The sequence below is a fragment of the Acinetobacter sp. NBRC 110496 genome, assembly GCF_000876115.1.
In the GTDB taxonomy this organism is placed as follows: domain Bacteria; phylum Pseudomonadota; class Gammaproteobacteria; order Pseudomonadales; family Moraxellaceae; genus Acinetobacter.
This window is the reverse complement of sequence record NZ_BBTF01000020.1, coordinates 1-57,671: the sequence shown is the minus strand read 5'-3', so window position 1 is coordinate 57,671 and position 57,671 is coordinate 1. Positions and strand designations below refer to the sequence as shown.

General features: G+C 41.0%; 47 protein-coding genes and 5 pseudogenes (1 of these 52 running past the window's edge). 24 read left to right on the top strand and 28 right to left on the bottom strand.

All coding sequences use genetic code 11. The annotated features are described in order from the left end of the window. Nucleotides 1-956, top strand: partial view of an EF-P lysine aminoacylase EpmA gene (epmA, locus tag Aba26S_RS11525; protein WP_005243507.1) — the 3' portion only. The gene continues 28 nt to the left of window position 1, outside the view; only the last 956 of its 984 coding nucleotides appear in the window; its start codon lies beyond the left edge, outside the window; its stop codon occupies nt 954-956. A 13-nt stretch (nt 957-969) separates the two neighbouring features. Here epmA and Aba26S_RS11520 read toward each other — a convergent pair whose 3' ends face one another. From Aba26S_RS11520 to Aba26S_RS11505, 4 genes are all read right to left on the bottom strand, one after another. Then, nucleotides 970-2,097, bottom strand: a complete 1,128-nt coding sequence (locus tag Aba26S_RS11520; RefSeq protein WP_043972049.1) for a helix-turn-helix transcriptional regulator — start codon at nt 2,095-2,097, stop codon at nt 970-972. 352 nt (nt 2,098-2,449) lie between these two features. Further along, nucleotides 2,450-3,454, bottom strand: coding sequence for an SUMF1/EgtB/PvdO family nonheme iron enzyme (locus Aba26S_RS11515; RefSeq protein WP_005243504.1), 1,005 nt, complete (start codon nt 3,452-3,454; stop codon nt 2,450-2,452). Next, entirely contained in the window at nt 3,451-5,133 is a 1,683-nt protein-coding gene (locus Aba26S_RS11510) for an arylsulfatase (RefSeq protein ID WP_043972047.1), read from the bottom strand. The genes Aba26S_RS11515 and Aba26S_RS11510 overlap by 4 nt, the downstream gene beginning before the upstream one ends. 134 nt (nt 5,134-5,267) lie before the next feature. Beyond that, nucleotides 5,268-5,885: a rhomboid family intramembrane serine protease gene (locus tag Aba26S_RS11505; RefSeq protein WP_043972044.1), complete on the bottom strand. Its 618-nt coding sequence runs from the start codon at nt 5,883-5,885 to the stop codon at nt 5,268-5,270. Nucleotides 5,886-6,038: 153 nt separating this feature from the next. Here Aba26S_RS11505 and nfuA point away from each other — a divergent pair, with 153 nt between their 5' ends. Next, nucleotides 6,039-6,677, top strand: a complete 639-nt coding sequence (gene nfuA, locus Aba26S_RS11500; RefSeq protein ID WP_005243499.1) for a Fe-S biogenesis protein NfuA — start codon at nt 6,039-6,041, stop codon at nt 6,675-6,677. Between the two features lie 224 nt (nt 6,678-6,901). Beyond that, a pseudogene (locus tag Aba26S_RS11495) lies at nt 6,902-8,911 on the top strand (ligand-gated channel protein). A gap of 34 nt (nt 8,912-8,945) precedes the next feature. On the opposite strand, the gene Aba26S_RS11490 reads toward Aba26S_RS11495, so the two are convergent. Both Aba26S_RS11490 and Aba26S_RS11485 read right to left on the bottom strand, forming a co-directional pair. Continuing rightward, nucleotides 8,946-9,950, bottom strand: a complete 1,005-nt coding sequence (locus Aba26S_RS11490) for a hypothetical protein (protein ID WP_005243488.1) — start codon at nt 9,948-9,950, stop codon at nt 8,946-8,948. A gap of 25 nt (nt 9,951-9,975) precedes the next feature. Next, the gene (locus Aba26S_RS11485; RefSeq protein ID WP_005243486.1) at nt 9,976-10,992 is read right to left on the bottom strand and encodes an alpha/beta fold hydrolase; all 1,017 of its coding nucleotides are present in this window, start codon (nt 10,990-10,992) and stop codon (nt 9,976-9,978) included. A gap of 233 nt (nt 10,993-11,225) precedes the next feature. Between Aba26S_RS11485 and Aba26S_RS11480 the strand changes: the two genes are divergently transcribed. Continuing rightward, on the top strand, nt 11,226-11,840 hold the full coding sequence (locus tag Aba26S_RS11480; RefSeq protein ID WP_032861893.1) for a carbonic anhydrase: 615 nt from the start codon (nt 11,226-11,228) through the stop codon (nt 11,838-11,840). A 100-nt stretch (nt 11,841-11,940) separates the two neighbouring features. Further along, nucleotides 11,941-12,381: an AAC(6')-Ighjkrstuvwx family aminoglycoside N-acetyltransferase gene (gene aac(6')-I, locus Aba26S_RS11475; RefSeq protein WP_005243483.1), complete on the top strand. Its 441-nt coding sequence runs from the start codon at nt 11,941-11,943 to the stop codon at nt 12,379-12,381. Between the two features lie 23 nt (nt 12,382-12,404). Here aac(6')-I and Aba26S_RS11470 read toward each other — a convergent pair whose 3' ends face one another. Continuing rightward, nucleotides 12,405-13,034, bottom strand: a complete 630-nt coding sequence (locus Aba26S_RS11470) for an arylesterase (protein ID WP_010590051.1) — start codon at nt 13,032-13,034, stop codon at nt 12,405-12,407. Between the two features lie 36 nt (nt 13,035-13,070). Here Aba26S_RS11470 and Aba26S_RS11465 point away from each other — a divergent pair, with 36 nt between their 5' ends. Together Aba26S_RS11465 and Aba26S_RS11460 are read left to right on the top strand one after the other, a co-directional pair. Continuing rightward, nucleotides 13,071-13,775 (top strand): ABC transporter ATP-binding protein, encoded by a 705-nt coding sequence (locus Aba26S_RS11465; RefSeq protein ID WP_016651652.1) that lies wholly within the window; start codon nt 13,071-13,073, stop codon nt 13,773-13,775. After that, a complete protein-coding gene (locus Aba26S_RS11460) occupies nt 13,772-16,255 on the top strand; it encodes an ABC transporter permease (protein WP_043972038.1) in 2,484 nt (827 codons plus the stop codon). Before Aba26S_RS11465 ends, Aba26S_RS11460 begins: the two co-directional genes overlap by 4 nt. 96 nt (nt 16,256-16,351) lie before the next feature. Here the strand turns inward: Aba26S_RS11460 and Aba26S_RS11455 are convergent. Continuing rightward, nucleotides 16,352-16,776, bottom strand: a pseudogene (locus Aba26S_RS11455) (VOC family protein). Between the two features lie 289 nt (nt 16,777-17,065). Continuing rightward, nucleotides 17,066-17,872 carry a rhomboid family intramembrane serine protease gene (locus Aba26S_RS11450; protein ID WP_005243471.1) on the bottom strand — a complete coding sequence of 269 codons (807 nt, stop codon included), beginning with the start codon at nt 17,870-17,872 and terminating at the stop codon, nt 17,066-17,068. 72 nt (nt 17,873-17,944) lie between these two features. Between Aba26S_RS11450 and mtgA the strand changes: the two genes are divergently transcribed. Together mtgA and ppk1 are read left to right on the top strand one after the other, a co-directional pair. Continuing rightward, on the top strand, nt 17,945-18,619 hold the full coding sequence (gene mtgA / locus Aba26S_RS11445; RefSeq protein WP_005243470.1) for a monofunctional biosynthetic peptidoglycan transglycosylase: 675 nt from the start codon (nt 17,945-17,947) through the stop codon (nt 18,617-18,619). 114 nt (nt 18,620-18,733) lie between these two features. Then, a complete protein-coding gene (ppk1, locus tag Aba26S_RS11440; protein WP_005243456.1) occupies nt 18,734-20,812 on the top strand; it encodes a polyphosphate kinase 1 in 2,079 nt (692 codons plus the stop codon). Between the two features lie 50 nt (nt 20,813-20,862). On the opposite strand, the gene Aba26S_RS11435 is transcribed toward ppk1, so the two are convergent. Both Aba26S_RS11435 and Aba26S_RS11430 read right to left on the bottom strand, forming a co-directional pair. Then, nucleotides 20,863-21,906 (bottom strand): nitronate monooxygenase family protein, encoded by a 1,044-nt coding sequence (locus Aba26S_RS11435; protein ID WP_005243453.1) that lies wholly within the window; start codon nt 21,904-21,906, stop codon nt 20,863-20,865. Between the two features lie 114 nt (nt 21,907-22,020). Next, entirely contained in the window at nt 22,021-22,722 is a 702-nt protein-coding gene (locus Aba26S_RS11430) for a VIT family protein (protein ID WP_043972035.1), read from the bottom strand. A gap of 233 nt (nt 22,723-22,955) precedes the next feature. Between Aba26S_RS11430 and Aba26S_RS11425 the strand changes: the two genes are divergently transcribed. Next, complete coding sequence (locus tag Aba26S_RS11425) at nt 22,956-24,167, top strand: M48 family metallopeptidase (protein WP_005243449.1); 1,212 nt, start codon at nt 22,956-22,958, stop codon at nt 24,165-24,167. Nucleotides 24,168-24,169: 2 nt separating this feature from the next. Beyond that, nucleotides 24,170-25,297: a non-hydrolyzing UDP-N-acetylglucosamine 2-epimerase gene (wecB, locus tag Aba26S_RS11420; protein ID WP_043972031.1), complete on the top strand. Its 1,128-nt coding sequence runs from the start codon at nt 24,170-24,172 to the stop codon at nt 25,295-25,297. 1 nt (nt 25,298) lies between these two features. Here the strand turns inward: wecB and Aba26S_RS11415 are convergent, their stop codons facing one another. The 9 genes from Aba26S_RS11415 to Aba26S_RS11375 all read right to left on the bottom strand — a co-directional run bounded on the left by Aba26S_RS11415 (nt 25,299) and on the right by Aba26S_RS11375 (nt 35,966). Then, nucleotides 25,299-26,195, bottom strand: a complete 897-nt coding sequence (locus Aba26S_RS11415; protein ID WP_005243444.1) for a hypothetical protein — start codon at nt 26,193-26,195, stop codon at nt 25,299-25,301. After that, the gene (locus Aba26S_RS11410; protein ID WP_043972028.1) at nt 26,173-28,020 is read right to left on the bottom strand and encodes a hypothetical protein; all 1,848 of its coding nucleotides are present in this window, start codon (nt 28,018-28,020) and stop codon (nt 26,173-26,175) included. The genes Aba26S_RS11415 and Aba26S_RS11410 overlap by 23 nt, the downstream gene beginning before the upstream one ends. Continuing rightward, nucleotides 28,021-29,271, bottom strand: a complete 1,251-nt coding sequence (locus Aba26S_RS11405; RefSeq protein ID WP_005243439.1) for a glycosyltransferase family 2 protein — start codon at nt 29,269-29,271, stop codon at nt 28,021-28,023. Further along, a complete protein-coding gene (locus Aba26S_RS11400; RefSeq protein WP_043972026.1) occupies nt 29,258-30,163 on the bottom strand; it encodes a hypothetical protein in 906 nt (301 codons plus the stop codon). The genes Aba26S_RS11405 and Aba26S_RS11400 overlap by 14 nt, the downstream gene beginning before the upstream one ends. Next, nucleotides 30,163-30,912: a hypothetical protein gene (locus tag Aba26S_RS11395; RefSeq protein ID WP_005243436.1), complete on the bottom strand. Its 750-nt coding sequence runs from the start codon at nt 30,910-30,912 to the stop codon at nt 30,163-30,165. Before Aba26S_RS11395 ends, Aba26S_RS11400 begins: the two co-directional genes overlap by 1 nt. A gap of 182 nt (nt 30,913-31,094) precedes the next feature. After that, nucleotides 31,095-32,537: a deoxyribodipyrimidine photo-lyase gene (phrB, locus tag Aba26S_RS11390; protein WP_026040237.1), complete on the bottom strand. Its 1,443-nt coding sequence runs from the start codon at nt 32,535-32,537 to the stop codon at nt 31,095-31,097. A gap of 118 nt (nt 32,538-32,655) precedes the next feature. Next, complete coding sequence (locus Aba26S_RS11385; protein ID WP_004652066.1) at nt 32,656-33,138, bottom strand: peptidylprolyl isomerase; 483 nt, start codon at nt 33,136-33,138, stop codon at nt 32,656-32,658. A 127-nt stretch (nt 33,139-33,265) separates the two neighbouring features. Next, nucleotides 33,266-34,552, bottom strand: a complete 1,287-nt coding sequence (locus Aba26S_RS11380) for an NAD(P)/FAD-dependent oxidoreductase (protein ID WP_043972023.1) — start codon at nt 34,550-34,552, stop codon at nt 33,266-33,268. Nucleotides 34,553-34,646: 94 nt separating this feature from the next. Then, nucleotides 34,647-35,966 carry a D-alanyl-D-alanine carboxypeptidase PBP6B gene (locus Aba26S_RS11375; RefSeq protein ID WP_005243433.1) on the bottom strand — a complete coding sequence of 440 codons (1,320 nt, stop codon included), beginning with the start codon at nt 35,964-35,966 and terminating at the stop codon, nt 34,647-34,649. Nucleotides 35,967-36,403: 437 nt separating this feature from the next. Between Aba26S_RS11375 and Aba26S_RS11370 the strand changes: the two genes are divergently transcribed. Further along, nucleotides 36,404-38,107, top strand: coding sequence for a M61 family metallopeptidase (locus Aba26S_RS11370; RefSeq protein ID WP_043972020.1), 1,704 nt, complete (start codon nt 36,404-36,406; stop codon nt 38,105-38,107). A 36-nt stretch (nt 38,108-38,143) separates the two neighbouring features. Here Aba26S_RS11370 and uraH read toward each other — a convergent pair whose 3' ends face one another. Next, the gene (gene uraH, locus Aba26S_RS11365) at nt 38,144-38,545 is read right to left on the bottom strand and encodes a hydroxyisourate hydrolase (protein ID WP_005243427.1); all 402 of its coding nucleotides are present in this window, start codon (nt 38,543-38,545) and stop codon (nt 38,144-38,146) included. A 120-nt stretch (nt 38,546-38,665) separates the two neighbouring features. Continuing rightward, on the bottom strand, nt 38,666-39,358 hold the full coding sequence (locus Aba26S_RS11360) for an outer membrane protein (RefSeq protein WP_005243425.1): 693 nt from the start codon (nt 39,356-39,358) through the stop codon (nt 38,666-38,668). Nucleotides 39,359-39,508: 150 nt separating this feature from the next. Here Aba26S_RS11360 and Aba26S_RS11355 point away from each other — a divergent pair, with 150 nt between their 5' ends. The 4 genes and pseudogenes from Aba26S_RS11355 to Aba26S_RS11340 all read left to right on the top strand — a co-directional run bounded on the left by Aba26S_RS11355 (nt 39,509) and on the right by Aba26S_RS11340 (nt 44,870). Then, on the top strand, nt 39,509-40,192 hold the full coding sequence (locus Aba26S_RS11355) for a heavy metal response regulator transcription factor (protein WP_005243423.1): 684 nt from the start codon (nt 39,509-39,511) through the stop codon (nt 40,190-40,192). Beyond that, nucleotides 40,176-41,553 (top strand): annotated as a pseudogene (locus Aba26S_RS11350) (heavy metal sensor histidine kinase). The gene Aba26S_RS11355 and the pseudogene Aba26S_RS11350 overlap by 17 nt, the downstream one beginning before the upstream one ends. A gap of 328 nt (nt 41,554-41,881) precedes the next feature. Beyond that, complete coding sequence (locus Aba26S_RS11345) at nt 41,882-44,113, top strand: NADP-dependent isocitrate dehydrogenase (protein WP_005243418.1); 2,232 nt, start codon at nt 41,882-41,884, stop codon at nt 44,111-44,113. 112 nt (nt 44,114-44,225) lie between these two features. Beyond that, on the top strand, nt 44,226-44,870 hold the full coding sequence (locus Aba26S_RS11340) for a hypothetical protein (RefSeq protein ID WP_005243415.1): 645 nt from the start codon (nt 44,226-44,228) through the stop codon (nt 44,868-44,870). Between the two features lie 62 nt (nt 44,871-44,932). Here the strand turns inward: Aba26S_RS11340 and Aba26S_RS11335 are convergent, their stop codons facing one another. Beyond that, a complete protein-coding gene (locus Aba26S_RS11335; RefSeq protein WP_005243414.1) occupies nt 44,933-45,751 on the bottom strand; it encodes an rRNA large subunit pseudouridine synthase E in 819 nt (272 codons plus the stop codon). Between the two features lie 194 nt (nt 45,752-45,945). On the opposite strand from Aba26S_RS11335, the gene icd reads away from it, so the two are divergent. Next, nucleotides 45,946-47,202, top strand: coding sequence for an NADP-dependent isocitrate dehydrogenase (icd, locus tag Aba26S_RS11330; protein WP_043972017.1), 1,257 nt, complete (start codon nt 45,946-45,948; stop codon nt 47,200-47,202). Between the two features lie 182 nt (nt 47,203-47,384). Next, on the top strand, nt 47,385-48,608 hold the full coding sequence (locus Aba26S_RS11325) for a site-specific integrase (RefSeq protein ID WP_043972015.1): 1,224 nt from the start codon (nt 47,385-47,387) through the stop codon (nt 48,606-48,608). A gap of 177 nt (nt 48,609-48,785) precedes the next feature. On the opposite strand, the gene Aba26S_RS11320 is transcribed toward Aba26S_RS11325, so the two are convergent. From Aba26S_RS11320 to Aba26S_RS11310, 3 genes are read right to left on the bottom strand one after another with little or no spacing between them, the layout of a single operon-like run. Continuing rightward, on the bottom strand, nt 48,786-49,274 hold the full coding sequence (locus Aba26S_RS11320) for a class I SAM-dependent methyltransferase (protein ID WP_043972011.1): 489 nt from the start codon (nt 49,272-49,274) through the stop codon (nt 48,786-48,788). Continuing rightward, a complete protein-coding gene (locus Aba26S_RS11315; protein ID WP_043972009.1) occupies nt 49,264-49,710 on the bottom strand; it encodes a hypothetical protein in 447 nt (148 codons plus the stop codon). The genes Aba26S_RS11320 and Aba26S_RS11315 overlap by 11 nt, the downstream gene beginning before the upstream one ends. Further along, nucleotides 49,707-49,856 carry a hypothetical protein gene (locus Aba26S_RS11310; RefSeq protein WP_155522859.1) on the bottom strand — a complete coding sequence of 50 codons (150 nt, stop codon included), beginning with the start codon at nt 49,854-49,856 and terminating at the stop codon, nt 49,707-49,709. The genes Aba26S_RS11315 and Aba26S_RS11310 overlap by 4 nt, the downstream gene beginning before the upstream one ends. Here Aba26S_RS11310 and Aba26S_RS11305 point away from each other — a divergent pair. From Aba26S_RS11305 to Aba26S_RS11290, 4 genes and pseudogenes are all read left to right on the top strand, one after another. After that, nucleotides 49,840-50,562 (top strand): annotated as a pseudogene (locus Aba26S_RS11305) (transcriptional regulator); the annotation flags it as partial. The gene Aba26S_RS11310 and the pseudogene Aba26S_RS11305 sit on opposite strands and share 17 nt — an antisense overlap. Before the next feature lie 9 nt (nt 50,563-50,571). Beyond that, the gene (locus tag Aba26S_RS11300; RefSeq protein ID WP_043972007.1) at nt 50,572-51,177 is read left to right on the top strand and encodes a hypothetical protein; all 606 of its coding nucleotides are present in this window, start codon (nt 50,572-50,574) and stop codon (nt 51,175-51,177) included. Further along, nucleotides 51,159-51,308, top strand: a pseudogene (locus Aba26S_RS11295) (phenazine biosynthesis protein PhzF); the annotation flags it as partial. The gene Aba26S_RS11300 and the pseudogene Aba26S_RS11295, both read left to right, overlap by 19 nt. A gap of 144 nt (nt 51,309-51,452) precedes the next feature. Then, nucleotides 51,453-54,221 carry a pitrilysin family protein gene (locus tag Aba26S_RS11290; protein ID WP_005243402.1) on the top strand — a complete coding sequence of 923 codons (2,769 nt, stop codon included), beginning with the start codon at nt 51,453-51,455 and terminating at the stop codon, nt 54,219-54,221. A 51-nt stretch (nt 54,222-54,272) separates the two neighbouring features. Here Aba26S_RS11290 and Aba26S_RS11285 read toward each other — a convergent pair whose 3' ends face one another. After that, entirely contained in the window at nt 54,273-54,656 is a 384-nt protein-coding gene (locus tag Aba26S_RS11285; RefSeq protein WP_005243400.1) for a DUF3144 domain-containing protein, read from the bottom strand. Between the two features lie 105 nt (nt 54,657-54,761). Between Aba26S_RS11285 and Aba26S_RS11280 the strand changes: the two genes are divergently transcribed. Beyond that, nucleotides 54,762-55,394: a hypothetical protein gene (locus Aba26S_RS11280; protein WP_005243398.1), complete on the top strand. Its 633-nt coding sequence runs from the start codon at nt 54,762-54,764 to the stop codon at nt 55,392-55,394. Between the two features lie 255 nt (nt 55,395-55,649). Here the strand turns inward: Aba26S_RS11280 and Aba26S_RS11275 are convergent, their stop codons facing one another. After that, the gene (locus Aba26S_RS11275) at nt 55,650-57,104 is read right to left on the bottom strand and encodes a CYTH and CHAD domain-containing protein (RefSeq protein WP_005243396.1); all 1,455 of its coding nucleotides are present in this window, start codon (nt 57,102-57,104) and stop codon (nt 55,650-55,652) included. A gap of 176 nt (nt 57,105-57,280) precedes the next feature. Between Aba26S_RS11275 and Aba26S_RS11270 the strand changes: the two genes are divergently transcribed. Further along, nucleotides 57,281-57,652: a DUF962 domain-containing protein gene (locus tag Aba26S_RS11270; protein ID WP_005243395.1), complete on the top strand. Its 372-nt coding sequence runs from the start codon at nt 57,281-57,283 to the stop codon at nt 57,650-57,652. The last annotated feature ends 19 nt before the right edge of the window (nt 57,653-57,671 follow it).

Genomic DNA, 57,671 nt, shown 5'->3' with positions numbered 1-57,671 from the left:
CGACCTGTTCAATCGATGCTTTAAAAGCACGTGCAGAAATGTATCGTAAGATTCGCCAGTTTTTCGCCGAGCGTCAAGTGCTTGAGGTGGAAACGCCAGTCTTGTCGCAGGCGGGAGTAACCGATGTGCATTTGGCTTCAGTACAGGTGCAACGCCATATTCATGGCAAATTAAATACCCAGTATTTACAGACCTCTCCCGAATTTCCAATGAAGCGTTTATTGGCCAGTGGCAGTGGGCCGATCTATCAAATCTGTAAAGTTTTCCGCGATGATGAGCATGGTCGTAAGCACAATAGTGAATTTACCATGCTGGAATGGTATCGACCTGGGCTCGATTTGAAAGGATTAATGCATGAAACTGCTGATCTGTTAGAAAGCTGTTTGGCGCATCGCTTTGGCGAGATCCGTCCTGTTGTTCTCAGTTATAAACATGCGTTTCAGGATCGTTTGGAAATTAATCCTTTACAGGCAAGTCTGAAACAGCTTAAAGACACGGCCAATCGGGTTGGCCTGAATCTTGATTTGGGTGATGACCGTTTGGGCTATATGGATCTGTTATTTTCTCATGTTGTAGAACCTAGCTTAGGCTTTGATACTCCTGTATTTTTAACGGATTTTCCGCCTGAAATGGCTTCGCTGGCAAAAGTGAAACAGGATGCAGACGGTGAACTGGTTGCAGCACGGTTTGAGGTGTATATCGAAGGCTTGGAGCTAGCCAATGCCTATGATGAGCTTTTGGATGCCGAGGTTTTGGCTTCTCGTTTTCAGGCAGATAATACAGAGCGTGCCCAGCAGGGATTACCTGTCATTCCAACAGATCAGCATTTGTTAGCAGCCCTACCGAATATGCCAGAATGTTCAGGTATTGCTTTAGGTGTGGATCGGTTGTTGATGGTGGTCATGAACCAGCTCAACATTGATCAGGTGATTGCCTTCCCCGCCGAGATTGCATAAGGGGGATTCGAGATTATACCAACTGCATCAACAATTGAATCAATTCACTTTGTCGGTGCGTGTTGGTTTTCTTGAAAATCGATTGTAAATGTTTTTTCACGGTATCCGCTTGAATGTCATGGATCAGGGCAATTTCTTTGGTGGTTTTACCTTCAAGCAGTTGCTCGCAGATTTTGTGCTCAACAGGGGTAAACATAAAAAGTTGCGTACAAATGTCTTTCTGGTATTTGGGCTTAGGCTTAAGCCCTGAGAATGTTGCCAGTAAGACTGGGCGTAAACCAAAAATCTTATGTGTTTTTTCCGGGCTGAGTAAATCCAGTGTTAGGAATAAATGTTGATCTAGCATCATGACTTTGCTGCGTTCTGCATGTGCCAGATCGTGATGATTTTTATAAAGACGTTCTAATTCAATCAAGTTCTGATCGAATTGTTGTTGCTTATTCTCACTTAACAGAAAGCGGCGTTGCTTAATCTGGATCTGTTCATTCGATGCTAATAATTGTTCTGCCTCAGTATTAATTTCAAGGATATCGCCATTCAGATTAATAATTGCGATCGGCTGATTCATTTTTTGAATCAGTTGTGATCCGAGTAAGGTCATGCTGGAATATTCAAAATGATGCCGATATTGCTGAATCTTTTGCCGCAGCATCGGCAAAATCTCGTACACGGGTTCTAACTCAGTGCAGTTTAAAGCACCACGATCAGGACTGGTGAGAAAGGCTAGAATGACACAAACTTTGTGATCATAAATCACCTGAATGGCTGAGCAGAAGCGTAGATTCAGCGGTTGCAGTACACGTTGATAGACTTGAGTTTGAATAATTTCATGTTCTTGAAAATGTTGAGTGCAATGCATCCATCCCTTCATTGGCCCTAAAAGCATTTTCTTTAAACGCGGGTCATCATCTATGGCCAAGCGGATTTGGGTTAGTGCGGCTTGTTCAAGTTGATTGGCATCAAAATTGATGCCGTGATGAACACTGAAAGAAAGCGCTTGTACCTCTAGGTCAACAGCAAGCAGTTGGGATGCCTGCAGATCAAAGTAATGGTTCAACTGTTCGAGAAAAATCATCCAATCATCAGCATGCTGAACCTTGTTCAATATTTTGAGGACAGCGCCATGTTGGATTAGATTCATCTAAAAATTCCATCAGAAGAATAAAATATATCCTTGTAGTTTATATCGGTTGTTAATAAATGAAATTACTAATTGGAAAAAATGTGATTTATTATGCAATTATCGGATGAAGTGGATTATTTGGTATAAATAAAAAGGCGATAAGATACCTAAACCTATAAAAACTTAAGCTGGATTCATAATTACTTTGTAATGGGAAAGGTTCAATTTCATCACTAAACAATCAGCTTGAACAGAACGAGTGCAAAAGAGAATGCACCAGAAATTTGATGCATTATTTTTTTATTCACTTTGAACGCGATATTGAATTTCTTACGCATAGGTCGTCAAAAATGCTGAACAGCAGTCGATATCAGGATTGCGTGCGTAAGATGGTTCTAAACCCGACATGGGTTGCAGCTAAATCAAATTCTTGTGGGTAACGACTACTATTTCGATAACGAGCACAAAAGTTAGAAGCACATAAAAAAGAACCGCCTTTCAATACATATTGCGTTGCAGTGCTGTTTTGTTGTCGCAGTTCCGCATAATTGCCCATGTGTTGATCATGTGCGCCGTGATAGACAGAAGACGTCCACTCCCAGACATTGCCAATCATATCGAATAATCGAAAGGCATTGGCGGGATAGCATCCGACTGGCGCTACACCGTCGAAGTGATCTTCCGCTGTATTGTTAAGTGGGAATTCACCTTGCCAGTAATTGGCTTGGGGATGTTGATGCGTATCTTGAGGTGCTTGGTGTAAAGGGGTATCTGTTGTTGATCCAGCTTTGGCGGCATACTCCCATTCTTGTTCGGAAGGTAAATCTCGCCCTAACCAGACCGCATAATGTTCTGCATCATTTTTGGTGACATAACGCACAGGTTCGGAGGGAAGAGGAGCTTGACCTGCAGCGCCGTTGGGGGTTTTCCAAGAGTAATCGCTTTTCAGTTGCCACCATTGATTCGGATGATTGACATCAGGGGAAAATACAGCGGCCTGTTTTTGTTTTTCCGCATCGGTGACATAGCCTGTTGCTTTGACAAAACTGGCAAATTGGGCCACGGTCACCTCCGTTTGGTCAATCCAGAACCCTTCAACTTGGCGTTGTGGTTTGCCAAAATTCAGCTCATCAGGGTAGGCTAAATTGGAACCGAGTTGAAATGTTCCTTTCGGAATCCAAACCATGCCCGCAGTTTTACTGTGTTGCCAAGCATGGGGTAAGCCGGAATACTGTTGGCATTGCGGCAATGAGCCAAGGGATGCTGTGGCGGTCGCCGTTTGGCGATGGGACGTTGTGGTGTCTGGGGCAACTTTGCTGCAGCCTGCCACAAGGGACAGGCTGCAGAGTGAGATTAAAATGGGCGAGAGTTTCATTTAAGGAAGTATTCCTTGACGCCATTTTGTTGGGTGTATTTATTATAGACATCCACCAACTCTTGCAGCTTGGCTGGGTTCTCCTGCGCAAGATTTCGAGTTTCTCCTCGATCATTTTTGAGGTTGTAGAGCTCCCATGTACCCGTCCCAAGTCCAGATGTTCCTTGTAGGGCGATTTTCCAGTCTCCTTGACGTGCATATTTACTGCCATGTAATTCATCAGCAAAACTAAAGTTCACAGGGCGAATTGCTTGAGCCTTATTTTCAAGTATGGCTTTCCAAGAATAGCCACTTGGTGTATTAATTTGGCGACCTTTGTATTGGCCTTGTGGAATGGCAATGTTGGCATAGTCAAGAACCGTTGGGAAAACATCCAGAACGGAAGCAAAGCCATGATAGGTTGCTTGCGCTTTGCTTTGATCAGGTAGCTTTACAATCGCAGGTGCGGTTGTTGCGCCTTCGCCTGCCGTATCTTTCCAAAGGTGAAAGGGTGCAGCACTGACTTCTGCCCAACGTGGCCCGACATAATGGTAAGAGCTTGAGGTTCCGACATTATCAACGCTATTATCAAACCCAGATTCAGCCCCATAATTACCACGGATAAAACCTTCGGCGCCATTGTCAGACACAAAGAAAATGAGAGTATTGTCATATAGATTATTGCGTTTTAGATATTGAATGACCCGACCGATGTTGGCATCCAGATTTTCGACCATACCCGCATAGATTTCCATTCTGCGTGCTTCCAAGGCCTTTTGCTCAGGTGAAAGTTCATTCCATTTACCGTATTTTTGTGGTGCATTTTGTGTGGCAATAGGGTCTGCAGCTGTAAAGTTGGCGGGGATCAGTCCGAGTTGTTTCTGGCGGGCGATCCGTGCATCTCGAATCACATCATAGCCGACATCATAAACACCACGATAGCGGTCACGATATTCGGTGGGTGCCTGTAAGGGCCAATGTGGAGCAGTATAGGCTGCGTAGGCAAAAAAGGGCTTTCCAGAGTTTTTACCTGAGTCTAAATAGCTAATCAGTTTATCGGTGTAATAATCGGTTGAGAAAAAATTATCAGGCAAGGATGAAATTGGGACGGGTTTGCCATCTTCAGTATAGGTTGCATTACGTTTATAGGCCGAAGGCGCTTGTTTAAAATGTAGGTCTAGACCTTGTAACAAGGTAAAGGAATGGTCAAAACCTTTGGCATGTGCATTGCTTGCATCGGTTAAGCCTAAATGCCATTTGCCACTGATATAGGTGCGATAACCATTGTCTTTGAGCACCTCTGCGATGGAAAGTGAGCGTTCATTTAAATAGCCCTCATAACCTGGCTGTCCTTTTAGGTGCGGTGGTGTAAGTTCAGCCATGGCACCAATACCAGCCAAATGATGGTCTGTGCCCGAAATCAATTGCGAGCGGGTTGGAGAACAGGTTGGTGCAGTATGATAATCGGTTAGAATGCGGCCTTCTCGCGTCAGGGCATCAATGTTTGGAGTACGAATTTCTCCACCAAAAGCCCCTAAATCTGAATAGCCTAAGTCATCGGCCATGATGAATAAAATGTTAGGTTGCTTTTTGGTTTCAACGACAGTGTTGGAATTATCAGAATCATTATTACTGCAAGCTGAAATTGACAGACTAAATAATGCAATTGAAAGCGTGCTCAGGAGGCTTTTACGAGACATGAGAATCGACTTAATTTTCTATAAGGATTAAGGCAAGTTTAGAGTGATGATTTTTATGATAAAAATAATTAAAATTTGATTGTTAATCTTAAAAAAAGCAAAGCCCCGAGCGAGGGGCTTTGTTCTGGAATGCTTTAAAATGGAATTTTGGTGAGCTGATTGAGAAAATGCGGAACCACTCTTGGTTCCAGAATAATGGTCACGACCACACCATAGGCAGCTCCCCACAGGTGAGCACTGTGATTAATATTGCTATTGCCGCGTTGACCTGACCAGATACTATAAGCCACATATAAAATGGCAAAAATAATGGCAGGAACTGGGATAAAGAACACGAAGATCAAGTTCCAAGGTTGGAACAGGATATAAGCAAACAGGACTGCTGAAACCGCACCAGAAGCCCCTAAGCTCGCCCATCGTGCATCGTGGCGATGTTTTATGTAGCTCGGTAAAATGGCAACAATTAGTCCGCCCAAATAGAATAAAACAAAGCCCATGTCATAGAAAAACTGACGATAGAAGCTTTCAATGATATTGCCAAAGAAAAACAGCGTAATCATATTGAACAGGAGGTGCATACCATCGGCATGGATAAAGCCATGCGTGATAAAACGATCATATTGTCCACGCTGCATGGCAGGAGGCCAGAAAATTAAACGGTTCATCACCGCCTGATTGGAGAAGGCCAATAAGGAGATTGCAACGGTAATAATGATCAGAGTCACAGTGTGACCAAAGGGTAGAGGTAACATATAGGTTTTAAATTGATCAGTGTCTAAGCAATAATGCCATTAAAAACTTAATAAACAATGATCTTGCATAGAATTCCTACAAAAATGGTTGATTTTTTTTTATTACCCTCCATCTTCGGTTAATATAACGACATCAGCTTGAGGATTATTGTTATGTCGACTGAGAACACCAACACTGCTGTCGCAGAAGAAATTCCAAACCTTTTAATTACTCCCTCTGCACAAGAGTATTTAGGTGATTTATTAGCAAAGCAAAATACACCAGGGATTGGCGTTCGTGTTTTTGTAGAGAATCCGGGTACTCCACGTGCTGAATGTTGTATGGCATATAGCGCACCTGAAGAAGTGGTGCCAACAGACTATAAACAGGATTATCCTAACTTTCCTGCTTATGTCGACGCGCCATCAATTCCCTATTTGGTTGATGCGGTGATTGACTACAACAAAGACCGTTTTGGTGGTCAATTAACGTTCCGCGCACCGAACTCAAAAGTGCCACGTGTTGGGCCAGATGCATCGATTGAAGAACGTATTACCTATGTGCTGCAATCTGAAATTAACCCAGGTTTAGCAGGGCACGGCGGTAACTGTAGTTTAGTTGAAGTACAGGATAGCCCGGAACATGGCCTGACCGCAGTGCTGAAATTTGGTGGGGGTTGCCAAGGTTGTTCTGCAATTGATGTCACCTTAAAACAAGGTGTGGAAACAACGTTGAGACAACACGTGCCTGAGTTACAGCGCGTAGTGGATCAAACCGATCATACGCAGGCTGAAGGCGCTTATTTTAAATAATTGCTTGAAAGTGACCGTAATAAAAAAAGCCTGTTAAAGGGCTTTTTTTATTTTTTGATCAAAACAGGGGGGCTTTTTTCTTTATTTCATAAATAGATGTATTAGAAAATAATGAATATTTAAATAATAATAATTATCATTTGTATTGAGTTTTATTTGTTTTTTGTTAGAATCTTCATCAATTTTTAAGCAGATCTTAAGATTTTTTTGAATCGGGTGGGAATATGTCCAATACAATCGTGCGTCAATCATTGCTTACCATTTCCGTGCTGAGTGGTATGATGACAATTGCACATGCAGCAGAAACTCAAACCAATAAAGATGCAGTGCAATTAGACAAGATCGTGGTAACGGCAAGTGGATTTGAGCAGGATATTAAAAAAGCAGCAGCATCTATTTCAGTACTGACGCAAGAACAAATCAACAAAAAAGCATATCGCGATATAACCGATGCCTTGAAAGATGTACCCGGGGTGGTGGTTACAGGCGGGGGAAGCTCAAGTGATATCAGTATCCGAGGTATGGGCAGTGCTTATACCGTGATTATGGTGGATGGGAAAAAATTAAATTCACGCTCGGTACGACCAAATAGTGATAACTCCGGGATTGAACAGGGCTGGTTGCCCAATATTGGGGCGATTGAGCGTATTGAAGTGATTCGTGGCCCAATGTCTGGTTTATATGGTTCAGATGCAATGGGTGGTGTCATTAATATCATCACCAAAAAGAATGCCACCGCGTGGACTGGCTCGGTTAAGGTCGATACGACATTACAAGAAAACTCGGACTCAGGAAATCAATACCAGAGCAATGCATATATTGCAGGCCCATTAATTGCGAATCTTTTATCTTTTAAAGCCAATGGACTGTATTCTCAGCGTGATGAAGATAAAATTTACGGTGGGTATAGCAAACAGAAAATTCGTGCGGGTGGGGCGGCATTCAGTCTGACACCCAACAATGATCATAGCATTGATCTTGAATACCAGCGTTCGATTCAAAATCGAGATGCAACAGTTGGGAAAAGTATTTCTCCAGTACAAACAGGACGGAACCGACCTGTAAATTCGTTAACTGACTATTATCGTACTGAATATAGTTTAACCCATCGTGGCAAGATTGCTGCAGTTGAAACACATTCTTATATTCAGCGTGAAGAAAATGAAAACCCATCTCGTAATATGGAAGCGACCAACACCACCGTTAATACCATCAATAAAATTAATTTAGGACGTAATAGCCTCAGCTTTGGTGGAATGTACTTAAAGGAAGAGTTGGATGACAAAGGCAATCAGTTAAGTGTGGGCGGGGCAAAACCCGTTTCGAACCTTGATCGTTATAGTTGGGCCTTATTTGCTTAGAATGCCTGGAATATCGTGGATGACTTTAGCTTAACAACCTCGCTGCGTTTAGACAAAGATGAAAAGTTTGGCGATCACTGGAGCCCCAAAGTCTATGGAGTTTGGGGGCTCAATGATAATTGGGTGATCAAAGGTGGTGTTTCTACAGGCTATAAAACACCAGCACTTCGTGCCACAGTTGCGGAATGGGGCCAAGCAACGGGTGGTGGACAAAGTAAAGGGGTAATTGTTGGAAATCCAAATCTAAAACCTGAGAAAAGTGTCAACTATGAGGTTTCCTTTAATTGGGATAATTTGGATACCCTGAACGCAGGGCTCACTCTGTTTAATAGTGAATTTAAAGACAAGATCACTGAAGTCAGAACTTGTCAGGGTAAACTTGGTGAGATGAAATGTGATTGGTTAGGCGAGAAGTTTGATTTTGTCAGCTTGCGTGAAAATGTCGATAAAGCCAGTATGCGTGGTGCAGAAGCGACCTTTGGCTGGCAAGTCTTAGCAAATGTCAACTTGAGTGCCAATTATACCTTCACCGATACCGAGCAAAAAAGTGGTATCAACAAAGGCAAGCCTTTAAATGAAATGCCAAAGCATATGTTCAATACGACTGCGGACTGGGAAATTAATGACCAGTTCTCAAGTTGGGGCCGTGTTAACTACCGCAGTAAAACTTCGGATTATTTAAGCCGCACTGCAATGGCGAAAGGCAAACCTGCCTATACCATGGTGGATGTCGGGTTAAACTATAAGCCAACACAAAATATCGCAGTTGCAGCAGGGATCTATAATCTATTTGACAAAGAAATTGATAAAGATACCTATAACTATGTCTTAGATGGCCGCCGTTACAATCTTGGCGTGACATATAGTTTCTAAGTCGAAGCAGCAAAAGGATAGGGCAGAAAATGCCTTATCCTTTTTTATTTAAAATTTGATTGACTGGCTCAGAATAATAAAATTTCTCTAAATAAGCACGTGCACGCTGTCTTAAATAACCCGTGCTAATCACTTGCTGTAAAACAGGGCTGAGCAAATGACTGAGCTCATTTTCAATCAACGCTTCGTCGATATTCAGATCACGTAGTAAAAGATCAAAGCTACGTTCCTGATTACGGGCATACCATGCATAGACGCCATCATGCACTTGTTGCTTCAGGTAAGGGGTTTGACGAATATGTTCCCAAATCTCATGTCCCATGCCCACGGTCTGCGGCAGGTCTTGGACTTCGATATAATTTTTCAATACAGATAAAGGCATCACTTTGATTTTATGCCAGAGATTGGCCTGAAAATGATATAGCTTGTCATCATTGAAGTGCTGGTTTAATACCTTTTCACTCATTTGACTGATTTTTTGAATATTCTTTTGTAAGTAGTTTCCGATCGCTTCATTTAGATTTGAATCGGTCACGGTTTCTAAGACCGATTTCCCCATTTTCATAAAATGTCCCACACCTGGCACACGCTTAGACATGGAATTATCCAGATAGTCTTGGATAGAGTGTTGAATCAGTTGGGTGATCAGTGCAGAAAAAGCAGGGTTATTGACGATGGTTTTAATCAGGCGTTGGCGATGTCCACTTTTGCTGGCTACGTATTGCGCAATCGAATCAATGGTGAGGACTGGAATCACATCTTCAATGCGAGTTTGATCATTGATGGGATGAATCAAGGCAAAACGGATATGTTCAGCAATTTGTTCGACTAAAAATGGACTGGCAGGTGTAGCTAAAATCTGCTTTTCAATCAGGTCAAAGATTTGTTCAAATGACCACAGATGTCCTAACTGTTGTAAGCGCAACCAATGATAGAACTGCTTAAACTCATGTTGAATGGTTTCTGCTTGTGCAAACTCATGCTCTAAAAAGTCAAGTTGTGCATCAATCAGTTGTTCTATCATTGGCTGTTTAGACATAAAATCTCAAATCGTTACGGTAAATTTAGGGTGAAGAAGAGGTTGCTGGCTTTTGTACCTGAATCTTGCTTAAAAAGGGAAGGTATTGCTGTACCACCAATTGATCTGCTTCCAAGATCGGCATATGACCTACATTGTCCAAGATTACGGGTGTTTGGGCATTCTTCAGGAGCGATTTTAACTCAGGCGCTACTTCAACATTAATAATCTTATCTTGCTTTCCCCATAGGATCAGGGTTGGTGCATCGATTGAGCGAGCCAGTAAGGCAAATGAATCCGGTGTATACAGCTTATTCAAAGCAATGATTTGGTCGACCATTTTCTTGGTTTGTTCAACTTGACCAATCATCATTTTCTCTTGTGCTTGTGCAATTTCCTTTGGAATGAACGGTGGTGTAAACATGGCTTGTTGCATTAAGAAGTTAAAGTCACCTTTCTTACTCACAATCATGTTTTTTACTTGGGTTGGGTCTTTAAGATAAGGCGTGTTAGCAGATTTATAGACCCCCGCAGCATCAATCAAGAACAGGCTTTTGGTTTCAAATGGGTATTGGCCTGCATATAGCATGGCAATTGAACCACCTAATGAATGACCTGCAACATGAGCTGGCCCTGTCAGATTGGCTGCTTCGACAAAACGACGTAATTTTTCAGTTACGTTAGGTACTGAATAGTCAAAATCTTTGGGAACCTGTGTTTCACCGCTGGCGGGTAGGTCTGGAATGATGACATGGTAGTTTGCAGTTAAGGCGCGTGCAACACGATTCCAGTTGTCTCGACTGCCAGCCAAGCCATGAATTAAAATGACAATAGGTTTACCCACTTGACCGCCTTCACTATAAGACCAGGTGATATCTCCTACCTTTAAGGTCTTGCTTTGTAAGCCAGCCCAAGTACGTTCTTGTTGGAGCAGATTTTGGAAACTCATCTCAATTTCCGCAGCCTGCGTGGTGCTGATCGCGATTGTAGTCAAACTGCATGCCAGTAAAGCCGCAGTTAATGTCCTGCGAAAGGGCATGGCAAATTGGTTTTTTGTATTCATTGCTCTATCCTTGATCTATTTTTACACTCATGGATTATTGGGGAAAGTGCGAAAGGAGTCATTTGCATAATCTACAGCTGTATGGAAATTCTTGCCAATGAAATCATCATTTTTCCTTTATTTTCCTGATTAAAAGATTAGCAAGTGTTCTGAGAGTTTTTATTTTTGTCAGTGACTTTCAAACAGGTGCACATTAAACTGTCCGCTCAGGTCAATTATAAATGGATACACGCATGCTCACCGCACAAGAAGCATTAGATCGTTTAAAAGCTGGTAATGCCCGTTTTGTAAAAGGAGAGGCAGTTCAACAAAGATTATTGTCTCATCAGGAACGTGCCGAAATGGCAAGTGATCAAAATCCTTTTGCCATTGTTTTAGGCTGTTCTGACTCACGTGTACCTGCTGAAATGGTATTTGACCAAGGTTTAGGTGACCTGTTTGTAATCCGTGTTGCGGGCAATATTGTTGCACCTTCACAGGTGGGCAGTGTTGAGTTTGCGGCAGAGCGCTATGATTGTGCAGTCGTGGTGGTTTTAGGCCATAGCCATTGTGGAGCGATTCAAGCGACCATTGATACCTTGATGCATCCAGAGCAACCCCCGTCATCGAATTTGATGTCGATCGTGAATCGTGTGCGTCCTTCGGTTGAAATCTTGATGCAAACCGAATTGAAAAACGATTTGAAAAAACTCTCGGCCCATGCAGTTCGTTCCAATGTATTTGCCTCAGTGAATCAACTACGTCACGGTTCTGCTGTGTTAGAAAGTTTAATTGAGAAAGGCAAAATGATCGTGGTCGGAGCTGAATATTCGCTAGAAACGGGCGAAGTTAGTTTCTTCGATTTTTAAAGTAGATGGCGAGTTGAGAAACTCGCCATAATTTTATGATTAATGCTTTATATCCTTCATTGATAAAATCTGGATGTTTCAACCCAAAGAGCATTCTGCAATGAATATTATGCCTGTATCTGAATCCCTGATGGCAGATTGGTTGGGATTGAGAAAACTGCTCTGGCCTGATCATGACGAGGCACATTTACAGCAAATGCAGCAGCTACTTCAACAGACACAAAGCTTGCAGCTACTTGCATATTCAGATACTCAACAAGCGATTGCCATGCTGGAAGCATCGATTCGATATGAATATGTAAATGGCACGCAAACTTCACCAGTTGCATTTCTTGAAGGAATTTATGTCCTTCCTGATTATCGACGTTCAGGCATCGCAACACATCTGATTCAACAAGTAGAAGCATGGGCAAAACCGTTTGGATGTACTGAATTTGCCTCGGATGCAGCCCTCGACAATCGTATTAGCCATGCGATGCATCAGGCGCTTGGTTTTCATGAAACTGAACGTGTGGTTTATTTCAAGAAACACATTGGCTGACGCGCTAGTAATCAATGCGTGATTTATAAAGCGCCTTTAATATAAGGATAAGCTAAATTTAACAGCATGGGTTGCGCTTTGGCGTTGGGATGAATTTGATCATTTTGAATTAAATGCTTATGCCCAGCGATGCCTTCTAAGAAGAAGGGCAACAGCTTTACTTGATATTGTTGGCTAACCACTTTGTAATTATTTTCAAAAGCAGTGTTATAGGCAGTTCCATAGTTCGGCGGAATTTTCATACCAAACAATAAAACATTGGCCTTCTGTTTTTGGCTAAGCTGTACCAATTGTGCAAGGTTTTTTTGAATCATTTGTGGCGGTTGGCCCCGTAAGCCATCATTTCCTCCAAGCTCAATCACGACGACTTCTGGCTTATAGGTTTGTAACAGTTTCGGAAGTCTTGCCAATGCACCGCTGGTGGTTTCACCACTGACACTTGCATTGACCACTTTGTGCTGTTTCGGATACTGTTGGTCTAAGCGTTGTTGTAATAACTGAACCCAGCCTTGCTTTACATCAATGCCATAACCTGCGCTGAGGCTATCACCCAAAATTAAAATAGTCTTTGCTGAAACCCATGTTGGGGTCAAACACATTGTGATGATCCCAATTGCTTTTGATACTGACCAGATAACTTTAGATTTTTGCATCGTATTTCAAATTTGTCCTAAAGGATACGTGACATCATGCCACAACCGATTATCTCTGCCCAAAAAGTTACACAAAATATTCAAATCAATCAGCAAAGTCTCAGCATTTTAAAAGACATTGATTTAGACATTTATCAAGGTGAACAGATTGCGATTACAGGTCGATCAGGTTCAGGAAAATCAACCTTATTGGGCATTCTTGCGACACTGGATCGACCAAGTCTGGGCGAATTATGGGTGTGTGGGGAAGCTGTGCATACTTTAACGGAAGAACAACGGGCCCGTGTTCGTTTAGAAAATATTGGCTTTGTATTTCAGTCTTTCCAACTGTTACCCCAGTTAAGCGCATTGGAAAATGTGATGCTGCCACTACGCTTGCAGCCTGATTTTAATTTCAAGCAGGCGGAACAGAAAGCCTTGCTATGGCTGGAACGGGTGGGCCTGATTCGACAAGCACAGCAAACACCGAAAGTACTATCCGGAGGGGAGCAACAACGTGTTGCGATTGCACGTGCCTTGATTGCGGAGCCGAAAATCATTTTTGCTGATGAGCCGACAGGCAATCTGGATGGACAAACTGCGGAAGAGGTTGAGCAACTGTTATTTGATTTAAATCAGGAGTTAGGTACGACCTTAGTCCTGGTCACTCATGATCAAAACTTGGCTGCACTTTGCCAACGGCATGTCAAACTGGTTGATGGTCAAATTCAGGAAATCGTCAAGCAGCCGGAGGGGATATGAGTTCAGTGCTGAAACCTTTACTGCAGCAAAGTTTTCGTACAGGTGGTTTATATCTCCTGATTATTGCGCTGTCTTTGGCAATCAGTGCAACCACGGCACTTAAGTTCAGTAATACCCAAGTGCAAAATGCTGTTGCGTTACAAGCAGCTGAAATGTTGGGTGCAGATCTGGTTCTATCTGATAAGGAGCCCATTCAACTCATTTGGCTGCAACAGGCAGATAAGCTGAAGTTACAACATGCAGCAGTGACTGTATTTAGTTCGATGGCACATAACCAAGATCAGTTTGTGATGGTCAATGTCAAAGCGGTAGATGATCATTTCCCATTACGTGGCCAATTACAGATTCAACCCAATGCAGGAACGATACAGCCAGGTCAGGTTTGGCTAAGTCCGCGGGCGATGGATCTGTTGCAGACCAAACTAGGTGAGCCGCTTGCGATCGCAGATGGTCAGTTTAAGGTTACAGGCATTATTGAGCGTGATTCCAATCAGGAAATGGGTTTCTCTGGTTTTTCTCCTACAGTGATTATTCATCAGGCTGATATCGCCAAAACCAATGCTGTTCAGGTCGGGAGTCGAATTGAGTATCGACTGCTCCTTGCAGGAGAGCCAAAGCAAACCCAAGCCTTTAAAAAAGCTTTTCAGCAATCTCAAAAGCTTGAACAGGAGATTGATCAGCCAGTAGATCAACAGCTGGAGAGTGAGCAGGGTTCGCTGAAACTTAGAGATGCCAGCCAATCCAATAGCCGTTTGATGAAACCGATCGAAAATCTGGATACCTTTTTACAGCTTGCCAATTTATTGACCATTTTGCTCTGTGGTATCGCGATTGCTTTAACCAGTCAGCGTTATGTGCAACAGAATCAGGATCATATTGCGTTGATGCGTTGTTTAGGTGCGAGTAAGCGACAAATTTTATGGGCGTATATTGCCTTGCTTGGCATCGTCAGTGCCTTGTCAATTGTACTGGGGAGCTTAATTGGAATTGCGTTGGGCTATGGTTTGCTACAATTGATGTTGCAACTGATTCCACAGCTGCAATTGAGCTTTGCACTGGCTGATTTGCTTTATGCTTTACCGATTGCAATTTTTACCAGTGTGATGGTGCTGATTGGCTTTATTTTGCCGAGCATTTGGGAATTGTTAAATACTCCTCCGATTCGGGTGATTCGCCAACAAGAGCGTTCACGTAAGTCTTATCTGGCAATGTTCGCAATTGGTATTGTCAGTTTGATTCTATTTAGTTTGGTGTTGAGTGATAACTTACAATTAAGCCTGTTGGTGTTAAGCGCAATATTGTTGCTTTGCGTGATTTTGTATGTGGTGATTTGGCTGCTACTCAAGACGATTAAACAACTGAAACATCCTCTTGCTGCCTATGTAAGGATTCCACATCAAACCGCTTTGCAGGTCACAGCATTGGCTTTAGGCTTGAGCTTGATTACAGTCTTGAGTGTGCTAAGAACTGACCTATTACAACGATGGCAACAACAATTGCCAGTGGGGACGCCGAATCAATTTGTTTATGGTCTGCCACCATTTGATATGCCGCAGTTTAAACAGCAAATTGAGCAAAATGGTTGGCAGTCAACGCCACTTTATCCGAATATTCGTGGGCGTTTGGTTGCTAAAAATGGTCATGCCTTTGCACCCGAACTGGTCAGGCAAAACAATTCATTGCGCCGTGAATTGAATTTGACTCAAACAGATCATTATCCTAAAGACAATGTGATTACCCAAGGCGTTGCCAAATTTAGCAAAATAGGGCAAGTGTCAGTCGAGCAAAAAACCGCACAGGAGCTTGGTATTCAAATTGGGGATCAACTCAGTTTTAGTTTGCCAGAAGGAACATTAGCAGCAACGGTAGTGAATTTACGTTCCGTTGAATGGGAGAGCTTTAGTCCGAATTTTTTCTTTATCTTCTCACCTAAAACCATGGATGAAAATGCAGGAAGTTATTTGGGCAGTTTTTATCTGCCCCCTGCGGATCAACCGAAAATGGTGCAATTGATTCAACAGTTTTCTAATACAGTATTTATTGATGTGGGGCGGGTGCTGGATGAAATTAAACGCTTGGTGAATGTGCTGGTACAGATCATAACGGTACTGGCTGCCTTAGTCGGCTTCTCTGGCGTATTGGTATTGATTGCATGTCTGAATGTGCTGATGGATGAACGCCGTAAAGAGGTTGCTTTACTACGTTCATTTGGCGTTGCCAAGAGTAAGTTAAAACGTATGCTTAGTCTGGAGATTGGTTTTATTGGCCTGTTGGCCGGTGTGGTGGCGTGTTTGTTCGCCGAAGTGATTAGTGCGATTGCCAGTCACAGGATGCAAATGGCAGTGCAATGGCATCCTGAGATTTGGCTAATCTTACCGCTGAGTATGATGATCATTTGTACCTTGATTGGTCGTTATCGCCTGAGCTATTTATGCGATATCCCACCTTTACAAAGTCTAAGAGAAATCAATCAGTCTTAGAGGCTTAACTACTTTTTTTGGCACAGGATTCTATGCCTTAACGGGTCGAATCCTGTGCTGGTGTAATGAGGAGTGATCATACGGTCACTGTAAAGATTAGCCCTCTAAGGGGATGAGCTGCGGATTCCAGACAATTTCCCATAGATGCCCATTGGGATCGGTAAAATATCCAGCATAACCGCCATAAAATGTACTTTGAGCTTCTTTGATGATGGTGGCTCCAGCTTCTTTTGCGTGCTGCATGATCTCATCAACTTCATTCTTGTGAATGACATTATGTCCAATCGACATGGCAGTTGAACTGATAGGATGTTTGATTAATCCTGCATCCCGAGCGAGATCATCTTGCGCAAAGATTGCAAGCTTGAGTCCATTTTGAAGATCAAAGAAGGCGACAGCGCCATGTTCAAACTCTCGTCCAATAATGCCTTCAGTTGGAAATCCAAGACCATCACGATAAAAATTAGAGATTGTTCTAGGTCGATAACACCAAGTGTTAAAACAGAAATTCGTGGTTTCATATCTATATCCCTTTTGATTTCATAGATACACTTATCCAGCATAAGTGTATTATTCGTCATGGGCCGTTCATGGAATAACGGAAGAACTCGTATTGACGGGGGAATGGGCCAACCTTCCCAAACCTAATCTGTTTTAGACTCAATCAGCATAATCAGAGGTGAAAATTTAGTCAATAAGAACAGTGTATTCATGTATTTTATGAGGCTCAACACAGCGCACTCCATGATGGATTCCTACTGCTATCATTGTAATTTTCGCTCTACAACGCCGAAGAGAAATCCATCAGTCTTAGAATGTTGACTGGTTCTGGCGCAAGATTTCATGCCATAAAGGATTGAGTCCTGTGCTTAACGCCGTGCAATACCAATAAAATGCAGCAAGTAAAATAAATCCAATCATTAAAGCCATGATTTGGAATACAACTTTATTCTGCATTTTTTGGCTGAAATACCATGTTGCTGCCAGTAAAGCACCCATCAGCATGCCACCGATATGTGCGGCATTATTAATACCTGAAACGGTAAAACCAAAGATGAGGTTAATCCCCATAATCATCAGTAATGATTTTTTATCGAGCCAGAAACGTTGCTGCGGTAAGGGCGGAAATAAGGACACTACGGTGAGTGCTGCACCGAGACCCATCACTGCACCTGATGCACCTGCACTGATCCGTGGTAAGAGATTTGGATCAAAGTGCTGCAACAGTTCATAGCCATCACGAATGCTTAAATAGCTTGATAGGACACTGCCCATTAAACCTGCAAGAAAATATAGTCCAACATAATAACTTCGTCCAAACAGTTGTTCCGCAATACTGCCAAAGATATACAGCGCCCACATATTCAACATCAAATGAATCATGCCAAAATGAAAAAACATACTGCTGAATAGGCGTTCTGGTTCACCAGTAAAAGTCAGTGGAGTAAAATCTGCACCCCAGGCAATTGCATCTACTGGGGCAGGGTCGGTAATATTCACACCTGAAAGAATTTGCCAGCCAAATAATCCGACATTGACTGCAATCAGTAGCGCAGTAAACCACCAGGTTTGTATTTGCAATTTTTGATTGATTTGTGGTGGAGTCGTTTCAGTCATATGTTTAGGCTAGTTATTGATATATAAAATAGCTTAGCATGAATTTATTGCACGATGGAGTGATGCAGTTTAATGAAAGCCTTTTTAGCACGCTTAGTAATGTTGGTTATTGGCGTCATTCTCCTGATCCAACTGTGGATTTTTAGTAGTTTGCTATGGTGGCGTACCCACCCTGTTGAAACCACGATGTTTATGCGTTGGGACTATTTAACCGACTTTAAACCGATCAAACAGGAATGGCGTGATTACGATGATATTAGTGATAATTTCAAGCGTGCTATTTTAGCGGGCGAAGATGCCAAGTTTATTCATCATCATGGTTTTGACTGGGCGGGAATTCAATTTGCATTAGAAAAAAATACTGAAAAAGGTGAGCTGGTGGCAGGCGGTTCAACGGTTTCACAACAGCTGGCTAAAAATTTATTTCTCTATAATCAGCGCTCCTTCATCCGTAAGGGTCAAGAAGCAGTTGCAACGTGGATGATGGAACGGATGTGGTCAAAACGCCGTATTTTAGAAGTGTATATGAATTCGGTTGAATTTGGTCAAAATATCTATGGCGTTGAGGCCGCAGCTCAATTCTATTATGGCAAAAGTTCGAAAAGTCTAAGTCGAGAGCAGGCGGCTTTCTTGGCGGCTTTACTCCCAAATCCAAAGTATTATCAAGACAATCGCAATGATCGTAAGCTGCAGTATCGTAAACGTGTGATTTTAAAATATATGAATGCCATACAACTTCCGCAATAATTTGCTGAATTTCAAAAAAAGCTCAATATTTTTGGGCTTTTTTTACCAAATTGACATAATTTTGCAGCATACTAAAAGCATCACTTGATGAATGATAATGCGACAAGGTTCAGTATGAATACTGCAGTGACGACAACAGCGCCAATAGAATATAGTTATAACGATCGTTATATTAATCGTGAACTTTCAATTCTCGATTTCCATCTTCGAGTACTTGAGCAGGCTGTCGATCCACTTCACCCATTATTAGAACGGATGAATTTCCTGCTGATTTTTTCACGCAATCTCGATGAATTCTTTGAGATTCGCGTTGCAGGGATGATGGAGCAATTAACCTTAGGCAATGAAAGTCGTACTCCAGATGGTTTAACCCCAAAACAGGTGTTAGAACAAATTTCAAAAACCACACATGCTGCGATTGAACGTCAATACCGGATTTTAAATGAAGAAATATTGCCGAAGTTACGTGAAGAAGATATTTGCTTCTTGCGCCGTGGTGAATTAACGCCTGCGCAATCGGCATGGATTAAGAAGTATTTCCAAGAGCAGGTTGCTCCTGTACTCACTCCAATTAGTCTTGATCCCGCACATCCATTTCCACGCTTAGTCAACAAAAGTTTAAATTTCATTGTGACTTTGGAAGGGAAAGATGCATTTGGACGTCAGATTGATCTCGCAGTTGTCCCAGCTCCGCGCTCTTTACCACGTGTAGTACGCTTACCTGATGAACTTACTAATGGTAAAGAACATCATGTGATGCTGTCAGCGATTATTCATGAACATGTCTCTGATTTATTCCCTGGGATGACAGCAACAGGTTGTTACCAGTTCCGTGTTACTCGTAATGCCGATCTGGCCTTGAACGAAGATGTAGAGGATCTGGCCAAAGCGTTGAAAGGGGAGCTGAGCTCGCGTCGTTTTGGCCGTGCAGTACGTCTGGAAGTCACACATAACTGTCCAAAGCATATCTATGAATACTTGTTGGATGAGTTCGATTTGAACGAAGAGCAATTGTATCGAGTAGATGGGCCAGTGAATTTGGCGCGGTTACTGTCGAATTTTAAACGTCCACATTTACGTTATGACTCGCATACCCCTGTGATTCCAAAACCATTTAAAAAGTCGGAAAGTATTTTTGCCGCAATGCAAAAACAGGATATTTTGCTACATCATCCGTTTGAATCATTTGCACCAGTGATTCAATTGTTGCGTGAAGCGGCCCGTGATCCCCAGGTGTTGGCGATTAAGCAAACCCTTTACCGCAGCGGCGCTGATTCAGAAATCGTACAGGTACTTGCAGAAGCAGCCCGCAATGGTAAAGAGGTGACGGCAGTAATTGAACTGCGTGCCCGTTTTGATGAAGAATCAAACATCGAAGTGGCCAACGTTTTGCAAGAAGCGGGTGCAGTGGTCGTTTATGGCATCGTTGGGTATAAAACGCATGCCAAAATGATTCTGGTGGTACGCCGTGAAAACAATAAACTGGTACGTTATGTGCATTTGGGGACGGGGAACTATCATGCCACCAATGCACGTATTTATACCGACTATGGTTTGATGACCACCGATAAAGACTTGTGTGAAGATGTACACCGTATTTTTCAGGAATTAACGGGTATGGGGAAAATGGCGAAGCCGAAAAAGCTACTCCATGCGCCTTTCACTCTGCATGCACAATTGATCAATTATATTGATGAAGAAATTGTCAATGCCAAAGAAGGCCGACCTGCACAAATCATTATTAAAGTGAATGCCTTAACCGAAGTTCAATTGATTAATAAACTCTATGAAGCATCGCAGGCCGGTGTTCAGGTTGACCTGATCATTCGTTCGATTTGCTGTCTACGTCCTGGTCTGCCAAATCTTTCGGAAAATATTCGTGTTCGTTCGATTGTCGGGCGTTTCTTGGAACATACTCGGGTTTACTATTTTAGTAATAATGGTAATCCACGTATTTATGGTTCAAGTGCGGACTGGATGGATCGCAATTTATTCAACCGTGTTGAAGCCTGTTTCCCGATTGAAGATCCTGCATTGAAAAAGCGGATCTACCAACTCGGTTTATTGAATTATCTCAAAGATAATCAGCAAGCATGGGTGTTACAAGGCGATGGTGTTTGGGATCGTGCACGACCCGTGGAAGGTGAAGAGCCGCATAATGCACAGCATACTTTGCTAGAAGCAATTAAATAAGTTCATAAAAAAACCGACCTTGATGAGGTCGGTTTTTTTATTGTCGAGATTTAGTTGGTTTTCATTTCTAGGACCAGTTGATTGACCAGATCAGCTGCTTCTAATTCTCTGATTTGTGCTACATTACTGCCTGCCCAAAAGGCGCCATAACTAAAATCCTGCTGTGCATTGGCAATGCTCATGAGCTGTTTGGCCAGATCATAAGTATAAGGATATGGTGGTGTAGCGGGTCGATGCGGTGAATCGATTTGGGTATGCCATGTACCAATTAAACCGCGTGCCGGACGGCCTGAGAGACTGGCACTGACTTGGGTTAATGGTTGACTGAACAGGGCTTTACGATAGGCGTTGTTGGTACTTGAACTTTTACATTGAACAAAAGCGGTTCCTAGTTGTACACCTGATGCACCAAGTTTTAGCATTTCTTTGGCATGGTCACCATTCATGATACCACCTGCTGCAATCACCGGAAGATGACAGTGCTGGGTGATGAGTTGAACCAGATCAGCAGTCTTTATCGCAGCATCAAAATGTTGATTGAAGATACCACGATGCCCGCCTGCCTCGATTCCTTGAGCAATAATAATGTCAATACCTGCGGCTTCAATCGCTTGTGCTTCAAGTAAGTTGGTTGCAGAAACCAGTGTGACAATACCCGCATTTTTTAAGGCCTGTATTTGATGTGGGTGGGGGATGCCAAAATGAAAGCTGACTGCTTTGGGGCGTGTTTCCAGTACGATATTGAGGAAATCATCATTATCTAAAAAGCTGGGATAGATACAGTTGAGCTGAGTTGGCGCTTTCGCTGCAAATTTCTCAAATTGGGGGCGAAGATAATCAATCCACTGTTGAGCTATTTCCTGCTGCAGGGAGACCGATTGATGGCAAAAAAAGTTAACCTGAAAGGGCTGATCTGTCAGTTCTTGAGTTTTTAAGATTTGTGCTTTGGCACTTTCTGCTGTATTGGCTCCTAATCCTAAAGAACCGAAAGCGCCTTGATTGGAAACCTCTGCTGCGAGTTCTGGTGTAGAAACACCTGCCATTGGCGCGAGTAAAATTGGATGCCTGATTTCTAATAATTCTAAAATTGACATGAAGCAAGACTCATTACATTTTGTATCACCTTAACGTAAAAACAAAAAACCATGCAAATAATAATCGCTATTTAAGTATTGAATATAGACAGACTTTTAGACTTAAAAAGTATTTTAAATCGGGGTGACATTAAAGAGTGAACCGACCCAACTTGAGAATGCCATCGCCAAAATGCCCCATACTGTAATCCGCAGACTACCTTTTAACATCGAGGTGCGTGCAAAATAACTGGATAAAGCACCGAGCAGTGCCAGTGAAATAATGCCTGTGATCAGGACTGAACGTGCGATCCATGTGCTTGGACTAAGCAGAATTGCCAGCATAGGTAAGGCAGCACCGCAAGAAAAAGAAGCGGCAGAGGAAAGCGCTGCTTGGACAGGATTGGCTGCGGTATTTTCATGGATACCGATCTCATCGCGTGCATGGGCGCCAAGCGCATCATGCTCAGTAAGTTGCGTGGCAACCTCATGGGCAAGTTCAGGGTTTAGGCCGCGCGAAATATAGATTTGTGTGAGTTCTTTGAGTTCAGCATGTGGGTTTTTTTCCAGCTCTTTGGCTTCAAAACGAAGATCTGATTTTTCAATATCTTCTTGGGATTTGACGGAAATGTATTCTCCAGCTGCCATTGATGTTGCACCTGAAATTAACCCAGCAATACAAGTAATCAATAGAGTATGTGAGCTTGCACCACTGGCAGCCATTCCCATAATTAAACTGGTTACGGAAATGATGCCATCATTGGCGCCTAAAACAGCGGCCCGTAGCCAGCCTGAACGTTGTATCACATGAGGTTCTGCATGTTGAGAAAAAGACATAATTTTGCTCTTTAAACAGGGTTTAATCTAATCTGGTTTTACAGGGTAATGTATGATTTGTTTGTAAAATTCTATTGATGATTCATAAACTTAATCTATTATAAAATAACTTATTTTAACGATAGCATAACCATGATTTGGTTATTATATATGAATAATTTAACACTTTAACTTTTTGGGTTACATTGATTTTTTATTGTCCATATTATGAGTATTTTTAGTTGAGATCTGCGATGAAAAATTCCAAAAATACGCTGCTGAGCCATACGCTATTACTTTTAGGTCTCACTTTACCGATACAGGTCATGAGTGCCGAGCCTGATTTCGTTAAAGAAGGGGATGCAGCATATAAACCAGGCAATCCAATTTATGACCGTTGGGATAAATTTTATAAAATTGAGCAAAGCCAGCCAGAAGAAGCTGAAAAAATTCTGATCGAATTAGGGCGATTGACACCGCAAGATATTAAGGTATGGAAGAGCTTGACTTATTTGCAGATTCGTCTCAATAAGCAAAAGGACGCAATTCAAAGCGTACGTAAAGCTGAACAGTTAGCGCCGCAAGATGAGCAACTCAAACTGCAAGAAGCCTATTTATTGAATCAGCAGAAAAGAAATCAAGAGGCTTTGGTCATTTTTAAACATTTATCGACCTCATCAGATGCAGAGATCGCCGCAAAATCACAACAAGCCGTACAGAACTTAAGTGGTCCAGCCGTGCAATCGACTTTTAAAGATATTTATTTTGCTCCTTCCTATGAGTCACGCTATGACGATTTCATTTTCCCATTAAAAATGCGTTACGGGAAAAACTTGGAGGGTGGTCGAGCCCAAGTGTATGGCTTTGTGAATTTGAATCGTGACACCAAATCCAAAGGTGGGGTACGCCCAGAAATTATTGATGAAAATGCTGTAACACTCGGTGTCGGGGCAAATTATCAGCCTTGGCAATCTATTCCAGTCCGTGCTTATCTGGAAGTGGGTGGTAGCTATGATTTGATTGACCGTAATCGGGATAAATTTCGTGAAAGTGTAGTCGGCGGTGTTACCGGTTATCAGGAATGGTACGCCAATCCAGCCTTAGAACAACGCACAATCTGGAATGATTACTTTACTGATTTATATGGCAATGTCGCCAGTTATTCACGAGAAAATTATAACATCATTGCTGACCTGAGATTACGTTCTGGTTTTAATCTTTATCGCGGTGAGGCGGGTACGGTACAGGCCTATGGCAAACTGCATACCCTCGCGGACTCTAAGGGCGAAAATTATAATAATTTATTTGAATATGGGGCAGGGCTTGCCTGGCAGCCTTTTAACTATGTTCCTGTAAAATTGCGGGTTGAGCGTTTATACGGCCGTTATTTAAAAGATGCTCTAGCCGATGGAACAGAAAATTATAACAACACACGTACTGAACTTGTATTTTATAAGGATTTCTAACAATGAAAAAACTCATTTCAATTGTCTTTGGAACACGACCTGAACTGATTAAATTAGCACCAGTTATTCTACTGGCTCAACAGGATGCTCGTTTTCAGGTTGAGGTTATTTTTACGGGGCAGCATGACGAATTGGTCCGAGATGCCATTGAATTTTTTCAAATAAAAATTGATCATCGTTTGAAAATGATGAATGCTGGGCAAAGTTTAAATCAGTTACTGATACAGGGTTTAAGCCAGTTAGAAGATATTTTTAATGATGGTCAACAGCGTAGTGCAATTGTCATTCAAGGTGATACCACTACAGTTCTAGCCGCAGGCTTAGTTGCTTTTTCTATGAAAATTCCTGTGGCACATGTAGAGGCAGGTTTACGTTCATATGATTTAGAGCATCCATTTCCAGAAGAGGGAAATCGCCAACTGGTATCCAGAATTACCAAGTGGCATTTTGCACCAACGGAGCAATCGAAACAAAATTTACGACAAGAGCATATTGCTGCGGAAGGAATTACAGTAACCGGTAACACTGTGATTGATGCTGTTTATTTAGGTCGTGAACTCATCCAGCAGCAGGGTACGCAACTGAATCAATTACAGCAACATGGACTCAGCTTTCCAGCACAGGCACGCGTTGTGCTGATTACTGCACATCGTCGTGAAAACTTTGGGACAGGGATTCAAAATATTTGTAATGCTGTAACGTATTTGGCAGAAACATATCCGGATGTCCATTTCGTTTGGCCTGTGCATTTAAATCCTGCTGTGCATGATGTTGTTCATGCAAGATTTGATGGACATGCTCAAATACACTTAGTTAAACCACTGGATTATCCAAGTCTACTTGCCGTTATTGATCGGGCGAGCTTTATTTTGACAGATTCGGGTGGCTTACAAGAGGAAAGTCCTTCATTCCATAAGCCCGTACTTATTTTAAGGGAAACAACTGAGCGCCCAGAAGTTGTGCAGGTGGGAGCGGGGATTTTGGTTGGAACTTATCAAGACAAGATTGTTCAGGAAGCAGAAAAATTATTATCGGATCAAGCTCATTATGCCAAAATGGCAAATGTGCCAAATCCATTTGGTGATGGCAAAGCATCACAGCGAATTCTGGACCAGATCGCTTTAGGTTAATTTATGATGTTGTCTTTGTGCTAAAGCCATATTTAAGCTTATACCATAAGGCAACACTATAGACGCTGAAACGGTTCATATAATGTGGACCATCAAAAATATATACGGTTTGTCCTTCATAGGCCTTGAGCTGTTGAATGATTTCCCATGGATAAGCTGAACGGAATTGTCCTTCCTTTACAGGACGGAAGGCTTCTAGGACAATCACGATTTTATCTTTCCCAAACTCTTTTTGTAAGTCATCTAAAACTGCCCGTGCTTGCTGAGGGGTACGGGTGCCGACACCAACACCATCTTGAAAGAATACACCAGTGTGATTGGGTAACCAGCTTTTTAACCAAGAATCCAAGTGCTCTGGCATTTGTTCAGCGCTGTAAATACTAATCCAGAGTGGTTTTGGTAAAGTTCGAATTGCTTTGGCAAGGTCATCCACACAGATCCAGGTGGGATCGGCCTCGACTGGAAAATAATATCCCTTAAGTGCGATATTATTTGTATTCTGAATAATTTTTTTGGATTGTTCGGCAAGTTGTAATACATTGGAACGTGCTTGTTTTTCATCATACTCTCCAGCTAAGCCGAGCAGAATATTTTGTGCCCATGTTTTTTGCTGGAGCTTTTTTAGATTAATATTTTTATCCCATTTTTCCAGACCAAGATCATGGTCTAGCCATGATCTGGATTGCACCACAGACCATTGGGGAACAAACGTAGAGACACCGAGCAGATCCCAGTTACCATTTGGTGGGGTTGTGTCTAAGTCTGGCTGCCAAAATATACCTTCAATGTGTGGAGGCTGCACATCTGTTTCAATATGAGCACAACCTCCTAAAAACAAGAGGGTTGATAAAGCGAGTGTAGTTAAAACTGTTGATTTATTCAGCTTTATTTTTAGCATTTGGTCTTTTTCGCCAGTACCAGAGCAAGATTGCCAAAACCATGATAGCAGAGATTATAACAACCAAGATAAAGAATGATGATTGTTTAATAAGAGGCGCTTTTTGATTTCCGACAAGAATCTTTTGTAAAATAAAGACTTGCCCACTTTCGGTGACCAGTATTTTACTGGCATTGTTGGGAATATTCTGTTGAATTTTCTCCCATAATTTGCTGAAGTTTTGCGCACCTTGAATGGAGTCGGTAATAATATCAAACCGTTGGTCATGGAAACTGACTAAAAAACCATTCGCTGTTGCAGGTGGGTAAAGTGTATTTTGATGCATTAAAACTTGTTGACGATAAATATTGGCATTCACCTGAACATTGAGAAGCTCTGGTTTATTCGGATCCAATTTCACCAGATTTAAGGGAATTGGATCATTGGTCATGAGCATTTTCTTTGCCACTTGACTGGTGGTCATCGCAATTTCCAGACTTCCAGCATTGCCATCAATGGCGATGGTTGGATGTGTTGCAAAGCTCATTGACAGTGAAGCAACCCCATTTTTAAGCTTATGGGGTAATTTTACCGTCGATTTTTGTGTATCAATCCACAGAGAACCTTTGGCTGTTGGTAAACATTGTGAGTTTACAATCACAGAATTTTCAAGTTTTAGATTAAAGGTTGTGTTATTTGAAATGGTTTTCGCAAAATAGTTAAATTGGCGATTCACTGGATCTGAATCTAAGTTGGCTGTTTTTAAACTGCCTGCCAGTCCACCATCAATCCATGTGGTAATGTTGGAACCTTCCAGTAATCCACTTTGGACTCGTAGCGCAATTTGCCCTTGTAAAATATCTGTGGGTTGCCAGACGGCAGGGAAATTCAGGAACAGGTTTTTTTCAGCCTGATTTAAACGGAAATCACTGATACCTAAGTCTGCCAAGGTATGGATTTGTCTTATTTTAGCCCACTCTGGTGCGGCAAGTTTATTTGGCAGGAACGTTGCAGAGGTATCCAGTTGTTGTAAATAATCTGGATTGAGTAAGCCATTGATTGCCGAGACCAGTTTTTCTGGCTGATCATATTGAATTTGTAATGTAGGAATATCATTTGTGCTACTGATTTGAACCAGTGTTCCTTTTGGTAAGGCAGTTGCTGATTTGATAATTTCAATATAAAAGTTTGGGTTTTGTTCTGCGGGCGCATTCTGTTCATACCACTGAATCGGAGTGACAGAACCCCAAGCACTCATTAAACGTCCTAACATCGAAGCTTCATTGACATTTGCTAGGTTGTATTTCAGTACCCCGACAAAAGGTGCAGGACGAACGACTTGAGGGTTAAACAAAGCGTCAGGTAAATCTTTGAGGCGATAAATCGGTCGGTGACGAATATACTCAATTTTGGAATTACTTAAATAAGTCACTTGATCCACATCTTCACTACAGAACGTGGTTTTATCAGCAGCTGGAGAGGTTGTGGGGGAGTATTGCTGTAAAATAAAATCTAAACGATGAAAACCACTTTGAGTAACTGGAATATTGAAACTTAGAGTACCGTCACCATTTAAGGTGGTGTTGTAGATCAGTTTATCATCCAGTTTGACCAAAAGGGTGGTGAAATGCTCAGTAGAATAATCACTGATGAAGCGGATATTTTGCCATTCAGAACCTTTCCCCACATAAAAGAAGTGTGGCTCGATGGTGTATTTATTGGAGGTATTGATATTATCAAACTTCCATGTATTCAAGGTATCTGCCGATGCAAAGATGGGCAAGGAGAGAGCAACACTTGCAACGAAGACTTTGAAGAGCGGATGATGTAAAGTTTTATTTTTCATTTATTTTTTCTCCTTGCTACGCTCAGTTTTATACCATTGTAATGAATTGCCTTGGATCTTATTTTTGAGCATGTCATAAGCAGCTTTAAACACGATAAATAAGAACACTTGTGAATACGTAACGTAAGATAAGACTGAGAAGAAATAGAGTTGAGGTTTGGCTTTTTCTAAAGATAGAGTGAACCACATTTGCGCCACATATAAGCAGAAGGATAAGCCCCAGAGCAGGGTAAATGGCCCTGGAACAGTAATCCCTGCGATACCAAGTAGACCTAAAGCTAAGGTGATATGACTCCAGATCAGCGCTGGAACAAACAACACATAGCACATGATGTTATTGAAGATTTCGATACCAATTGGAAAAGGTTTTCTGAGCGCAATTGGAAGATACTTACTGGTGACGTAGAAGTTACCTTGAGTCCAGCGTGAGCGCTGTTTGATAAAGACACTTAATGATGGAGGGTCTTGCTGCCAACCCACGGCATAAGGAACCCACTTAATGCGTCTTTGTCCAAGGAAGATACGAAAGCTCATCTCTGTATCATCTACCAAGGATTTTTCATCAAATCCTCCCAGCGTTTCCAAAGCATCTCGCCAAATGACATAGTTTGTCCCCATGAGGGTGGAAAGTTCGAAACGCTGCCAACGGCCGCCTTGAAAAATCCACTGAAAGAAAATGAATTCAATCGCAATAAAACGGGTCAAAATACTGTCTCGCCAGTTACGGGTACGAACTTTACCATTTACTGCAACTAATTTTTTATCTGCCATTAAGGTTTGAGCTAAGAGACGGACACAGTCAGGTTCTGGAGTACTGTCAGCATCGTAGACCACAATCAGCTCCCCCTTGGCATGGGGTAAACCATTATTCAGGGTACGGGATTTTCCTTTACCTCCCATTCCTTTGGGCACATTGACAATTTTAATGCAGGGGTAAATGGCAGCCATACGTTCGGCAATTTCCAAAGTATTGTCTTTAGAACCATCATTAATCAGTAGTACTTCATAGGCATGTGCTGGATAATCCTGCTGTGCAATGGCATGTAAGGTATCTTCAATGACGACTCCTTCGTTATAAGCGGGAATCAAGACACTTAAAACGGGCCAATGTTCAGGCACAGGCAAATTTTCGAGTTCTTTCGCCGCATTTTTAGAGTATTTCCATGCCTGAAAACTTAGCCAAGCCCAGAATGCTTGTGGAATCCAGATCCCAAGAAAGCCAAATAAGAAAAGAATATCAATTGCGGGCATTTATTCTTCTCCTGCGGATAATTGAAATAATCAGGATCAGCAATAGTCCACCACCAAGTAATAATGAAATCCAAGAAATTGAACTTCCAAAAGTACTCAGCAGGCTTGGATAATGCGCTGAATAAATATAGTCGAGCGGGATAACGACAGTACTCAGAGTAATCAGGATATAGCCCCATAGGCTCGTTTCTATACCCTCTTGGGTACTGGTAAACTGGGTACGATTCAAATCCCAAGAAATCCCAAGCTGAGGGTATTCGATGTTATTGAGCGGCATACCGAGCGGTGGATTAATCACGACTTGGTACCCCGTACTTTGTGAGGGATCGGTAATAGCCTGATAAAAATAGTGTTGATGATGTTGAATTTTTCGTGCAGGAATCGGCAATTCATCAGGGCTATTCGATTGAATGATATAGCTGCCAGCAGGTTGAGCAATGATGTTTTCATCCCAACCTGTTTCAATTAGTGCAGCGAGAGGACGTAATCCAATTGCCGTTGAAAAAGTGGCTTTGGCAGCAAAATATTTTGAATGGGTCATTTGATAGAAAGCTATGGGAATGGCGCCTTGATTGACCGCTTTTTTGATTTCATAATATTTAATCGCACTAAAATATTCATTTGGTAAAATCACACCAGGCCTAATCCCTTTGGCAATCAATTGCTTAAAACTTTCTGAGTTTAATTGGTCAGATGTAAATATTGGCCACCATGTAGCGGGTTGGGGGAAAAGTTCCGCAACGGTTTGTGGGGTTTCAAGCTGAGTACTCGAGTCCGTTTTGGCAAGCTGAATATTACAATGATAGTACTGTTGATAAAATTGCTGTAGGGTCGTATCAGGAAACTGGCTGGTGGCGACCAAGATACCGCAAATGTTGAGCAGTAAAGACATTAGCGCACCTCACTGCTTGCAGGAGCCAGGTATTCTATATGTTGTTCAATGTTGAGTTTAAGTACAGTGAGTGCCTGAAGATCTTGAATAAATAAGGGGTAGCTTTGATGTTCATCAAGTGTTGAATCGTGTATGACAATACTTTTAATTTCACTGAGTTCTTCATTAATAAAATGGTAAATTACACTATCTCGTTCATTAGACAGGATTGCCATAATTTTATTTTGCGTTTCTTTCCAGATATCCTCACCCAGCATTTCACGAATAAGTACAGTATTGTTGATATGGGTACTAATAATTTTATAATGATCTTTCTGCGTTAATTTTAAAAGCTTTCTGAGTTCAACCTGAAAATGCGTTAGCGCTGTTAATGGCAAAATATCATGTTGATAATTACGGTCATAGCTTTGGATTGCACGGAAACTTTTAAGGGCATTTTGAATATTATGACGGATTGCGCTGAGAAAAATTGGAGTAATTGGCAGAACAAACAATAACAAAAGTTGGCGTTCAATATAGGTTTGATTGGCCAAATCAAGAAAGAAATATACTGCAACGCCAATAAAGGTAATGAGCCCTAGCAGTAATGCCATGCCAACGTTGAGGAATGCGCCAGCGATTAAGAGTAAAAGTAGAAAAACCCAACTTCCACGATAACTTGCGGGTAACCACTCATACGCCACTATACCCATAAAGATTTGAGCTGAAATAATCCATAAGACGAGTGCAGGAGCTGGATTTTTTTGCATAATAATTTTATTTTAATAAATGTCTTTTATAACCAAGTTAGCATTATTTTACGGTTTTTACGACAGTTTTTCTGTTGTTGGCTTTGTAAAATAATTTTATAAACAGTTACATACAGTATAGTATGTATTTCTTTAGAACAAAAAACATCCAAGATAACAGTTTTTTTTATTTTATGTAATCTTCAGGAAGGAAGCTTAAATGCTTCAATTGCACGAAGACGGCTCATTTTTAAATCAACGATTGGCTGAGGATAGTTTATCGATAAGCCCTGATGCTTTGCATAAGGTTCATGGATTGTTTTGTGATCAAGCTGGGCCAGTTCTGGAACCCATTGACGAATATATTCACCTTCTGGATCAAATTTCTGTGATTGAGTGATAGGATTAAATACTCTGAAATAGGGTACAGCATCGGTTCCTGTGGAGGCACACCACTGCCATCCACCATTATTGGCAGCCAAATCCCCATCAATCAAATGCTGCATAAACCACTGTTCGCCTTTACGCCAGTCAATCAGCAAGTTTTTGCTTAAGAACATGGCACAGATCATACGAACACGATTATGCATCCAACCTGTTGCGAGCATTTGCCGCATGCCTGCATCAATAATTGGAATTCCAGTTTGGCCTTGTTGCCATTTTTTTAAAGCAATAGGATCATCCCGCCAGCGGATTTTTTTAGTGGCAGCTTGAAAGGGCAGATGTTTTGAAACCTGAGGGAAGTCAAACAGGACATGTTGATAAAACTCGCGCCAAAGTAATTCATCTAACCATGTTTGTTGGCCTTCAGACTGAATTTCAAAATGGCCATGCTGTTGCCGAAATAGCGCTTGTAGACATTGGCGAATGGAAATAATTCCGATATTTAAATAGGCTGAAAGCTGACTAGTTCCCGCTACAGCAGGAAAATCTCGTGCCGTTTTATAGCCAGCCAATTGTTTATCAATAAATTGATCGAGTAACATGAGTGCGTGTTGCTCGCCCACTTGCCATTCAGTATAGCGAGTGGTTGATATCTGTTGAATATAATTGCTATGCAGTTGCTGAAGATCACTCTGTTGAAAAAGCGAATCGTCCAGTGCTATAGGGTGTTGAGTCTGAGGTGCTGGGTAGCATTGTGGCAAACCATGCTGTAAACGTTGATAGCAGGTTTTCTTAAATGCACCAAAAACTTGATAGGGTTGATTAGATTGGTTGCGAATCGAAGCGACAGGAAATAGGGTTCGGTCATGGAAAAGTATCAATTCTTTTTGTTGCTGATTCAAAAATTTTTGTACAGACTGGTCCCGTTTTAATTCATTAACTGCTAGCTCGATGTTGGCATAAATATTATGGATAGGAATGCGTTGGGCAAGTTGCTTGAGAAAATCAGGGATGTCCTTCCAGAGTGGGATGATTTGCACTAATAAGGGAATATGCAAATGTTCAAGTTGCTGTTTTAAGGCTTGGAGTTGGCGTAGATAGAACTCAATTTTAATGGGTGCATCGTGATGTAACTGCCATTGTTCCGGTGAGAGGATCACCATTGCAATACAGGGGCCAGCTTGAGTCGCATGCCAAAGTGCAGCATGGTCATGAATTCTTAGGTCCTGACGGAACCAAATCAATTGATAAGCAGTAGACATCATTAAGCTATTTTAAGAAGAGAATATCTAGACCTTAAGCGATTTTTTAATTTTGTAAAAGTATTGGCAATAAAAAAGCAAAGCCGAAGCTTTGCTTTTCCATCTAATTCAAAAAGAATTAGTGGTGGTGACCACCTGCACCATGAACATGGCCGTGATCTAATTCTTCTTGAGAAGCATCACGGATTTCAACGATTTCAACTTCGAAAGTAAGATCTTGACCAGCAAGTGGGAAGTTCGCATCAACGATGATGTTGTCGCCTTCAATTGCTTTAACGGTTACGATTTGAACACCGTCATCAGTTTGAGCTTGGAACTGCATACCTGGTTGGATGTTGTCCACGCCTTGGAACATTTGAGCTGGAACTTCTTGAACTAAGTCTGGGTTATATTCGCCATAACCTTCAGCAGCTGGAACGTTTACAGTGAATTTTTCACCAACAGTTTTACCTGTAAGTGCATTTTCTAAACCAGGAATGATGTTGCCCGCGCCGTGCAAATATGCAAGTGGTTCACCTTGAGATTGGTCAAGTGTTTCACCCTCAGCGTTTGTTAAAGTGTAGTGGAATGAAACCACGTGGTTATTTGCAATAGCAGTCATGTTTTGAATCCATGTCATCAATAGTTTTAAACTGTAATATCATAAAGTGAAAAACAGATTTTGTTGACCATTTTCCACTTTTTGAAACGATTTAGTCAAATATTGAGACGAAATATCAAATTTCAACTCAATACAGTTTAATTTTTGGACGGACACGACGCGTTAAAAAATCTTTCATGGTGAGCATGCCTGCTTGAGTATAGCCATGAATATTGGCCTGATGCAGTCGATATAACGAGACGTACATGGTTTTGGCAATAAAACCTTGTACGCTTACATCACCCAGCAACTCTCCTACAGCTTGATTGTGGCTAAGTGACACTAGAGATCCTTTCTCGTTAAATGTGAACATTGGTTGAGGCGAGCCAGATAAACGTGCAGCCATTGCATCGACCAAAAAAGTGGCCTGCTGACTTGCTACTTGGGCACGTGGTCCTAATGGTGGCTGACGTGCATCAAGTTGACAGTTGGCACAGTCACCGAAAGCAAACACATTGGGATCAGAGTAGGTTTGTAAGGTTGCATAGACCATTAAGCGATTGATTTTGTCACGTTTAAAATCATGGAAGGATTCTAGGACTTTGGGTGCTTTTACACCGGCTGCCCATACTGTAATATCTGAGTGTAAGACACTGCCATTACTAAAATAGACATTTGATTCATCAACCTTTTGTACTTTATGTTGGGTCAGAATTTCAATCCCCATTTTCTTCAGTTGTTTGGCACTATGTGCAGCGGTTTTCTCTGTGAGGGCAGGCAAAATACGATCAGAAGCTTCAATCAGGGTAATTTTGACTTGTTTAGGGTCAATTTTCTTTAGACCATACCGATAGAAGTTTTTGGTGGTTTCAATCAGTTCTGCTGCCAGTTCAACCCCCGTTGCACCTGCACCTACGATTCCAATATTTAAGGCACGTTCATTTGGCTGACTTTGTGCTTCGATATAGAGATGGAACAAATCTTGTTGGAAGATATCGGCCTGTTGACGACTATCGAGAAAATGGCAATGTTCACGTACACCTTCTGTGCCGAAGTCATTGGATACGGAACCGACAGCAAGCACAAGTGTGTCGTAGTTTAGCGTCTGGATAAGAGGGGTATGTTCTTTGGAAAGCTGTGGAGGAGAAAGTGTAATTTGTTTTTTATCTTTATTAACATCAACGAGAGTACCAAGGACAAACTCAAAATGATGTTTTTCGGCATGGGCAAAATAATTGGTTTGTTCTTCGTGGGGATTGAGCGAGCCAGCTGCGATTTCGTGAAGGAGAGGTTTCCATATATGCGTGAGGTTTTGGTCGACTAGGGTAATTCGGGCTTTCTTACGTCTCCCAAAACGTTCACCTAGTTGTGTCGCAAGTTCTAAACCACCTGCGCCACCGCCTACAATCACGATATGATGTAAGGTTTTACTCATGATTAACCTAATTTTTTTGTGAAAGGATGGCTGGATTATGCCATCCTTTTTTCAAGATTGTATTGGTAATCTTGATAGAAAAAGTAGGTTTTTTTTAACCTTGATTTAAAGGGTAAACTTTTGGGTTTTTAGTGTCATTTGTTGAAAAAAAACTGAACAGATTAGAAAACCAGATCATGATTTTCTGGAAAATATTGGCTTCCTCAATCTGTACATCATTCTCGATTTGTAAGCTGCGGATCAACTGGTTGTTTTGATAAATTGATACGGTAGCCAAGTTCATAGCTTGTTTTAAAGGTGCAGTTAAGCGTTGTTCATTCAATTCAATATTAATGCGTGTATTGGTAGTTTCAAGAGGTTCAACCGTGGTGACTTGTTGATTGGCATCACTCAAATGAATGCGTTGAGTCAATAAATCAAAGGTATTTAAGTCAATTGGTGTTGTTTGACCATATAAAGAGGTTGTCACAATGGTCGGCTGCTGTGTTTCGACCTTAAATATTTTCAAGGTTGATTTAATCACGGGCAGTTCTGCAATCAATCTTTGCTTAGGAATAACTTCTTCATCACGGGTATAGGTATAAGCCAGGTTCATTAACTTGTGTGCAACCTCAGCACGTTTCACTGCGCTTGGTGTACCTAAAACAACAACGATAAGGCGACGCTTTTCAATTGGTGAATTCAAGGTCGGGCGTTCAGCGGTTAAGGCTAGGTTATAACCGGCTGCCTTGGTGAAGCCGGTCTTTAAACCATCTGCAGTTGGATCCATTTTCAAGGCAAGGTTGGTAGCATGGTGAAAATGCTGGTTATAGCTAAAGCTTGGCATTTTTGAATAATATAAGTATTCAGGAGTTTGCTTCACAATCGCTTTTGCCAACAAGCTGAGATCTGCCGCAGTTGAATAATGATCGGTCATGGTAATCCCAGCAGGGTTGCTGAAATGGGTATCTTTCATACCTAAGGCTTGTGCTTCCTGATTCATTCGCGCAACAAATTGTGGCACGCTGCCCGAGATTTTTTCAGCTAAAGTCACAGCTGCATCATTCGCAGACATCACGATCAGCCCTGCCAAAAGTTGATCAACCGAAATTTGTTCACCAGCTTTCAGATACATTTGTGATTCATCCCACATCACAGTACTCACAACTGGTGTTGCGGTTAGAACTTCTTCTTTACGTAATTTACCGGCTTCAATCTCTTTTAAGGCAATATAGGCCACCATCATTTTAGTAAGAGATGCAGGGGCTCGCTGAACATGGCTATTATGTTCTGCAATGATTTGCCCTGACTGGGCATCAATCACCGACCAAGCTTGAGCTTCAACTGTTTCAGGAGCAATGCTCAGTAAATTTGCATGTGCCAGATTTGCACAGATGAGACTCAACAATGTAAAGAGGGGGAGAAGAAATTTCACGTGAATACCTTGTATAGCCGATCCAGTGGCCTTAAATGTGAGAGGAGAATGCTATGACTTTTTTGTTGAAGAATCTAGGGGCTATTGACATTTTATATATGAATTGCGTTGTAGGCTAAAAATTCATCAGACGAGACATGAAACGCAGGGAATGGCTATTCCCTTGCCAAGTTTCATAACGAAGTATGAGGGTATTTTAGCCCCAACCCTTTGGGACAGGGGCATTTTTTGTCGCTACTACGTTATACCTTGTTCATTTAGAATGACTAAATTTCACAAGACATGCCTTGTATCGCCTAAAAAATCTCCACTGTCGCAACCATAGATAAAGTGACAATAGCCCCTAAACTTTTGCTGACAATTACGACATCTACGCATGACTTTGTAAAAAAATGCTAAGCTGTGCGAAATTGTTCCCATTTTCATGATTAGAAATTATGTTGCACTATCAAATTGAGTTCGACGATTATCGCCAACACCTGATTCATGTCACCTTACGCTTTCTTGCCAATCCAAACCAAGAATTGTGGTTGCCAACTTGGATTCCTGGCAGTTATTTGATTCGGGAGTTTTCCAAGCACATTGAATCAGTGAAGGCCTCTGATGAAGCAGGACGATTACTGAGTATTAAAAAAACCGAGAAAAACCGTTGGCGCTTATTCAATACCGATCATGAACTGATTACGGTTGAGTATGATGTCTATGCGTATGATCTGTCAGTACGCGGTGCCTATGTCGATCAAACTCGTTTGTACGTGAACCCTGCTTGTGTCTGTTTAGGATTAAAAGATCAAGAGCAATCGCCATGTGAGCTGGAAATTTTTCTACCAGATGAGTTAAAGCATTTTCAAATTGCGACTGGTTTGCCAAACAAAAGCTTGGTCAAAGGACGCTTTACTTTAAAATCAGACAATTACGACCAGTTGATTGATAGCCCATTTGAATTGGCTGATCAGACTCGCTTTAGTTTTCAAGCCCATGGCATTCCGCATGAGTTTGTGATTTCAGGAAAACACAGCACCAATTTGACCCGTTTACAAACGGATATTGAAAAGATCTGTCAAACTGAAATTCAGATGTTTGGTTCAGCACCCTTCCAGAACTATACCTTTATGACCATGGCGACAGGAAGTAGCTATGGTGGTCTGGAACATTGCAATAGCACCAGTTTAATTACGCCACGTGATGATCTCCCGAAGGCAGATGAAGCAGTAGAACCATCAAAAGATTACCAACGTTTCTTAGGGTTATGTAGTCATGAGTATTTTCATTCATGGTTGGTGAAGTTTATTCGTCCTGGAAACTTTAGCCATTACGATTTACATAAAGAAGCCTATACCAGCTTATTATGGATTTTTGAAGGTTTTACTTCTTATTATGATGATCTGGTTTTGTTGCGTAGTGGAGTGATTTCACAACAATCATATTTAGATTTATTAAAAGCACAAATTGATCGTTATCTGCAAAATCCTGGGCGTATGATTCAATCGGTTTCAGAGTCGAGCTTTGATGCGTGGATCAAATTCTATCGTCAAGATGAAAATTCGAATAATGCTGGAACCAGCTATTATAACAAAGGCAGTTTAGTGGCACTTTGTTTAGATTTAGGACTACGTTTACGTGGTTCAAACCTTGATGCTTTAATGCGTCGTTTATATGAAAACACCCAGAATGGAATTCAAGTCAATGATCGCACCATTTTTGAATTGTGTAGTGAACTGACAGGCGATAACTGGATTGAGCAGATCAATCATCTAATTAACACGACTGATGAATTACCACTTGATCAACTGTTCCCAGAGTTTGGTTTGAGCTACACCGTTAAAAGTGACAAGGCTTTACCGTTTGGCTTAAAAGTTGTAGATAAAGCTGAAGGGGTTGTAGTGCAACAGCTTCGTCGTGATAGTGCAGCAGCACAAGCGGGTTTATCTGCCAATGATGTGATTGTTGCGATTGATGGTATCAAGGCTTCGGAGAAGCTTTTAGCCAAGTACGCAAAACAACACGGCACATTTACGGTCTATGCATTCCGTCGTGATGAGCTTTTGCAATTTGAACTTCAAGCGGGTGAAAATGAATTGACCACGGTTGAATTAAACGTTGAAGATCAGCAAAAAGTTGATCGTTGGTTGAAGAGCTAAGACTTAGTAAAAAGGACGCGATAAGCGTCCTTTTTATTAGCTCCCACGATAAGTCGAATATCCGTAGGGGCTGAGCAGTAATGGAATGTGATAGTGCGGTAAGGTTCCATCAACTTCAAAAATAACTGGAACTTCAGGAAAAAAACTACTTTGCTTTTGCGCTTTATACCAGTCACCTGTTTTAAAAGTCACTTTATAAATACCCGACTTTAATTGTTGTTGCGTCGGATAAAGGGCAGTAATTCGGCCATTTTGATCAGTTTTGGCCTGATTGATCTCTATCCACTGATTTTTTTGTTGTGCTTCGAGAACAACGGTGACATCAGCAGCAGGTAGACCATTTTGCTGGTTGAGAACATGCACACTCAATGGGTTTGTTGCTGCGAATAAGCTGCTTGAAGCCGATAGTGCGGCGATGGTGAATAGATTTTTATACATAACAATATTCTACCTTTGTTGATCAATGTTTTCGTCTGTATTGCCGTCAGTTGTTGTGAGGGCAATACATGGGCATGGGATAAGAGTGCAAAAAACAATGCTAATCAGTGCTTTAAAATTTTAAAATGAATATCTTGCGCCTAAATAAAAGTCACTTGAATATAGGTGTGCTTTCATCTGTTCATCTTGAAGAGTGCGGGCATTCGTAAAGTTATTTAAACCACTCTCGGCTTTGCCTAAATCGACATAGCGATAACCCAAATCTAGATTTAAATTTTTAATGGCTGTGTAGGTTGTGCCTGCACCTAAGCTATAAACCAATTGTGTTTCGGTATTGGCAAGGTATTGACGTGATATATTGCCTTGCCAACCGGATGATTGTGTACGTGCTATTCCCAAGCCGAGATTGCCGTAAATCGCTACATTTCGGATTACTTCGAAATCACGATAAGCATTTAGCATTAAACGTTGTGTCTCAACTTTGTGATGATTGAAACTCGTGGGAAAATTGGTTGAGCCGCTAGTAAACTCAGCATCATTTTTAAAGGTGTATTCAGCTTCTGTACGCCAGCCATTGCCAAAATCATAGCCAAATCCAAGAGATGTATTGATTAAATCATCCTGATCGTTACCTGTTACAAATTGACCAATCCCTGGGCGTAAACTGGTTTGCATATTCTTCGCCTTTAGCTCCGCAGCAGTCACTTTTGCCGAGACAAAATAGCCCGTAAGATTGGTATCTTGGGCAGAGCTGAGTGATACGCTGGTAAGTAAAATAGAAGAAAAAGTAAGGCGAGTAATTAGGTTGTCCATATTCATTTTCCCAAAATCAAACAAGGCGACTGAGTAATAGAAAATCTTTATTTCCTCAGGACATGGTAAAAAGAAATGAATTTGATCATGATGACAATTGGATTACCGATTTGTAATCTTAGCGAGGGATAAACAAGGTTAAGATGTGGAATGCATATTCTAATTGTTGAAGATGAATTCAAAATCGCACAGTTTCTAGCGAAAGGATTACATGAGTCTGGTTATACCTGTGCCGTTGCAGCAGATGGCATAGAAGCATTGTCACGTTTGCAACAAGAAGTATTTGATTTATTGATTTTGGATGTGATGTTGCCACAATTGGACGGCTGGCAAGTTTTGCAAACGTTACGGACTTTTTCGAAAATACCAGTATTAATGCTGACGGCAAAAGATCATGTTCTGGATCGGGTGAAAGGATTAGAGTTTGGCGCAGATGACTATCTGGTTAAACCATTTTCATACGTAGAATTATTGGCACGAATTAAAAGTTTATTACGTCGTGTGCCAAAGGTCGAAAAAGAGGTTTATCAAATTGCTAACCTGAGTTTAAATCGCTTGAGTCGGGAAGTTCATCGAGCCGACACCAAGATTGATTTAACAGCCAAAGAGTTTGTGTTGTTACAACTGTTACTTCAACATCGTGGAGAAGTGTTAACACGAACGCAAATAGCCTCAATGGTTTGGAATATTAATTTTGATACGGATACTAATGTGGTGGACGTTGCAATACGTCGCCTAAGGGCAAAGATTGATGATCATTTTGCGCCCAAGTTGATATATACCGTGCGGGGCATGGGCTATAAGGTCGATTTAAAAGATGGACATAATGGGTAAATTGTCTTTGGCTTCGCGCCTGAGTCTGGCTTTTAGTCTGATTTCTTGTGTGGTTTTTATCAGTATTGGCGGGTTGTCTTACCAAAACTTCAAAGCAATAGTCTATACCCAACAAGATAAAGCCTTAGCTGCGCGAATTAGGCGGATGGACGTCTTTTTGACTGATGCTCATTCAGCCAATATTTTAGTAAAATATCCCAAGCTTTATGAAAATATGGTGGGGCATGAAGACAGTATATTTATCGTCAAAGATGCACAACATGATTTGATAAAGATCAATCCGCTGCAGGTCAGTATTCCAGCATTCAATTATTCAAATCAAATTCAGTATGCGAATAATACAACGGAATATCCAAGTACTCGTTTTGCTTTCCAAACAATTCAATATGGCCGCCAACAACAGTATTATTTAATTGCAGGTCAGCAATGGGCAGCAGTCAATACGATGCTCAAACAATATTTCTGGAAAATTGTATTTTATAGTGGTTTGGGCATTTTATTATCGAGTTTGTTGGGTTTTATGGTAGGACATTATCTGTTCCGTTCGATGCGGCATTTGATCGCTGAGACCAATAATATCAATGTTCAAAAGCTTAATTCACGTATCCATAAAATCAAACAACATTGAGGTTCAGCAACTCAGTCAGGCGATGAATGAAATGCTAGATAAGATTCAGCAGGATTATCAAAAACTATCGCAGTTTTCAGAAGATATTGCACATGAACTCAGAACTCCTCTGAATAATTTAATGGGGCAAACTCAAATCTTATTATCCCAGTCTCGTCCGGTCGAAGAGTTGGAAAATTTATTATATTCACATTTAGAAGAATATGAACGGCTGACCAAGATGATTGAAAGTATGTTGTTCATTGCCCGTTCGGAGCATGCAGAATACGGACTGGAAAAACAGGCGTTAAATGTAAAACAGCTAATCGAGACGATTGCGGATTATTTTGATTGCGTAATTGAAGAACGTCAAATGAGATTGGTGTTTGATCTGCCAGATGATTTGAGTATTGTGGCAAATGCAGCCTTAATGCAGAGAGCGATTGCGAATTTAATCAGTAATGCGGTATTGCATGGTAAAGAACAGGGGACTATTGCATTACAGGCCTATCAATCTGATCAACATGTGGGGATCATTGTGCAGACGGAAGGTGTTTTTATTGAGGAAAAACATTTACCACATCTATTTGACCGATTTTATCAAGTCGATCAGAGTCGGCATCAAAAAGCACGAACGGGAGGGCTAGGTTTAGCTATTGTGAAGTCAATTATGCAACAGCATGACGGTATAGCAGCCGTCGCAAATCACCATAACGGTATCGCATTTAAATTGATCCTACCACTAAAGAATTAACGAATTATTCATCTAAGTCTGTCAGAATAAGCCTGCTTATTTAGTGACTTATGTATTTGTTTGCTAAATGATCAATTCGGTGTGTAGCTTTAAGGCTGGTAGCGGTTTGTATTTGAAAAGACAAAACTTGACCGCATATATACATCGTACAATGCTACTATTATATCATTTTGTAGTATTTTTTATCGAAATGTCGTTATCACAGGATATTGCGTTGACTCGCATGTGATGAACGCTGATACTCTCAAGTTTGTTTCAGCAAATCGGTTCTAGGAACTGGGCCAAAAGCGCAGTTTTCCGTAACTCAATCCAACACAAGGGGCTATATATGGCTGGTGGAAAGTCAAAAATCATTTACACACTGACTGATGAGGCGCCGTTATTAGCGACTTATTCATTGCTACCGATCATTGAGACCTTTACCAAACCTGCTGGCATCGAGATTGTAAAAAGTGATATCTCTGTTGCAGCACGTGTACTCGCAGAATTTTCAGATTACCTTAAAGATGAGCAAAAGGTAAACAATAACCTTGCTGAGTTAGGTCGTCTTACCCAAGATCCAGATACAAACATTATTAAACTTCCAAACATCAGTGCTTCTGTTGCGCAGTTAGTGTCTTGTATCAAAGAGCTCCAGTCGAAGGGCTATGCAATTCCTGATTATCCAGAAAACCCAACAACTGAAGAAGAAAAAGAAATCAAGGCACGCTATGGTAAATGCCTTGGTTCGGCAGTGAATCCGGTATTGCGTGAGGGTAACTCTGATCGCCGTGCGCCAGCTGCTGTGAAAAATTATGCAAAAAAACACCCGCATTCAATGAGCGAGTGGAAACAATGGTCTCAAACTCACGTTTCTCACATGGACGAAGGCGACTTCTACCACGGTGAAAAATCTATGACTTTAGACCGTGCGCGTAATGTGAAAATGGAACTCATCACCAAGTCAGGTGAAACCATTGTGCTTAAGCCTAAAGTTGCGCTTCAAGACGGTGAAATCATTGACTCGATGTTTATGAGCAAAAAAGCCCTATGCGATTTCTACGAGAAAGAACTCGAAGACTGTCGTGAAGCAGGCATCCTGTTCTCATTGCACGTTAAAGCAACCATGATGAAAGTATCACACCCGATCGTTTTCGGTCACTGTGTGAAAATTTACTATAAAGATGCTTTCGAAAAACACGGTAAATTATTCGACGAACTCGGTATTAACGTGAACAACGGTATGGCGGGTCTTTATGAAAAGATCGAAACTTTACCGACTTCACTCCGTGAAGAAATTATCGAAGACTTACATGCTTGCCAAGAACACCGTCCTGCGCTTGCAATGGTTGATTCTGCAAAAGGCATTACCAACTTCCATTCACCAAATGACGTGATTGTCGATGCTTCTATGCCTGCAATGATCCGTGGTGGTGGTAAAATGTGGGGTGCTGACGGCAAACCTTATGATTGTAAAGCGGTCATGCCTGAGTCGACATTCGCACGTATTTACCAAGAAATGATCAATTTCTGTAAGTGGAATGGTAACTTCGACCCACGTACCATGGGTACTGTGCCAAACGTTGGTTTGATGGCGCAAAAAGCTGAAGAATACGGTTCACACGACAAGACTTTCGAAATTTCTGAGGCGGGTATTGCCAACATCACTGATCTAGATACTGGCGAAGTGTTAATGAGTCAGAATGTAGAAGAAGGCGATATCTGGCGTATGTGTCAGGTGAAAGATGCACCGATCCGTGACTGGGTGAAACTTGCAGTTACACGTGCACGTAACTCTGGCATGCCTGCAATCTTCTGGTTAGACCCGTACCGTCCACATGAAAATGAATTGATCAAGAAAGTTGAAAAATACTTGAAAGATCATGACACCGCAGGTCTTGATATCCAAATCATGTCACAAGTACGTGCAATGCGTTATACGCTTGAACGTGTTGCGCGTGGTTTAGATACCATTTCAGTAACGGGTAATATCTTACGGGATTACTTAACTGACTTGTTCCCGATCATGGAATTGGGTACTTCAGCAAAAATGTTGTCAATCGTGCCGTTAATGGCCGGTGGTGGCATGTACGAAACAGGTGCGGGTGGTTCAGCGCCGAAGCATGTTCAGCAGTTGGTTGAAGAAAACCACTTACGTTGGGATTCTCTCGGTGAGTTCCTTGCATTGGCAGTGTCTTTAGAAGAGCTTGGTATCAAAGAAGACAATAACCGTGCGAAATTGCTTGCCAAGACACTTGATCAAGCAACAGGCAAACTTCTTGATAACGACAAGTCTCCATCACGTCGTACAGGTGAATTAGATAACCGTGGCAGCCACTTCTACTTAGCATTGTACTGGGCTGAAGCATTAGCAGCTCAAGACGAAGATGCTGAGTTAAAAGCGAAATTTACGCCACTTGCAAAAGCATTGGCTGAAAATGAGCAGAAGATTGTGGCTGAGCTTGCGCAAGTACAAGGTCAAGCTGCTGATATCGGTGGTTACTACGCCATTGACCCTGCGAAAGTCAGTGCTGTAATGCGTCCAAGTTCTACATTGAATGCAGCACTTGAAACAGCTTAAGTTTTAAAATATTACTGACATTTTGTTGGTCGTGAAAAAAGCCGATGCGAAAGCATCGGCTTTTTATTAATATGAGTCGGATTTTTCGATTTTTGGGGTTTTAAAGTAAAAGATGGAACAAACTCGGGCTGATACGCATTCCTCTGTTTTTATGGCAGCTTTTTTATTGTTACATCTAGCTTATTATATCGTTTCGGAATCCACTTACAGTTTTATTGAAAATCATATTTATCAAAAGAAACAAGAATATGTTGAAGCAGATGAGAAAATAAGAGTTTATGTAGAAAAATATCAGGCTAAAAAAACGACATACTATTTTGAGCTTTACAATGATGGTTCTTATCTCGGAGATATTTTCTGTGGTGCTACTATGATTCATTTATGTCGGGAGTGGAGTGATTATCAGTATGGCTTTAAAGTCGAAAATTTAGCCTACGAAGCCCGAGTGAATGATTTAGGTGAGGTGAAGTCGGTTAGAGTTAAATATTTTGACTTAATTAATAATGATAAATATAAAATTATAAATAATAGGGAGTTTTTTTCTCCATCATTATCAACACTTGTTGGTAAATTAATGATCAGTCTTATTTTTGCTCTCTGCGTAAATCTTTCGATCTTGATTTATTGGTGTAAAATTCTTCGTGAAAGACAGTTAAATAAATATAAATATGATTACTTTATAATTTATGGTTGTCCCTTACTTATGTTGGGTTATTTCATAAAATGTATTTTTGATATTTATTCTTTTGTATTCTGAATCATCTGTTGTTTAGCGCATGTTTTAAAGCCCACGAAAGTGGGCTTTAAAACATCTAAATTCTAACGGCCATTACGGTTACGACCGCGCGGTGCTTTGGTGTTTGGACGGGTTGTGCCATTGGTCTTACGACGTGGTTTATCTGCTTCGTCAGTTTGCCAGATACGGGTTGTACCACCACCTGCTTTTTTCTTGCCTTTAAATGGTTTTTCACCTTTTTCTTCACGTGCTTTATCTTTGGCGCGAGAGAAATGCGGTTTATTATTCGATTTTTTCGCGAAAGAACGACCTTCATAAGGCTTATCGGCTGGAACATCTTTAAAATCTGGATAAAGCAAAGGTTCGATTTCCAGTTGTTCACCAGGCTGTAAACCTAGTTTAACCAGATCAATTGTACCAATTTGAGTACGAATCAGACGTAAAGTTGGGAAACCCACAGCAGCGGTCATACGACGCACTTGACGGTTACGGCCTTCACAGATTTGTAATTCGATCCAAGTCGTTGGAATATTGGCACGGTAACGCACAGGTGGATTACGTTCCCATAGCCATTCAGGTTGATCGACTTTACGGGCTTTGGCAGGTAAGGTCATCCCATCTGCAAGTTCAACACCCTTTTGCAGTTTTTCAATGGCTTCTTCTGTGACATCACCATCAACTTGAGCCAGATAAGTTTTATATTTCTTATTGTCTGGATGGGTGATGAATTGATTTAAACCACCATGATCCGTAAGAAACATTAAACCTTCAGAGTCTAAATCTAAACGTCCTGCAATACGAAGTTCAGGATCTTTGATAAAACTTGAAACTGTTAGATGTTTTTCATCTTCGCGAAACTGTGACAAAACGTCAAAAGGTTTGTTAAATACGACTACTTTCATATGAATATACTACTTTGGTTATGGGCGGCATCATAACAATAACGGTTTCTATTTAATGGGAAAATGTTGTTATTTCCCGTATAAATCTCAAAAAAACCAGTTTTGAACTAAACTGTTTCATGCAATAAAAAACGAAAGTATGCCAGAGAAGGCATAGACATAATCGCTAAAATACATGAGGGAGAACCTACAAAATGGGTTATCAGAAGATCGTGGTTCCTACGGATGGAGACAAAATCACAGTAAATGCAGATCTGTCACTAAATGTTCCAAATCGTCCGATCATTCCTTTTATTGAAGGTGATGGTATTGGTGTGGATATTACACCAGCAATGAAAGCAGTAGTAGATGCCGCTGTGCTAAAAGCTTACGGTGGCAAACGTTCTATCGAATGGATGGAAGTCTACTGCGGTGAGAAAGCAGACAAAATTTACGGCAACTATATGCCAGAAGAAACTTTTGATGCTTTACGCGAGTTTATTATATCAATAAAAGGGCCATTAACCACACCTGTTGGTGGTGGGATTCGTTCTTTAAATGTGGCATTACGCCAAGAACTTGATTTATATGTCTGTGTGCGGCCTGTTCGTTGGTTTAAAGGAGTACCTTCACCCGTGAAGCATCCTGAACTGACCGATATGGTGATCTTCCGTGAAAATTCGGAAGATATCTATGCTGGGATTGAATGGCCAGCAGATTCTCCCGAAGCGAAAAAAGTAATTAAATTTCTGCAAGAAGAAATGGGCGTCACCAAAATCCGTTTTCCTAAAGATTGTGGTATCGGGATTAAACCAGTGTCTAAAGAGGGGTCTCAGCGCCTAGTGCGTAAAGCGATTCAGTTTGCAATTGATAATGACAAGCCTTCGGTGACCTTGGTGCATAAAGGCAACATTATGAAATACACCGAAGGTGCATTTAAAGAATGGGGGTATGAACTGGCTATAGAACGTTTTGGTGGTCAGTTACTGGATGGTGGCCCGTGGGTAAAAATTAAAAATCCCAAAAATGGTAAAGACATCATTATTAAAGATGTCATTGCTGATGCGTTCTTGCAGCAAATTTTAATGCGCCCTGCAGACTACTCGGTGATTGCGACCCTGAACTTAAACGGGGACTATATTTCTGATGCACTGGCGGCAGAAGTGGGTGGAATTGGAATCGCACCGGGTGCCAATATTGGCGGCGCGATTGCCATGTATGAAGCCACTCATGGCACAGCACCCAAGTATGCGGGACAAGATAAAGTCAATCCGGGTTCGATTATCTTGTCTGCTGAAATGATGCTGCGTGACATGGGCTGGACGGAAGCAGCAGACTTCATCATTACTGGTATTTCTGGAGCGATTTCAGCCAAGACAGTGACCTATGATTTTGAGCGTCTCATGTCAAATGCAACTTTGTTGCGGTGTTCGCAATTTGCTCAAGCCATTATTGAATCAATGGATGACTAAAGAAAAGTCATCATGAGCAAAGGGCAGTCAAGTACTGCTCTTTTTTATTGATGTCACAAGGCATTTAAGTACAATAGTAGAGACAAGTTAAGTCAACCAATTATCAAGCTAAGCCACTATCAATATGTACAATCCTGTGTACATATTTGTGCCTTATTCTCAATTATTCGGATTATGTACACATGCCAATTACTGAAACATGGCTCAAAGCGAACCATAACAAACCCAGAGAAAAAGTCGAAGAAAAGACAGATAGGGATTCACGGAGTGCCAGAGTATCAGCAAAGGGAAGAATTACATTTCAGGTTAGATACAGATTTGACGGAAAGGCGGCTAGAATCGATTTAGGGACGTATCCATTAATTACACTTAAAGAGGCTAGGGAGAAGTCATTAGAGGTAAGATCGCAGATTGAGAGGGGTGTGGACCCGCGTATTGAGCGCAAATTAGAGCTAATCAGTTTTAATGAGTCTAATACTACTTTTAAAAATGTATTTGATGAGTGGCATGAAAAATATCTTTTTAAGAATAAGAAAAGTGCAAGTGAAATTTATAGAACATTTGAGATACATGTATTCAATAACTTTGGCTCACTCCCAGCGAACAGGATCACTGTCAGAAATTGGTTAAATTTTCTTGAGCCATTGGCAGAAGTAAAACCATCTATTGCAGAGCGAATACTTTCAAACTCTAAACAGATGTATAACTGGGCTATAAAACGTGAGATTTTTACTACAAACCCATTATTAAATATTGATGCTAAAGAGGATTTGAATATTGAGTATGTACCTAAAGACAGAGCGCTTTTAGATGAAGAAATTGCATCCGTATGGAAGGGGTTAATGCGGAGCCGAATGTATATCCGCAATCGAATTTTTGTGCAGCTTTGTTTGATTTATGGTTGTCGTTCTGGTGAGCTTCGTATAGCTGAAAAATCACACTTAGATCGTGATCAAATGATTTGGATTATCCCACCAGAGAATCACAAAAATGGGGTAAAAACAAAGAAGCCTTTAATCAGGCCACTAATACCAGAAACCCTTCAATTATTTGATATAGCAGCCACACTAAACGACTCAAATTATTTTTTTGTCACTAGTCAAAATAAAACCCAGCCGGTTAGCAGAGGGGCTTTACTTAGCTTGCCTTATGATTTGACAGAATACTTGTATAGAGAAGAAAAAGTATCATTAGATCACTGGTCGCTGCATGATTTACGTAGAACCTTTAGAACAAATATGTCGACCATCACAGAGCCCCACATAGCAGAAATCATGCTTGGCCACGTTCTGCCGAAGATTTGGAGAACATACGACAAGCATGATTATCTTGAAGAACAACGGGAGGCTTTAACAAAGTGGGTGGAAAGGCTACGGCAAATTGTTATGCCGTACCCTCTGTTGTAGATTGCGATTCTTCCCATTTTACTAGGTCTGTAATCTTCCATAGATTTGGACCTCCTTTATAGCTCATAAAAGGGGCGGGAAAATTTCGGGTTTCCTGCCATCGGCACAGGGTTCGGCCGCTTATGTTGCCATAGCGTTTACGTACATCAATAGTTCTTAAAAATGCTTCTGACATCTTCACTCCTCCGTATCCGCTTTTTCTTTTTTCATAAACCCAATCCAATGTGTATTTGCTCTCTTTCCACTTGGATGCCCAAACCATGGCTTTTGATCAGTTAGGGCTAGAATTTCACTTACTTTGATTTGTGTTTCATTCCATTTGAAAATTAACATTCCGTTAGGTTTGAGCACTCGGAAGCACTCAGAAAAACCTTTGGCCAAATCTTCTTTCCAACTTTGGCCAAGCTTCCCATATTTGAGTGCGAGCCAACTTTGATCCCCTGCATGTATTAAGTGAGGTGGGTCAAACACCACAGCATGGAAAGACTCATCATCAAAGGGCATGTCTCTAAAATCCATTTCAATATCTGGACTAATTTCAAGAGAACGCCCATCACACAAAATATGTGACTCTTTTCGAATATCTCCAAAAGTCACACCCGGATTGCTTCTATCAAAGTGAAACATTCTTGAACCGCAACATGGGTCTAAAACTTTAGTATTCATTTCCGCCCCTTGCTGCTTCTACCATTGCTTTTTCTAAAAGAGGTTTGTGCTCAAATAATTCTTTAAACCCATCGTTTGAAACATAAGCAGCATTAATATCTTCATTCATCCACTTCATCGCGACCCGTAATGACTCAACTGGCACCACCACGCAGCCTTCAAGCAATTTCCTTGAGTGGTTGATAGCTTTCTTCCACATTGCCCAGCCAGTATTTACACGATGAAAAGCGTCATCTGCATCACGATCAAAGGCTGAATCATCATAATCCTCAGAATGAAATGAACTTTCTCCATTTTTTAAAACATAATTACCTTGATCCATGTCGAACTTTAAAAAATCAAAGTGATTAGGAAGCCAATAATGTTGTTCAAATGCTGGCAATTGTTCTTTCCAAAACGCTTGTTTATCTGCCAGTGTTGGTTTTTCAATATTCATGCTGCCACCTTCGCTTTAATTCGCTCTTGATATAGTTTTGAGTAGTACTCTTGAGCGTGCGGAATCTTGTCTTTGATCTTCTGGATAACCGATTCGTCACGCTCGATGACCACAGTCGTTTTGCGCTCTCGAATAGATCCAGACAAGATGGTTGTCTACGATGTAGAACCTATTTTAAGACGTGCTAATGGGCACCACATTATGATGCTTGGTGATAGGCAGATTGTAGGAATGACCTGTCGATCAGATCCAAGTTCCGGTAAAACAAAATCTGATACTTCAGCAGTTGAATTAGTTCTGCATGATGACATTGGCAATAAGTACTGGCATCGATCTATTGAATTAACTGGACCAGTAGTTGAAACCGATGATGATGGGAATATCAATGGCGGGCAAGTTTGGCAGTTAGTTGACCTTATAGAAAAATATAATGTGCCACGCGTAACAATTGAAACTAATGGTATTGGGAATTTCTTTCCTGCATCTCTAAAAGGTGCACTAAAGAAACGTCATATTCGATGTGGCATTAGTGAGCAACATTCTTCACAATCTAAAAACAAGCGCATTTTAGAGGGCCTAGAAGGGCCTTTAATTTCTGGAATGCTATGGGTGCATACATCAGTGGTTGATACAAATGAGGGTGAAAATACATCTAAACAATTTAAGCAAATGCGAATGTTTAACCCTGAAATCACAGATCAGGAAGATGACCATTTAGATGCATTGGCAGGAGCGATCACTGATCAGCCTGAACGAGTAGGTAAAATACACAGCAAAGAAGAATACAAAGAATCGCCTAATTGGAGGACAAACGGTGGTGTGCATGAAGCCACTTTGGACTTTGAATATTAGGGTGGATATATGGCAGTACCTGAACAGATTCCGTATAAAGAATATACAGCTAATGGGGTTACTACGGTATTTCCATTGACATTTGAATGTGATGATCAAGATCACCTGATTGTAAAGATAGATGAAATCGAACCAAATGTCGGGGATTGGTCATTATTTGATGGGGACATTGTCTTCCGTATTGCCCCCAAAAATGGGACAGTAATATCTGTTCAGCGCAATACACCACTGGAACGTAGTGTTGACTATCAGCTTTATAACAATTCATTTCACCCAAAACCTGTAAACAAAGACTTTGACCGGATTTGGTGGAAGCTTCAAGAATTAGTTTTTCAAATTGCTTTATTGTGGTCAACTTTTAACAGCAAAATAGCTGCTCTTTGGATTGCTTTAAATAAAGAAATAAATAACCGTATCCAAGGTGATCTCGATATTCGAGCGTGGGTTCAGGTTCTTTTAAATAATATTGCAAGTGATGGAATTCTAAATACACTTGCAGTAACAACAGTGGATTCAGTAGCTGATTTGCGGAACTTGGTGAAATGGAATGGACGCACGGTTTATGTAAAAGGCTACTATGCCCCGACAAACCTTGGATTTGGGCCGATAAATTAAACAAGAAACAATTGGTGGCTTTTCAAGCTTCTGCACGTGGCGGGATTCTGGACTGTGTGATTGAATCTGAACAGCGTATTGAAATTTCAGGTTATGCAAAATTATATATGCAAGCTGAATTGCTAATCTGATTTTTAGCTTAAATTGTGCAAAAACAAAGATAAAAGCTGTTTAAATAAACAGCTTTTTTCAAAACATAACTATTAAAAATGCGAATCGTTCTCTACTATAGCTTGACGTTTTTATTTAAATCACCAAAATTACTTGGATAAATTATGTTAATGCGGTTTAAGCAGCTTACTCTCTCTCTTTGTTTGATCGGGTTGAGTGCGACGTCTTGGTCTCAGACAGTACTCGTAAAAAGTGAAAAAAATATCGAAGAATATAAATTAGATAATGGTTTTCGTGTAATTCTTGCGCCAAATGATAAAGAAAACAAAGTCTATGTAAATACGGTTTATTTTACGGGTTCACTGAATGACCCGAAGGGTAAAGGCGGTCTGGCACATCTATTGGAACATCTGGCTTTTAAAGGCACGCAGAATGTGAAAGGCGATGAGTTCCAGCGTCGCCTGGATCAATTTACCCTGATGACCAATGCCAGCACCGATTACTACTCGACTAAATATTTAAATATTGTTCGTCCTGAAAAGAATGCATTGAATGAAATTCTGTACCTCGAATCTGAGCGTATGGACAAATTGGTACTGCAAGAAAAATTTGTGCCTTCTGAAATTGAGATCGTCAAACGTGAACGTGAAATCCGTATGGATCAACCTTTTGCGGTATTGATGGATCAAATGTGGAAAGCCGCTTATGGCAACCAATATTTGGGTCGTTTGCCGATTGGTGATCTACCCGAGTTAAAGTCCATTCAGCTGAATGAATTGAATCAGTTTTATAAAACTTGGTATGCGCCGAATAATGCGGTGATGGTGATTTCAGGTAAATTTGATAAGACCGAAGTCTTAAATAAAGTTGACCAATATTTTAGTCCAATACCAGCACGTGCTGTGCCTGCCCAGGTACAAGTGCCTGTTCTGGATTCAAGCAAAATTGAACAGCGCCAATTTACCGTGCAAAAGGGCAGTGATTTAGCCAAATTCCACATCTATATGAATGGTAAAAATACCAAGCTGCAGCCTGCGTTAGCATTGGCACCGGCACTCTATACCATGCAACCTAGTGGTATCCTGTATAAAAGTATGGTGGAGACGGGGATTAGTACTGCAGTGCAGTCAACCACATGGTTAGATCAAGATTTTAATTTGGTGTTTATGGGCGCAATTTATGCACCGAATCATGATGCCAAAAAAGTTAATGACGCGCTCACGGCGGGTGTAGAAAATAGCCATGAATTTAGTGAGGCCGAGTTACAACGGATTAAAAATATCACACAAAATGATGCGGATACCATTATGAATGATGCGGTGGCATTAGGCTCACGTCTGAGTGATTATGCCGTTTCATCTCATGGTCAGTGGGATCAGTACTTTAAAGATTTACAATCAGTTAAAGATTTAAAATTAAAAGATGCCAATCAAAGTTTAAAAGAGTTTTTAGTGTCATCACATCGTATTTCAGGTGATATTTTACCAACACCTGAAGATCAGAAGAAGGCGATGACGTTAAAAGCCGATAATCAGCCAAAAACGCTAGATCAAAGTGCAGAAAAACCTGAACCATTAAAGGATGTCAGTGTTTATCAGCAGGAAGTCAGCCAGTTTATGACGCAGTCTGCTCAACAATTGCAAAAGAATGAGCAGAAAATTCAGCGTGGCGAGTTAAAGAATGGTATTCGCTACGCGCTATTCCCAACGCCTACACGTGATGATAAAACCTATGCCACCATTAGTTTAGATTTTGGTGATGAAAAAACATTATTTGGCAAAGGTGTGACCTTAGATTTAACCAGTTATTTGATGTTACGTGGATCTGAAAAGCATACTTTGCAAGAAATTACGGATAAAGCCATTGCTGCAAGTGGTGGGGCATCGGTCAGTTCGAATGGCAATGGTTTTACCATTGTGATTCAGGCGAAGAAAGACAAGTTTGAAGATTTCTTCAACTTTATTGTGGATGTGGTTAAACAACCAAAATTCTCGCAAACTGAGTTTGATTTGGCAAAAAATCAGAGCTTATCGGTACTGGATCGTCCATATACAGAACCTGCGGTTGTGTCATCGATGACTTTATCTAAAATTCTGGAAATCTATAAACCAGGAGATATCCGTTATCACTTTGAACCAGAACTTGCGAAAAAGCAGATCAGTGAAGTCACTCAGCCACAAATTAAACAGTTCTATGAGCAATTCTTTGTGACGGATCATGCCCAAATCGCTGTGACAGGTGATTTTGATGCTAAGAAAATGCAGAAGACCTTACAAAAGGCCTTTGGTTCTTGGAAAGCAAAGCAGCCGTTCACGAAAGTGACAGGTCAATATACGGTGTATAAAGCGCAGAAAGTACATGCTTTATCGGAACAGCGTGAATTTGGTAGTTATCAAAGTGTACTGGCGTTGCCTGTTGGTTCATACCATAAAGATGCACCAGCTTTGATTATCCTGAGTCATATCTTGGGGAACTCGCAACTCTCATCGCGTTTGGCACAAGAGTTACGTGAGAAGAACGCCTTGGTATATGGCTTTGGTAGTGGCCTAGATCTTGATCCAGATATTGATGATGGTACGTTGAGTATCACTGCAAATTATACTTCTGGTCGTTCTGAGCAAGTTTCGCAATCGGTACATAAGGTATTGAATGAGTTACTGAGCAAAGGCGTGACTGAGCAGGAAGTGGAAGCAGCCAAAGCCGATATCATGAAAAAACGGGTGACCGCTTTAGAGGACGAGCGCAATATTCATGGCATGCTCACGGGGCAGTTAGAGCGTAACAAGACTTTGTTGGATCGTGCTGAGCGAGATCAAGAACTTGCGAAACTGAGCAAAGAAGATGTCAATGCGGTAATCAAGAAATACATCAAACTTGATCAGTTTGTCGAAGTCATGGCTGACCAATACGGGCAAGCACAAGATCTGAAATAAATCATAAAAATAAAGCCACCAAATCGGTGGCTTTATTTTTAGCAGAAATGTTTAATGATCATGTTTATGCGCATGAAAATCTTCATTCTTACGGAAGCGTAAGTAGTTTTCAAACTGTTCACAGTATTCGTCAAAGTTGTCTTCCAGCATCATTTGGAATTGTTGCAGTAGATAAGACATTACTTGCTCTTTGGCATCACGCATTTCTTCGCCGTCTTTAAAGTTATTGGCTGCAACCCAGGTATTAAAACGGGCAGTGGCGAATAACATGGCTGCACTGACTTGACCACGTAATTCTTCTGGTTTAGCTTGCTGACCTTTGGGTGGTCGGCAGAAATCATTGGCAAGCTTAATGAACTCATCTGCACGCTCAAAAAAGACTGCATTTAAAGCTTCTTCTTCCGTCACATCAGTGGCGTTAATTTTTTGAGACATGGTTTTTCCCAGCGACAAGTTAAGACACATTATTATAGACAAAGCCTTGTCGAAACTAAACCTTTGCCTTAACCTAAAATAGCCTAAGCAATTAGAATAACCACTATGCAAGATGCAATCGCGATTCAAAGCTTAAAAACGGATATTGCTTTATTACGCCAGCATATTTATCCACCCCAATATTTAGAGCATGTCGAAGGCTTGCCGATTTATTATGGGCTGAAAGAGGATGTAGATGAGTATTATCGGCAGTGGCAACCGCTGATTGAAAGAGCACAACAGTTATGTCAGCCTTTTATGGAAGACGAAATTGTGGATGCGATTCACTTACCCAGTCACTTAAATCTGCCGCTTTTTTTCTTTCAGGTGGATCGGATTCGGATCAATAAAACCCGTGCCAAAGAGTCTAAAACTTTTCGCGGTGTGGCGGCTTTGTTAGAAAAATGTGGCCAGTTTGAGACCGATCAGATTTTTGCGATGCAGGAATGGTTGGGCAGTGACGATACTGCGGCCTTAGTTGCACATCGTGAATTTATTGATTTACGTACCTATGTATTTCAGCATGGGCAAAGTGACTATACCCGTACTCGGTTTTATATGAATGGCGTGATTTTAAGTGTAGAGCCGCATTTTAAATTGGTGGATGCACGGGACAAGCCACGTAAGCAGCGTAATGATAGTTATAGTGATCCGATTGCTGATAATGGTACGTGGAAGATTTTTGGGAAATATCGGTAAATGATTTAAGCTTAATATGGAGATATTATCTGCCTGCTAAAGAACTAATTTTCATTTTCCGTTAAGGTGAGTAAGACCTCAAAAATTATGAATAACCGAATACCTTTTGTATAGGTGGTGCCTTACTTTTGACTGGGCAAAAGTAACAAAACCCCTCTGTTAAGCTGATGGCACATCCTTGATGCCACAGCTTAACGGCGGCATCCATGCCGCCAGCACGATAACAGAGTGAGGTGATTTTCCCTTGTGCAGCAATCAATCCTCATCCCAAAAAATATCTTTAGCAGATAAACCCTGTAGCTTTTTATTCGCTTTCTTGGCCACATGTGGTTGTTGTGCCTTGACCCAACCTAAAGCAAATAAAAATTGTGGATGCTTCACAGCCTGTTGTTCAAAGATCTGTTCGGCGACAAAGAGATCATTATAAAAACCTAAATACTCCTGAATCGGCTGCAACTTATTTAAGAATTGTTGAACTTGTTTTTCAGGATAAATCCCTGCAATAAAGTCGATGCAATAACGCAATTGTTTAACGCGTTTACGGGTACGGTGTTGTTGCTCGACTTCTAGCTTCGAAAATTGAGAGGTATCTTTAAGAATTTTTTGATACAACTTGGTTAAGCTTTTAGCTGCTTGTTTAGACAGTTTAGATTTAGACTCATGCTCACTATAGGTGAAGCTGAGTAATGCTAAAAATAGCTGTGTGGTTTTAGTGTGGCTTAATAATTGAAAAACACCACTGTCAACATTTTCAGGGAATGGGAAGTCAAAATCACAGACTTTTTTTACTAAAGGAATAACAGAATCTTGAATCGCATCATTATCGCGTGATTGACCTAATGCTCTAAAAATATCAGCCAATTGGCTTTCCCAACTAGGATCAATTTGCGCAGACCAGTTCGAAAAATGTTTTAAAGCAGAACGTAAACGACGTAAACCAACACGAGCTTGGTGAATATGATCTGCTTCGGCTACACCATCGGCAATTGCGGCTGCATTAGGTAAGATATGATTAAGCGTATTTTCGATAATCAGTTTGATTGCTTGTTCAGCACTGACATTTTTCTGTAGGCTGAGTGATTTCGCTTTGCTGGCAGGGGATACCGTTTTGCCCATAGCCAATAAATTGCCACGTTCAGCTTTACTGCGCACATCGAGCCAGAGTTGATATTTATCTACCCAGGTTTTAGCAAAATCAATCAGAGACTGTGCTGAGCCTTGTTTTAATTCAAATTCAACTTCGCAGATTTTAGCTTGATTAGTTGGAGTTCGGATTTCGCCATCATCCAAGCAGACTTCAATTTGAGTCCCTTCAAACTCGAACACATGAAATGTACGCTGTACGTCAGTTTGAAATTGCAACTGTAGTTCAGCAGGTTCTTCACCTAACACATCGCGAAGTACGTTTTGGACCGTTTGATTATGTTGATATAAAGATAAATCCAGTTCAGGTTCTTCTGTACATTTGCCTAAATAAATATCTTCTTCGATGCGTTGTAAATGGTTTTTACTGGCAGCTTTAAAGGTTTGCACCCAATGTTCACCTTCCTGACGCAAACGAATAGCCACATAATTTTTTGCCAGTAAACGGTCAGCAGTGTCATAGTATTTGGCTTGTAGCTGAATTTTTTGTGCTTTTTGTTTGCTTAAAAGCTGCAACACACTTTTTTTCTTAGATTCAGGGAGTTGAAATTTTAGCTCTATTTCCATGATGTTATGACTCCTGACCACCGAGAATGATAAATATAAAAATAGTATAACTTGTTGATCTCAAAAATCATTGTAAAGTTGTTTTAAGCAGGGAAAGGATGGCACGCAATGACTTTATTTTGTACAGAAAATGCATTAACGTGTGGAGAGTCTTGCACGATTAGGATGATCTTAAAATGAATGCACCAGCGAATATTACCCAGCCAGTGGAATTTTCATTACCCATTAAAAACTATGACGAATTTTATCATTTTTATTTAACCGAACACCGCAATATCGCCAGTCGCCGTTTACATGCAGCAGGCAGTTCGATTGGTTTATATTTCTTTAGTCAAGCCATCCGTAAACGTCAGGCAAAATATGCGGTATATGGTTTAGTATCAGGCTATGCCTGTGCTTGGGTTGGGCACTTCTTCTTTGAACATAATAAGCCTGCCAGCTTTAAACAACCGCTGTATAGCTTTATTTCGGATTGGCGCATGTTGTCTGATGTTGCACGTGGTCGTTTAAGTCTGATTGATCGTAAGTTTGATAAAATTGAGTCGTAAATCAACGTATATTTAAAAA

Bases quoted from the DNA above. Each gene is read 5' to 3' on its own strand.
- Aba26S_RS11450 (WP_005243471.1), bottom strand. From the start codon at position 17,872: ATGACTGAAACGACTCCACCACAAATCAATCAAAAATTGCAAATACAA.
- ppk1 (WP_005243456.1), top strand. From the start codon at position 18,734: ATGAATACTGCAGTGACGACAACAGCGCCAATAGAATATAGTTATAAC.
- Aba26S_RS11280 (WP_005243398.1), top strand. From the start codon at position 54,762: ATGCAAGATGCAATCGCGATTCAAAGCTTAAAAACGGATATTGCTTTA.
- Aba26S_RS11360 (WP_005243425.1), bottom strand. From the start codon at position 39,358: ATGGACAACCTAATTACTCGCCTTACTTTTTCTTCTATTTTACTTACC.
- Aba26S_RS11345 (WP_005243418.1), top strand. From the start codon at position 41,882: ATGGCTGGTGGAAAGTCAAAAATCATTTACACACTGACTGATGAGGCG.
- Aba26S_RS11435 (WP_005243453.1), bottom strand. From the start codon at position 21,906: ATGTCAATTTTAGAATTATTAGAAATCAGGCATCCAATTTTACTCGCG.
- Aba26S_RS11425 (WP_005243449.1), top strand. From the start codon at position 22,956: ATGAAAAATTCCAAAAATACGCTGCTGAGCCATACGCTATTACTTTTA.
- Aba26S_RS11270 (WP_005243395.1), top strand. From the start codon at position 57,281: ATGAATGCACCAGCGAATATTACCCAGCCAGTGGAATTTTCATTACCC.
- Aba26S_RS11400 (WP_043972026.1), bottom strand. From the start codon at position 30,163: ATGTCTTTACTGCTCAACATTTGCGGTATCTTGGTCGCCACCAGCCAG.
- Aba26S_RS11415 (WP_005243444.1), bottom strand. From the start codon at position 26,195: ATGCTAAAAATAAAGCTGAATAAATCAACAGTTTTAACTACACTCGCT.
- Aba26S_RS11355 (WP_005243423.1), top strand. From the start codon at position 39,509: ATGCATATTCTAATTGTTGAAGATGAATTCAAAATCGCACAGTTTCTA.
- Aba26S_RS11410 (WP_043972028.1), bottom strand. From the start codon at position 28,020: ATGAAAAATAAAACTTTACATCATCCGCTCTTCAAAGTCTTCGTTGCA.
- Aba26S_RS11490 (WP_005243488.1), bottom strand. From the start codon at position 9,950: ATGTCTAAACAGCCAATGATAGAACAACTGATTGATGCACAACTTGAC.
- Aba26S_RS11380 (WP_043972023.1), bottom strand. From the start codon at position 34,552: ATGAGTAAAACCTTACATCATATCGTGATTGTAGGCGGTGGCGCAGGT.
- Aba26S_RS11285 (WP_005243400.1), bottom strand. From the start codon at position 54,656: ATGTCTCAAAAAATTAACGCCACTGATGTGACGGAAGAAGAAGCTTTA.
- Aba26S_RS11485 (WP_005243486.1), bottom strand. From the start codon at position 10,992: ATGAATACAAAAAACCAATTTGCCATGCCCTTTCGCAGGACATTAACT.
- nfuA (WP_005243499.1), top strand. From the start codon at position 6,039: ATGTCGACTGAGAACACCAACACTGCTGTCGCAGAAGAAATTCCAAAC.
- Aba26S_RS11515 (WP_005243504.1), bottom strand. From the start codon at position 3,454: ATGAAACTCTCGCCCATTTTAATCTCACTCTGCAGCCTGTCCCTTGTG.
- Aba26S_RS11405 (WP_005243439.1), bottom strand. From the start codon at position 29,271: ATGCCCGCAATTGATATTCTTTTCTTATTTGGCTTTCTTGGGATCTGG.
- phrB (WP_026040237.1), bottom strand. From the start codon at position 32,537: ATGTCTACTGCTTATCAATTGATTTGGTTCCGTCAGGACCTAAGAATT.
- Aba26S_RS11370 (WP_043972020.1), top strand. From the start codon at position 36,404: ATGTTGCACTATCAAATTGAGTTCGACGATTATCGCCAACACCTGATT.
- Aba26S_RS11465 (WP_016651652.1), top strand. From the start codon at position 13,071: ATGCCACAACCGATTATCTCTGCCCAAAAAGTTACACAAAATATTCAA.
- wecB (WP_043972031.1), top strand. From the start codon at position 24,170: ATGAAAAAACTCATTTCAATTGTCTTTGGAACACGACCTGAACTGATT.
- mtgA (WP_005243470.1), top strand. From the start codon at position 17,945: ATGAAAGCCTTTTTAGCACGCTTAGTAATGTTGGTTATTGGCGTCATT.
- Aba26S_RS11430 (WP_043972035.1), bottom strand. From the start codon at position 22,722: ATGTCTTTTTCTCAACATGCAGAACCTCATGTGATACAACGTTCAGGC.
- Aba26S_RS11325 (WP_043972015.1), top strand. From the start codon at position 47,385: ATGCCAATTACTGAAACATGGCTCAAAGCGAACCATAACAAACCCAGA.
- Aba26S_RS11290 (WP_005243402.1), top strand. From the start codon at position 51,453: ATGTTAATGCGGTTTAAGCAGCTTACTCTCTCTCTTTGTTTGATCGGG.
- Aba26S_RS11320 (WP_043972011.1), bottom strand. From the start codon at position 49,274: ATGAATACTAAAGTTTTAGACCCATGTTGCGGTTCAAGAATGTTTCAC.
- Aba26S_RS11460 (WP_043972038.1), top strand. From the start codon at position 13,772: ATGAGTTCAGTGCTGAAACCTTTACTGCAGCAAAGTTTTCGTACAGGT.
- Aba26S_RS11275 (WP_005243396.1), bottom strand. From the start codon at position 57,104: ATGGAAATAGAGCTAAAATTTCAACTCCCTGAATCTAAGAAAAAAAGT.
- Aba26S_RS11510 (WP_043972047.1), bottom strand. From the start codon at position 5,133: ATGTCTCGTAAAAGCCTCCTGAGCACGCTTTCAATTGCATTATTTAGT.
- Aba26S_RS11520 (WP_043972049.1), bottom strand. From the start codon at position 2,097: ATGAATCTAATCCAACATGGCGCTGTCCTCAAAATATTGAACAAGGTT.
- Aba26S_RS11315 (WP_043972009.1), bottom strand. From the start codon at position 49,710: ATGAATATTGAAAAACCAACACTGGCAGATAAACAAGCGTTTTGGAAA.
- icd (WP_043972017.1), top strand. From the start codon at position 45,946: ATGGGTTATCAGAAGATCGTGGTTCCTACGGATGGAGACAAAATCACA.
- Aba26S_RS11385 (WP_004652066.1), bottom strand. From the start codon at position 33,138: ATGACTGCTATTGCAAATAACCACGTGGTTTCATTCCACTACACTTTA.
- Aba26S_RS11470 (WP_010590051.1), bottom strand. From the start codon at position 13,034: ATGCAAAAATCTAAAGTTATCTGGTCAGTATCAAAAGCAATTGGGATC.
- Aba26S_RS11335 (WP_005243414.1), bottom strand. From the start codon at position 45,751: ATGAAAGTAGTCGTATTTAACAAACCTTTTGACGTTTTGTCACAGTTT.
- Aba26S_RS11340 (WP_005243415.1), top strand. From the start codon at position 44,226: ATGGAACAAACTCGGGCTGATACGCATTCCTCTGTTTTTATGGCAGCT.
- Aba26S_RS11480 (WP_032861893.1), top strand. From the start codon at position 11,226: ATGCTCACCGCACAAGAAGCATTAGATCGTTTAAAAGCTGGTAATGCC.
- uraH (WP_005243427.1), bottom strand. From the start codon at position 38,545: ATGTATAAAAATCTATTCACCATCGCCGCACTATCGGCTTCAAGCAGC.
- Aba26S_RS11300 (WP_043972007.1), top strand. From the start codon at position 50,572: ATGGCAGTACCTGAACAGATTCCGTATAAAGAATATACAGCTAATGGG.
- Aba26S_RS11505 (WP_043972044.1), bottom strand. From the start codon at position 5,885: ATGTTACCTCTACCCTTTGGTCACACTGTGACTCTGATCATTATTACC.
- Aba26S_RS11395 (WP_005243436.1), bottom strand. From the start codon at position 30,912: ATGCAAAAAAATCCAGCTCCTGCACTCGTCTTATGGATTATTTCAGCT.